Below are 56,149 nucleotides of genomic sequence, written 5' to 3'. Positions count from 1 at the left end.
GGCCGCACTGGCCAGCCTCGCCGCCATTACCCTCCAACTGGCGGGCAGCAAGGATCTGGACGCTTATCACCGGCTGTTGCACTACGGCTTCACCGGGTTGACCGTGATCGGCTCGTGGCTGTTGATCGGGGTGATCTTCAGCGTGCATTACGCCCGGTTGTATTACACCTGGGAAGGCAAGGAACCTGCGTTGCGATTTGCCGAAGGGCTGACAACCCCCAATTACTGGGACTTCCTGTACTTCTCGTTCACCATCGGTGTGGCGGTGCAGACGGCGGATGTCGGCGTGGCCACGCGGGAATTGCGTAAGATCGTGCTGGCGCAATCGTTGATCGGGTTTGTGTTCAACACGGCGATTCTCGGGTTTTCAATCAATATCGCAGCGGGTCTGTTTGGCTGATGGCCGTAAAAAAAAAGATGCCCCGACAGTGTCGGGGCATCTTTATAGGTCATGTCATTGAAGCAACGTTCATCAGAAGAAATAGCTCACTCTCAAACTACCGCTCCAATCCTGACTGACAGTGTTGCCTTTACTGCCACCGACCTGGCCGGAAACCTGCCAGTTGCGTTGAGCCGGTGTCCACTTCACACCTGCGCCGTACTCAATTGAGCTACTGGCGCGGTCATCATCGAAACTGTCGTCGTTGATTTTAACCTCGTTGGTTTTCACAAACTCGTGGTTAACCCCCGCCGACAGACTTGGCTCCAGCAGACTGCCATTTTCGAGGCTGATCACACGTCCGCCTCTGACGCCCACATTGCCCTGCAAAGAACGCATGGTGTCGGCTTTAACTTCAAGGCCATTGTCCAAACGATAACTGTCACTTTGAGTCACGCCGGTCGAAACCCGCACCTGGGGTTCGACGAAATAGTTGTTCTTGAGGCGAATATGTTTGCCCACCGCCACCGAACCGCTGGCGCCCAAGGCCGTGTAATCACCCTTGGCCCGAGTGCCATCACTCATGGTGACTTTGGCCTTGTTGTCGAACTGGTTGATCTTGGCCATGACATTGACGAACACGCCGCTTTCAACATCGAACGTGCTGCCGTAAACACCGGCGTTCACACTCTCGACAGTCGCGCTGGAACCGTATTTGAGATCCATTTTGGTATGGCTAGACCCGACGAACCCGCCCAATACCCACGAGCGACCGCCAAGATCCACCAATGTATCGGCGCCGCCGGTGATGCCGGTCTGGTTTTGCGTGTAGCCATCGCCATAGGCGTTATCGACGCTGTATTGATTGCCGTAAGTGCGAACCCACACACTGTTGCTCAGCTTTGTGGTGTCGCTATCGCTGGCCGCCCGCATCGAAGCCTCGGGCCGGGCACTGAGCCCGCGATCACCGATCTGATCATTGAGCATGTTCATTTCGGCATTCAACAAACTGCGCGCGCTGCCAGCCAGCGCCAAAGCGGTATTGCTTGAGGTACTGACCGTTTCCTTGTCCGGATTCAGGTACAAGCCTTGACCTTCCTTCGTTAGCCTGTAGACAAATGTGCCGGCGTCCACGGTGTCGCGACTACCCAACGAGAAGCTCGCGTCACCAGATGCAATGTTACCGACCTTCACCGGTTCGGCAGTGACCGGTGTGGTGCCGGTGGCGGAGATTCGCAGTTGATGTTGTCCGCTGGCGTTGCCTGTGACGTTCAGGAAATCAGTGTTGCCATTGCCCAGGTCGGTGCCCATCACAAAGGTGCCGTTACCGGAAAGCTCGCCCACATTCAGTTGCTGAAATTGCTCGTTCGTGCCCATGCGAACCACGCCGTTATTCAACGCCAGACGTTGCACGCTGCCGTCGCCGGTCATTACCCATTGCGCTGAGTTATTGATATTCAGATTGGCGGAGTTGTTGATTTGACCGGTCAGTACCGAGCCGTTGTCCAACAGTACGCTGCCATTGGTATCACTGTTGACGTTGCCGGTCAGCATGCTTGAGTTGTTCAGTGAAAGGTTGGCGACGTTGTCTACGTTGCCGTTGATGGCCGAGCGGTTGTCCAGGCTGACCATGGCCGCCGTTCCCGCGACCGCTTGTACATTACCGTTCAAGATACTACCGGTGTCGAATCTGGACTGGGTGACGTTCTGCAGATTGCCGTTGAGCGTGGCAGCGTTCTGCATCAGCAGTGCAACCGTGCTGCCGGTCTCGGCAATTACATCGCCGGTCAGGGTACTGCCGTCGACATTGAAATTGGCGGTGGAGCGATTGATCGCGCGCAATACCGATCCATCGCCGCCGACCAGTTCGGAATTGCCGCTGACATTGATGGTGGCGACAGTCCCGGCACCGCCAGAGGAGCCCACCACGATGGCCGATCCGGTTCCGCCTGTAACGCGGGTATGGTTGAGCATCACAGTGCTGGCGTTGACACCTACCGTGTCGGTCACGATTTGCAGGCCGTCTTGTGCGCCGGTAATCGTGCTGCCCGTCGCTGAAAGTGTTGCGCCGCCCAACTGCACACCATAACTGGTGGCCCCCGTGCCGACGACAGTGGAGTCTGTAAGGTTAAGTACGGCAAAACCTACCGCTTGTACGCCGCCAATCGCGCCGGTGATGACACTGTTACCAGTCACGGTGGCAGAAGAGGATGCAGGGGTGCTGATGTTACGTCCCAGCAAAAGCCCGAAACTGTTGGTGCTGGTGATGGTCGAGTTGTCGATCGTTGCGTTGCTGTCGATCAGTTGAATGGCACCTCGGCCCGCCGCGCTGTTGACCGTAGCGCCGGACATATTCAACGAGGAGGTGTTGGCATCGATTCGCTGGCTCTGACCACCGTTGAAAACGACATTGGCATTTTGTGAGCTGATGGTCAGCGCTGTCGCGTTGTTGACGGTCAGCGTTCCCCCCTGGGACACCACCCAGGCTTCCGGCGCAGGTGGATTGGTGACCACTTCACTTTCGCCTGGCAACAGGGTTCGGCTATAGGCCTCAGGCGCGGCGATCATTGTCGCCACCATCATCAGTCTGATGGTATTCGGGTGTTTAGAAAGAAAAAAAGTGGACATGGGTCGTTCCTCAAACCTGCACGAATACAGAAGCTGTTTTTTGGCAGTGTTGAAAACTCCCACCTAAAAAACGTCCGACAGCCTAATTAGAAAACCGAATGTTTAATGTAGGAATAGTCCTTATATGCACGACGACTTATCCTTCCAGAGTGAAGGCAACCTCGATTTCCTCCTCTTTGATAGTGGTAAAAATCGCGAGAGAGGCAATCGAATCTCCCTCGCGATACCGGCAATACCAATACTACGGAGACAGCGCTAGACTGGAGCTAGTGCCAGGTCGCAATATTGGAAGCTGCTATTGATAGTATCCAAAGGTTTGATGACCGGAGTTGATGATTGCAGGCCATTCTGGGCTGTAATCCAGTATTTACCCCATGCAAGTGCACCTTGCCTCGGCTGGGCAGCCTTGAAGTTTGCAGCAGTACCTACGCCAGCAACGTCAGGTATGTTGGCAGCCTGGATGGTGTAAGTTGCTGAGTTAGCCGTACCGGTAATCAACGCGTTACCCGTCGCATTTGAGTGCGCTTCAAAATGCGCCGTGATAATCGTGCCCTGCGGCAATAGTGTGGTCTTTGCGACCTGCAATCCGAGTACATAACCACTGGTAGGACTCCTCATCCCATAGCACTCGATATAGTCGCGCACTGCAGGATTACGGATTCTGATTGTAGGATCCGGCAGCACGACCGGAATCTGATTGACGACCACTGTCTTCGTCAAGGATTTGTTTACGTTTTTACCTAATCCGGTTATCTCGATAGTGTAGCGAGCTGTATCGCTGGGAGGTGTCAACGTGGCCATTACATTGGCCGGGATCGGAACAGAAAAACCCTGTACAGCTACGAGCGGGCTAAATGTTTCAAAAGGTATTGTAGCGTTACCCAAGTAACACTTGACCTCATGCTCCGGTAAAATATCCGGATCTGTAAGACCGTTCTTCACTGTGAATGTACCTGGCTTGTCGCGATCAGTAGCCGCAATAACGTCTGGAACATTGGAAACTCCCGTTACAACCGGTAGTTGGAGATCCGGGTTCTCCAGATCAGGCGGGTTTGGAGGTATTACACCAGCGACACGCGAATCGAACGTAAAGGTTGCAGTCGGTGAAACTGCATTAGGCGTAAGACCGGCGCGCTCTATTTCGTAATGGATCGTGAGGTCCATGGGGTCATCAGTATTGGCAAATTTCGGATAAAGATCTGCGAAGTCAAGATCAAAAGACAGATTAGCGTTAGCCCAAGGTTGTTTGGCAGTCTCGAAAAAATTGGTGACATCGAGGGGATCCGTAATCACCGCAAAAACTTGATCTCCCGGCTCCGCGTGTTCGATAAATGCGTTTTCGACGATAGCCGTAATCGCGTTTGCAAAGTCTTCCCAATAGAGCGGCGTGGTGTAGTTTGGATCGGTCTTTGGCACCAAAGGTGCTTTTTTGGCCAATGGCGCTTGCGGTAATGCCAATGTCAGAATCGGCGTGGAAACAGATTCTTCGCCTTGATTAGCGAGCCAATCGTCCCACCGATAACTCATATTGACGCGTCCATTCAGGAATTGAAGCAACGCGCTGCTAGGAATGCTAAATGCACCGGTAGCATTGACGGTGGCGTTATAGACCTGGACTTTTTGCATACCAGAGATGAGCCAGACGGTCAGCATGTCGTCGGGACGACGCCCGAAGTAACCGACACTCACCGTAAAATTCATATCCGTATTTGCATCTATCCAGGTCTTGTCAATAATCCGCTGCGGAAGCGGGGTGCCATTGGCAAAATTTGGAACGGGTGTCGGCTTTATTTTTCTGGGTGGATTTTTTGTATTGACCGGTGCAGTGTCGTCAGATATAGCCTCCACGATGTTGGAGGGGTCTCCATTACCGCCATTGTCTTTGAAAAATTCAAACATGATTTCCCAAACAGTCGGGCCAAGTGACGTAGCTAATTCCTTAAACAGGTCTGCATTCAAGGTCACCGGAATAGGGGTCGGAGGCCGGCTGGCGACTGGGCCAAGAAAGAAGGTCTCTGGATAGTCTATCCAAGCCAGGGATCCTTTTTCGCGGTACTTAAAATCCATACTATCTTGTTCCAGCTCATCTGGCGGACGATCAACATCCACAATGAGGGCCTTAGTATCAAACATTGCTTTTGGGATAAAACCATTTATCAGACCATTTATTGCAAAAGTCGAAAGAACCCCACCACCTGAGGAAACAGTAGAAGTGGAGCGCTGCACTTTTGGTACGAATTGCATTGTCATCAGTGTATCTCCTTGCGCGTTCAGGCCGGAAGGGCCAGGTTTTCCAGGTATTTTTTGATCGATTTTCACCAGTCCTTGTTCTGACCCAGCAATGATCCTGCCGCCGTCAAACAACTGGCAGATGAAAACAGCGGAATCATTATCAAACAACGAACTTATATGCTTTTGAAACGGCACTACATGATTGAAGCCATTTGTTATGTCTGTCTCGGAAAGTATTTTCTCCCAACGCCCATAAACTTCTGTCACTTCAGGACCACTTCCATTGAGGCTCCGGTATCCCCTCCAGATAATCACTGCGACATATCCGGGCAGAGCAATGTTAATCAGGGGGCGAACGCGGAGAGTGGCGCCACTTGTCAATGGAGGATTCGTATTGTTATTCAGATACCCCCAGAGTGTTGCATGAACCGCCAAGGGTTCCAGAAAGGTTAAAAGAGGCGTGTGATCGATGGTTAGTTTTCGATCTGGTGAGCGATCGTCGTTACCGCCATCCCCTTTCCAGAGTACGTAATAGAGAAACATACTGCCGTCGACTGCCAAATGAGTTGGCGTCAGATCGAAATACAATTCCTTATCCGTCAGGGGGGTCGGGTATTTAACGTTATAAAGAGTATCCTCCACACCATTCTGACGTTTGATCACCCACAGTCGATCATTAGGCAGTGGATCCAGCCAATACGGAATTACAATTCGAGTCCCGGTTTTCAAAATCTCGCGAGGAACATGACCGGCTAGATCACTGTCCTCGATCCCTTCAACTGAAAGCGGTTGTGCCAGTACACCTATAGGCGTCTTAGTGGTTTGATTAGTGGGTGTCGAAATCATTTTTCCATCACCGATTGATACGAGATGTTCGAGAAATCAAGGCACTTTCTTTTGCTGTTCTGTCGGGAAAATTAGGCGCTTCAACAGAAGATTTTCCTACTGTCAGATCTGACAGGTATTGATACCGTTTGTCGGATTCGATCTTTTCGAGCACCTTGACTGAAAGCGTTTTCACTTGACGCAACCAAAGAATCTGGTGTTTCCTGAAACCGGTTTCAGATAACAAGAAGACTCAATCCATGAACGACTTCTCCGCCGCCCAACGCAGCCGCGTCACCATGCTCGACGTCGCCGAACACGCCGGCGTCTCCAAGGCCAGCGTCTCGCGCTTCATCGGCGATGACCGCGCCCTGCTCTCCGATGCCACGGCCCTGCGCATCGAGCAGGCCATTGCCGAACTGGGCTACCGGCCGAACCAGATGGCCCGCGGCCTGAAACGCGGGCGCACCCGGCTGATCGGCATGCTGGTGGCCGATATCCGGAACCCTTATTCGATTGCCGTGATGCATGGCGTGGAAACCGCCTGCCGTCGGCACGGCTACAGCCTGGTGGTGTGCAACACCGATCGCGATGACGAGCAGGAGCGTCAGCACCTGGCGTTGCTGCGCTCGTACAACATTGAAGGCTTGATCGTGAATACCCTCGGCCATCACCGCGACGAATTGCGCGAGTTGCATCGGGAAATGCCGATGGTGCTGGTGGATCGCAAAGTCGAGCAGCTTGAGAGTGATCTGGTGGGGCTGGACAATCCCGCTGCCGTCGAGATCGCCATGGCCCATCTTGAAGAACGCGGTTATCGCGATGTGCTGATGGTGACGGAGCCGTTTGACGGCACCAGTTCGCGGATCGAGCGGGTCAGCAGTTTCAAAGCGCAGATACAGCAACGCCCTGCTTTAACGGGCATGGTAGTTGAAACCGGCAGCGAACTGACCTCGCAGCTGAAAACCTTCCTGAACACTCCCGGCCCTGGCCCGAAAGCGCTGTTTTGCGCCAACGGTATCGCCGCGCTGGCCGGCACCCATGCGTTGCGTGAATTGCAGTGCAACCTGTTTGAGGATGTCGGGTTGATCGCCCTGGATGATCTGGATTGGTATCCGCTGGTGGGCAGCGGGATTACCGCCCTCGCCCAGCCGACCGAGGACATTGGCGCGAGTGCGTTTGAGTGTTTGCTCAAGCGTTTGCGTGGGGATGACGGGCCGGTGCGGACTTTGGATTTTCCGGCACGGTTGATTGTGCGGGGGTCGACCACGGGGGGTGTTCCAATTTGAAGGCCTCTTCGCGGGCAAGCCTCGCTCCTACGGATTTACACCCACGCCCCTGTAGGAGCGAGGCTTGCCCGCGAAGAGGCCCGAAAGAACAACACATCACTCACTGATATTTTTTTTGAACAAAAATGAAACCGGTTTCAGAGGTGATAACAATGAACAAACCACCCGTTTCCATCAGCCTGTCCAGCTACGGCGCCGAGCTTGTGCGCCAACGCGGCCAAGGCAGTTTTGTCGAGGTTCTGGCCGCTGCCGGTGCCACGCACATTGAATGGCGCGAAGAGCTGCTGACCCTTGAAGACCCCGCGCAATTGGCCGATGCCACGCAATACCGGGGCCTGGAAAGCGTGTATTCCTCGCCGCTGGAGTTGTGGCTGGCCGGGCAATCGGCGCCCAACCCGGAACTGCTCTCGACCCTGCAACGCGCCGAGGCATTCGGCTCACAATGGCTGAAAGTCTCCCTGGGTTATTTCACCGACAACAACGACCTGCAAACACTGGCGCATGTGTTGCAACAGAGCCCGGTGCAGCTTTTGGTGGAAAACGACCAGACCTTGCACGGCGGCCGCATCGAACCGTTCCAGCGCTTCTTCGCCGACGTCGAGCAGCACAAGTTGCCGATCAAAATGACCTTCGATATCGGCAACTGGCAATGGCAGGATCAGTCCGCCGCCAGCGCCGCGCGAATGCTCGGTCGACATGTCGGCTACGTGCACTGCAAAGCAGTGGCGCGTCGGGTCGACGGCAAACTGGTGGCGGTACCACCGGCGGCCAGTGACTTGCATCTGTGGCAACAATTGTTGCGGCACATGCCCCATAACGTGATGCGCGCGGTGGAATATCCGCTGCAAGGCGATGACCTGGTGCAGTTGACCACCGAGCACGTCGCCACCCTCGCCCGCCTCGGTCAACCCCGCCTGGAGCCTGCGCATGTCTGAGATCGATATTCTGTCGTTCGGCGAAACCATGGCGATGTTCGTTGCCGAGCAAAACGGTGAACTGGCCGACGTCGGCCACTTCCACAAGCGCATTGCCGGTGCCGACAGCAACGTCGCCATTGGCCTGTCGCGACTGGGGTTTAACGTCACCTGGCTGAGCCGGGTGGGCGCGGACTCGCTCGGCAAGTTCGTTATCGATACGCTGGAGAACGAAGGCCTGGATTGCAGCCATGTCGACATCGACCCGGCACACCCCACCGGGTTTCAGCTCAAGTCCCGCACCGATGATGGCAGCGATCCGGTGGTCGAGTATTTCCGTCGTGGCTCGGCGGCCAGTCATTTGTCGGTGCAGTCGATTTCCCCGTCGCTGCTCAACGCCCGGCACTTGCATGCCACCGGCATTCCTCCAGCGCTATCCGCGTCGGCCCGGGCAATGTCCTTCGAACTGATGACCCGCATGCGCGAAGCCGGGCGTAGCGTGTCGTTCGACCCCAACCTGCGGCCGAGCCTGTGGGCCAGCGAACAGCAGATGATCAGCGAGATCAACCGCCTCGCCGCCCTCGCCCATTGGGTGCTGCCGGGGTTGAGCGAAGGACGGTTGCTCACCGGATTTGAAGACCCTGCCGACATCGCGGCGTTTTACCTCGACCAGGGCGCCGAAGCCGTGGCGATCAAGCTTGGCCCGCAAGGCGCCTATTACCGAACCCATCAGGATGAAGGTTTCGTTGCAGGCGTGCCCGTGGCAACGGTGGTCGATACGGTCGGTGCCGGTGACGGGTTCGCCGTTGGCCTGATCAGCGCCCTGCTGGAAAACCACAGCGTTGCCCAAGCCGTGCAGCGTGCCAACTGGATCGGCAGCCGCGCGGTGCAGAGCCGTGGGGATATGGAAGGCTTGCCCACCCGGGCCGAAATGGATGCTGAATTTGAGGACGCCGTTCGCGGGCAAGCCTCGCTCCTACAGGGTTCGGGGTGTACGCCCGTAGGAGCGAGGCTTGCCCGCGAAGGGGCCCTCACTATTACCGTAAAAATTTGAATCAGACTCCGTTACCTGCTGCGACAAAAACAACAAGCTCAGGAGCATCACTATGAAAACCGCAACACTGGCCACCCGCCGCTGGTGGTACATCATGCCCATCGTGTTCATCACCTACAGCCTGGCGTATCTGGACCGCGCCAACTACGGGTTCGCCGCCGCCTCCGGGATGGCCAAGGACCTGATGATCACCCCGGGATTGTCTTCCCTGCTCGGCGCACTGTTCTTCCTCGGCTATTTCTTCTTCCAGATTCCAGGTGCGATCTACGCCCAGAAGCACAGCGTGAAAAAGCTGATTTTCGTCAGCCTGATTCTCTGGGGTGCCCTGGCGACCTTGACCGGGATCGTCTCCAACGCCTACTGGCTGATCGTCATTCGTTTCATGCTCGGAGTGGTCGAAGCGGCGGTGATGCCGGCGATGCTGGTGTACCTGTGCCACTGGTTCACCCGTGCCGAACGCTCGCGCGCCAACACCTTCCTCATCCTCGGCAACCCGGTGACGATGCTGTGGATGTCGGTGGTCTCGGGCTACCTGATCCAGCATTTCAGCTGGCGCTGGATGTTCATCATCGAAGGCTTGCCGGCAGTGTTGTGGGCGTTTATCTGGTGGCGTCTGGCTGATGACCGTCCGGCCCAGGCCAAGTGGCTGAACGACCAGGAAAAGCAGGACCTGGAAAGTGCCCTGGCCGCCGAACAGGTCGGCATCAAAGCGGTGAAAAACTACGCCGAAGCCTTCCGTTCGCCAAAAGTCATCATCCTCGCCTTGCAGTTCTTCTGCTGGAGCATCGGCGTCTACGGTTTCGTGCTGTGGCTGCCATCGATCCTCAAGGCCGGCGCGCAAATGGACATGATCGAAGCGGGCTGGCTGTCGGCGCTGCCGTACCTGGCGGCAGTGATCGGCATGCTGCTGGTGTCCTGGGGCTCGGACAAGTTGCAGAAGCGCAAACGCTTCGTCTGGCCTCCGCTGCTGATCGCCTCGATTGCGTTCTACGGCTCCTACGCGCTGGGCGCGGAGCATTTCTGGTGGTCCTACACCCTGCTGGTGATTGCCGGTGCCTGCATGTACGCCCCGTACGGGCCGTTCTTCGCCATCGTTCCAGAAATCCTCCCGGCCAACGTGGCCGGTGGAGCCATGGCGTTGATCAACAGCATGGGCGCGCTCGGTTCGTTTGGCGGCTCTTATCTGGTCGGTTACCTGAACAGCTCCACCGGATCGCCCGGTGCGTCTTATCTGCTGATGAGCGGCGCGTTGCTGGTGTCGGTGGTGCTGACGATTTTCCTCAAGCCCGGCGCCAGTGACCGGGTCGTGGCCAAAGCCGCCGCGCCCCGGCCGGTGGCGGCTCATTCCTGAATGGATGTTGATATGAAAAAGCAGGTTGTGCTGTACAAGAAACTCTCGCCGCTGCTGATGGCTCGCTTGCATGAGCAGACCGAGGTGACGCTGATCGACAGCCTCGACGCCGAAGGCCTGGCCAAGCTGCGCCAGGCCCTGCCCCGCGCCCAAGGGTTGCTTGGCGCCAGTCTGAAACTCGATGCCGGGTTGCTGGACCTGGCACCGAACCTGGAAGCGATTGCCAGTGTGTCCGTCGGGGTCGACAACTACGACATCGACTACCTGACCGAACGGCGGATACTGCTCAGCAACACCCCCGATGTGTTGACCGAGACCACCGCCGACACCGGTTTCGCGCTGATCCTGGCCACCGCCCGACGCGTGGTGGAACTGGCGAACATGGTTCGCGCCGGCCAGTGGAACCGCAACATTGGCCCGGCGCATTTCGGCAGCGATGTGCATGGCAAGACGCTGGGCATCATCGGCATGGGGCGGATTGGCGAGGCGTTGGCGCAGCGTGGGCATTTCGGTTTTGGCATGCCGGTTGTGTATCACAGCCATTCGCCGAAACCGGCGGTGGAGCAGCGCTTCAATGCGCAATACCGTAGCCTGACCGAGTTGTTGCAGCAGTCCGATTTCATTTGCCTGACCTTGCCACTGACCGCTGAAACCGAAAAGCTGATCGGCGCCAGGGAGTTCGCCTTGATGCGCCCGCAGAGCATCTTCATCAATATTTCACGGGGCAAGGTGGTGGACGAAGCGGCGTTGATCGAGGCGTTGCAGCAGAACCGGATTCGCGCTGCCGGGCTGGATGTGTTCGAGCGCGAACCGCTGCGCCATGACTCGCCGTTGTTGCAGTTGAACAATGTGGTGGCGACGCCGCATATCGGTTCGGCGACCCATGAGACGCGGGAGGCGATGGCGACTTGTGCGGTCGAAAATTTGTTGGCGGCGTTGGCGGGTGAGCGGCCGGTGAATCTGGTGAATGGGCAGGCGTGGAGAGGTCAAGCGGCATGCTACGGCAAGGTGTGATCAGGCCGTTCATGCGGTTACCGCGTCCGACTTGGCCGTCGTCCCCCTGCTCTGCGCTCAACCCGGTGACGGTCAGGTAAATCCCGTCTACGCCGATCGCGATCGTATCATCGAGTGTATTGACGGCTAGATCACAGGGGCTCGCCAGGATCGCGCGTAAATGCTCCGTGATTGACTGTTTGACCGCGAAATAGTCCACCACCAAAGTGCGGCTGGCTCTGGCCGCCGATCAACAAGGCCTTGTCGACGTTGTAATGCTGAATGCGTCCATAGGCTTGCAGGTACGCGCGGTTGAGCGCCAACGACACGGCTTCCGCGACACCATCGCACAGGCTGTCCGGATGACCGATCCCCTTGTGTTCACACATTTCGACCTCGCTCATCCGGTGCAAGCGTTCGCAGGCAATAATGACGAACCGGGTCCTGTCGCTCATGTTCCTCTCCGCGTTATCTTCCGATCGATCGCGTCTACTCAGTACCTCGTGCACGACGGCGCTGTTTGCGATCAGCCCGTGAGTGCCCGTGATGAGTGAGTACGGAAGTCATGGGGCAAGCTCCTTGATGGCTTGTGCAAGCAGTGTCGACAGATCGATGGCGTTGCTGGCGTGCCGGATGCTATTGCTGGTGAAGACCTGAATGCCGGCCGCTTGCAGGTCGCGTTGGGCGTGTTCTGCATACACTCCGTGCACCGCCAAGGCCACCGGTGGGCGCATGCCTGCTCGTTGCAGGTGCCCGGCGGTTTCGAGCAGGGTATGCCCCGTCGAAATGATGTCGTCGATCAACACCGGGGTGTGTTCTCGCCAACGCTGGATATCGGGCACGGAGACCGCGACCTCCCGATCGCCGAGTCGCATTTTCTGCAGCACGATGAATGGTGCTTTCGCCAGCCGGGCGACCTCCGATACCCATTGCTCGCTTTCGCTGTCCGGACCGATCAACAAAGGTCGGGCGATCTTGCCGGGGATCCAGGCTGCCAGGGCCGGCGCGGCATGTACGACTCGATGCGGTACCGGGTATAGGGTGCCTAGATCATGGATACGATGCAGGTGCGGATCCACCGTCACCAACCAGTCGATGTGCGGAGCCAACAGAGCAGCGAACAGACGCGCGCTGACAGCCTCACCCGGATGAAAACGCTGGTCCTGGCGCATATAGGCCAAGTAGGGAGCAACCAGGCCCACAGAGCGAGTACCCATCTCGCGCAGGGTTTCCATAAGGAAGCACAGCGGTATGAACCGTTTGTCCGGACCGTGCAGGCTGCACAGAATCACCGCGTCACGGCCCTGCACGTCGCTCAACACACGTACGTAGCTTTCCTCGTCGGGAAACTGCCTCAATTGGCAGACGGCAGGTTGCAACCTCGCAGCCGCCGCCAGCCCAGTCTGTAAAGCCAGATTGCCGTCGAGACAAAACAGCAGGGGATTCATGGCGCATCCTCCTCGATGAAGAAGAGTTCCGGGTGCTGCTGTGCATACTCCAGCGCATAGGCCAGTTCGCCCGGGCTTTCGGCATGCACGGTATAGAGCGGCTGATCGGCCTCGACCCGTTCTCCGAGCGCCGTACCGAGTACCAGCCCGGCCGCGGGGGCCGCTGGTGCCCCGGCCAATTTCCCGATGCGCGACAGTACGCGGTTGTCGATGCGGCACACACGACCTTCACGGCCGGCCAGGACCGGGTGCCTATAGCGCGCCTGCGGTGGCTCTCGCAGTCCGCCCTGGGCGTTCGCGATGGCCTGGAATTTTCGCCAGGCACTACCGCTCGCCAAGGTTGTGGCGGCGAGCGCATAGCCACTATCGGTCGGCGCCTTGCCGGCCATTTCCAGTAACAGACCGGCGAGGTCGAGGGTACGCTCACGCAAGTCCGGCGGCGCCTGCGCATCGCCGCGCAGCACCGCCAGCACATCGCACGCTTCCAATGCCGGACCGATACCCCGCCCAACAGGGCCATCACCGTTCGAGACATGCACCTTGACGTTGAGGCCAAGCCGACCGCCGACCTCGACCAACAGCGTTTGCAGTTTTATCGCCGCCGGCAGATCGCGTACTTTCGCGGTGGCGCCGACCGGGATATCGATCAACACATGACTGGCACCGGCCGCCAGTTTCTTCGACAACACCGAGGCCACCAACTGGCCTTGGCTGTCCAAGTCCAGGGCTCGTTCGACCCGGATCATGACATCATCGGTCGGGCTCAGTTGCACGGCCGCGCCCCACACGACACAACCGTTTTCTTGCTCCACGACCTTGCGCATCGCCGGCAAATCGAGAGCGACCGGGGCCAGGGTCTCCATGGTATCGGCTGTACCCGCTGGCGAGGTAATGGCGCGGGAGGAAGTCTTGGGTATGCAAAGGCCGTTGGCCGCGACGATGGCCACCACGATGGGCGTGGTCCGATTCCCCGGCAGCCCACCGACGCAGTGCTTGTCCAGCACCGGTGACCGGTCCCAGTGCAGACGCTCGCCGGTTTCAACCATGGCTTCGGTCAGATAGCGGATCTCGGTGAGCGACAGTTGGTTACCGGTACAGCCGGTTAGAAAGGCCGCCAGCTCCACATCGCTGAATCGGCCGGCATCGATGTCATTCACGATCGCGGTCAGCGCCTCCCGCGACAGCGCACTTCCATAGATCTTCCCGCGCACGGCGCTCATCGACTCTACCGGCGCCGGGTGACGCACGGCAACGCTTTCACCCTCCTGAGCACCGAGCAGCCGACAGGCCGATTCCGATAGCCCAACCTCACCGCCGGCTATCCACCGTCCATCCACCACCATCAGCGTCGCGATGACGCGACGCGTGCCTTTGACCAGTTCAATACGTGACAAGGCGGAAAAACCTTCCGAGCGGCAGACGTGACAATCCCGTGGCATGAACGCCACCGGCTGCTGGTGGGTATCAATGCCGAGCCGGCGGACGCGTAACTCAAGCACACTGCGTATCGGCATGAGCACACTCCTTTCGGCGCCTTGGCGCAGTAAGTCGATTCGCTGAAGAAGCCACTATCCAGGACTTGTTCACCATACTACTGCCCTCACTGCACGCAGGCAGGGTCTCATGCGATATACGGCACGGCACTCATAGGTCTGGGCGTTGCGTCGCGCCGTCCGGCTGACTACCGGATTCGGGCGCATGGCCTGCGTGATCGTCGCGGTGCTGATGGCCGCAGCAGCCACCGTGCGCGTCATGCTCACCGCGATTGGCCTGTTCGTGACCGCCATGCCCACCGTGTCCACGATGCATGAACAAATGCATGAGCGGACAGGCCAGCAACAGCAGGAATGGCAAGTAGGGAATGACGTGGGCCCGGTGCTCGGTCAACAGGAAGTACCCGGCGATGGCAAGAAAGCCGAGGAAGAACCCGTTGACACGGCCGGCGCTGCGATGGGGAACATAATGGCGTCTCATAACTGATTCCTCCTGTGGGGTTTGCGACGGGCCTCGGCCATGTCCTTATCGAATTGGCGGACGCCGCGAAAAAGTTGCACCCCGACCAAGACCGGGCATAGCAGGAATATCGCTGCTATGGCCAACGATTTGCCCGTCAGCCCCAGCAGGTAAATCGCCGTTGCAATACCCGCGACACTGGTCAGAAGGCAGATAATCAAAACTTCGCGTTTCATGATGTGGCCTCCTGGCTTAAACCAACACGGGCACGTTTAAGCAGTGCGGAGTTGGCAACCACCGACAGGGAGCTGAGTGCCATGGCGGCGGCAGCGATGATGGGGTTAAGCACACCAAAGGCCGCGATTGGAATGCCGATACTGTTGTAGATGAATGCCCAGAACAGGTTTTGTTTAATCTTGACCATGGTTGCGCGCGACAGCTTGATCGCGGTCACCACGTCACGCACATCGTTCTTGAGCAGGATGATGCCGCCGGTTTCCTTGGCTACATCGGAACCCGAGCCGATGGCGATGCCGATGTCTGCGGTGGCCAGGGCAGGCGCATCGTTGACACCATCGCCAACCATGGCCACGACCTGCCCTTCGCTTTGCAATTGACGGATCACTGCGACCTTGTCGCTCGGTAAAACCTCGGCAATCACTCGCTCGATGCCCACCTGGCGTGCGACTGCTTCGGCAGTACGGTGGTTGTCACCGCTCAGCAGCACGACCTTGATGCCGCTGGCCAGCAACGCCGCAACAGCCTCGGCCGCTTCAGGTTTAATGGTATCGGCCACAGCAATCACACCGAGCAAACGGTCATCGACTCCGACCAGCATGGCGGTCTTGCCATCGGCTTCCAGACGGATGAGGTGCTCCTCGGCAGCCTCGGTCGAAATGCCTTGGCGGGCGAATAAACGCCGGTTGCCCAGCCAGAGGGTGCGATTGTCGATCTTGCCTTCGATGCCGTGACCGGCGATCCCTTTGATGTCGCTCGCTTTCGGCAGGCTGATATCGCGATGCCGGGCGGCGCGCACAATCGCGGCACCAAGCGGATGTTCCGAACCGGACTCCACAGCAGCGGCGAGCATCAAAACCTCGTGTTCCGACGCTGCGCCTAGCGAAATCACATCGGTTACGTTGGGTTCGCCTCGGGTAATGGTGCCGGTTTTGTCGAACACCACCGTACTCAGTTTTTCTGCCCGCTCCAGCACTTCGCCGCCGCGAATCAGGATGCCGTTATCAGCCCCCTTGCCAACACCGACCATTAACGCGGCGGGCGTCGCCACGCCCAGGGCGCAGGGGCAGGAAATGATCAGCACCGCGATAAAGGCCAACAGCCCTTGCGGAAAACTCCCCGCAACAGACCAGCCGATCAGGGCCAGTATCGCGACTGTCACCACTGCCGGCACAAAGTAGCCCGTGACCTGATCGGCCAACCGCTGGATCTGTGCCGTGCTGGTCTGTGCTTCCTCAACCATCCTGATGATCTGCGCCAGTGCGGTATCGGCACCGATCCTGCTCGCCTTGAAAGTGAGCACCCCACTGCCATTGAGCGTGCCTCCGATCACCGGGCTGCCCGGGTGTTTGTCGACCGGCATCGACTCGCCGGTCAGCATGGACTCATCCACCGTTGACTGACCTTCACTGACATCGCCATCGGTGGGGATTTTCTCGCCAGGCTTGACCACCAGAAACTCCCCGGCCATGACGTTTTCAGCAGGCAAGTCGACCTCTTGCCCGTCACGAATCACATGCGCAATCGCAGGCTTGAGATCAAGTAAGCGCCGCACCGCCGCCGAGGATTTTTTCTTGATGATCTCCTCCATGTACCTGCCAAGCAGTACGAAGGCGATGATGACCGCCGACACCTCGAAATAGACGTCGCGCTCGGCTACCTTGACCGGCAGGACATCCGGGAAGAACAACACCGCGACACTGTAGAAATAGGCGACCGATGTGCCGAGGGCGATCAGAAAATCCATGTTGATGCTACGGGTGCGAATGGCATTCCACGCCCCCTTATAGAAACTCCAGCCGCCGATGAACTGCACCGGTGTTACCAGCAGGAATAGCCAGATACCCCACGTGAACCAAGGGAGTGCCGGGATCGGCACCCAAGTCAGCAAGGTGGCACCCGCGGCCAGCGCGATGAAGGCGCCCGCACGCAGCAGCGCCAAGGCCAATACACCGGTCAGGGCGATAGTCACGCGGGTTTTCATCGCCTTCAGTTCATTTTCTGGCGACTCGAAGATGCGCACGCAACTATCGCTGCAAAAGTAATAGGTGCGCCCGCCACGTTCTCGTGACAACGCCATGGTCATATCAACCATCATCCCGCAGATCGGGTCTTTCGCCATTTTCCCTGATGCAAGCGCCTGCTGGTGTTGGCTGTGCTGCATGTGTGATTCGCTCATCACGGCCTCCTACTCGAAGCAGCTATCAAGGCCTGCCATGAAGCTTGGCGGACAGCCACGCAAACAAGGTACCGACCAACGCGCCCCATACACTCAAGACCAGCAGCGGTCCGACGAAAGTCGCCACACTGTAGTCTTGCGGAGCTTGAAGACGACTGAAGTCGAGTCCATGGAACAAGGCACTGAGGAAAGCAATACCCTGCGCCGGCCATAGCGCATAGAGCAACGCACAGATGGTGTAGGAAATGGCCATGGTCAGGGCCAGAGAAATGCCGGTTTTCCAGGGAGCGTTCATGATTGTTTTCCTGAGCCTGGAGGGCTACCAGTAGGAGTGTTGGGGCTGTGGGGGGCTGACCAGGGCAGGAATGCCGGAGTCTGTTCACAGTAAGTTCGGTAGGCATCACCGAAGTGCGCAAGCATCTCCTGCTCTTCTCGCTTCGCCAGCCTGGCGTAGACCAACAGGAGAATTGGAAACATTGCCAGGGTGATCAATGTCGGCCATTGCAACAAAAAGCCAAACATGATCAGCACAAAGCCAGCGTACTGCGGGTGACGGATCCGTAAATACGGTCCGTCGAGCGCCAGTTGGCCAGTGCTTTGGGCCTTGTAGAGCACACGCCAGGCGGCCGCCAATAACCAGAAGCCTCCAGCGATCAGCAGGTTGCTGACAATGTGGAATGGACCCCAGTGTGGATTGACCTTCCCCCCCATCATTACTTCGAGCAAATGCCCAGCGTCGTGCGAAAGGAAGTCGATGCCAGGGAAGTGACGAGTGAGCCAGGGCATCAACAGGTAGATCGTCAGCGGGAAACCGTACATTTCGGTAAACAGAGCCACCAGGAACGCCGAGAACATACCGAATGAGCGCCAATCGCGGCTCGTCCTGGGCCGGGTGAAACTGAAGGCAAACAGGATAAACACCAATGAGTTGATGATAACCAGCGACCAAAGACCGTAGGCCGATTCTGTATGGTTCATGGTGGGTGCTCCTCAACAACAAACATCAGAGGGGTGCTGGCTGCATTCACCCCTCCAGCGCCAGAGCCATGTCATTTGCAGCAGCTCTACCGCACATTCACTTTTTCATCGGCATTTCCATCATGGACGACTGCTGCTCCATCATCTGCATCATCATGTCCATCATCCCTTTGCCTTCACTGTCCTTAGCTCCCATACAACCCATCGCACCCTGCTCCTTACTCATCATGGCCATGCTGTCCTGCATCGCTTTCATGCCTTCTTGCAAGGCGGACTGGCGCTCAGCCGGCGTTTCAGCCGCTGCTGCTTTGTCATGTGCAGCCTGCATTTTCTGCATTTGCTCGGTCATGGCTTTGGTCATGGTCGTCGATGCCGGGGCGGTGCTCACGGTTGCGTCGGCTGGCGCGTCGGCCGGGTGATGCGCATCCTCGGCAGAGACCATGAATGCACGGCTGGCCAAGACGGCAGCCAGAACCCATTTCGAATGCACTTGCATGATGAACTCCTGAGATTGTGAGGGGATAAGCAGGAATAACCGAGTCGCGAAACAGCGACGCAGCAGGACAGAGCAACCCGTGCTCTGCCACTCTGAGACAGGGGTTAATCGTTGAAACGGACGAAAGTAAGACGTACAGGGCTTTCGGGTGGCGCGGGACGTTTCAGTACAAGAGCGGCGAAGGAGGATTTTTGCTCAGGATCAAACACCATAATCAGGACTGCCGCCGTTAGCAGTAACAGGGCAGCCCAGTGGACAGGATCCGCTGCTGGCATCTGCAATGCAGGTTTTATCGCCGTGGCAGTGTCCTCACAGTTTTGAAGGCAACCATTGGCGTGGAGCGCATGCCCCTCCAGCAGATGCTGTTCGACATTGTGTGGCGCGGCCAAATTGTGAATCGGCTGTACCAGACACCCCTGGATTGCCATCACGGTCACAGCAACCCCCCATACGGCGAGGATCAGGCGCAGTAGGCGTTGGCGGTGCCGGCGGAACCAGGACATGAAGTACAACCTCGACTTGTTACGTCGTATTGATTTTCAGTCTAGCCAGCAAAGCAATGCAGAAGTTGATCAATATCAAATTAGTCGATGGCGCGATCAGGCCCGTCGCATCTGCAGCAAATCCGCCGCACAGGACGCAATTCGCCGACACGCTTCCGCCAGCTTCACCTGGTCCACCACCAGCCCGATGCGTATGTGCCCCGCCGCACTCGGCCCGAAGGCTTCGCCGGCCAGCACCGACACGCCATAACCTTCCAGCAGCCGCTCGGCAAAATCCTGGGCGCCGAGCCCGGTCTGGCGCACATCGAGCATCACAAACATCCCGCCATCGGGCTTGATCGGCCGGATACCGGGGCAACCGCTCAACCTCGCGCACACCAGATCGCGTCGCTGGCGATACTCCTCACGCATCAGCGCCACTTCCGGCAAATCCTTATCAAGTGCTGCTTGCGCGGCTTTCTGAACGAAATCCGGAATGCCGAACAGCATGCACAACGACAGATGCATCACATGATCGGCCAGAGGTTTCGGGCCGATCATCCAGCCTACCCGCCAGCCAGTCATGGCATGGGATTTGGACAAACTGTTGAGGGTCGCGGTGCGCTCGGCCATACCCGGCAGGCTGGCCGGGCTGATGTGCTCGCCCTCATACAACAGGTCGCTATAGACCTCATCGCTGATCAGCCAGAGGTCATGCTGCACACAGAGCGCCGCCAGTTCCTGCCAGCTTTTCAAGGAAAGGCTGGCACCGGACGGATTGTTCGGACTGTTGAGCAGAATGACCCGGGTTTTAGCGGTGATCAGCGCCGCGACATCCGCCGGCTCGACCCGAAAGCCGTTCTCCGGACGCACCGCCACAGGCACCACGCTCGCCCCGCAGGCACCGAACACGCCTTCATAAGTGACGTACATCGGTTCGGCGATGATCACTTCATCACCCGGATCGAGCAGGCACTGGGCAACCGAATACACCGCGCACTGCGCACCGGGCAGTACGATCACATGATCGGCGTCCACCTCCTGGCCGCAGCGCTGCTGATGACGGCTGGCGATGCTGCTGCGCAATGTACGGGTGCCGCGCACATCCGAGTAATGGGTGTCGCCGGCCAACAGGCTGTCGATGGCCGCGTGGACGATCGGCAGCGGTGTATCGAAATCCGGATCGCCGACCGACAGCAGCAGCACGTCGACGCCCTGCTCGCGCAATTCCAGCGCTCGATCGTGAATCTTCCAGGCTGCCGCTCCGTCACCGTCGATTCGTTGGGTCAAGGCTGAATAGCGCATGTACTTCTCCTAACGCGCGAGTTCCAGTTTCAACCCTATCTCAAATCACGAAACGCGCCACCATTGCGTTCAAATCTACCGCCAGTCGTGACAGTTCATGGGTGGCGGCGCTGGTCTGGTTGGCACCGGCGGCCGACTGGGTGGCCAGGTCGCGGATGTTTACCAGGTTGCGGTCGACTTCACGGGACACCTGGGCCTGTTCTTCCGAGGCGCTGGCGATCACCAGGTTGCGTTCATTGATCAGCTGAATCGATGAAGTGATCTGTTCCAGGGCGACACCTGCCGCACGGGCCATTTCCAGGGTGCTTTGGGTGCGCTGATTGCTTTGTTGCATCGACGAAACCGCTTCACCGGTGCCGTTCTGAATACCGGCCACCATTTTCTCGATTTCCTGGGTCGATTGCGCGGTGCGATGGGCCAGCGCCCGGACCTCGTCCGCCACCACCGCAAAGCCACGCCCGGCCTCCCCGGCACGGGCGGCTTCGATGGCGGCGTTGAGGGCCAGCAGGTTGGTCTGCTCGGCAATGGCGCGGATCACGTCCAGCACTTTGCCGATGTCGCGGCCCTGAGCGGCCAGCCCCTCGATCATCAGTGCAGTGTTTTGCACGTCGTGGGTCATGGTCTGGATCGCGTCGACGGTTTCCACCACCCGGTCACGACCTTCACGGGCGGCCGCGGTCGACTGGTTCGAGGCTTCGGACGTCGATACTGCATTGCGTGCTACTTCTTCCACGGCGGCGGTCATTTCGTTGACGGCGGTGGCGGCCTGTTCAATTTCGTTGTTCTGCTGTTGCAGGCCACGGGACGCTTCTTGCGTGACGGTGCTGAGTTCTTCGGCGGCGGCGCCCAGTTGCGTCGCGGAGCCGGCGATCTGTTCGATGGTCTTGCGCAGGTTCGTCTGCATGGTGGCCAAGGCGCCGAGTAAACGCGCCGGTTCGTCGTTGCCATCGACTTCGATGACCTTGCTCAGGTTGCCGCTGGCAATGGTTTCGGCCGCGAGCACCGCACGGTTCAGCGGCGTGACGATACTGCGGGTCAACAGCCAGGCCAGCAGCACGGTCATCAGGGCAGCGACCGCCGAGACCACGATGATGCCATTGGTGGCAAAGGCAAACTGCTCTTTGGCCTGGGCATCGGCCGCAGCCGCGCCAGCCTTGTTGATGGCAATCAACTTGTTCAACTGCTCGCCCATCTGATCGGTGCCATCCTTGATCCGGGTGTTGATCAGGTTGAGCATTTCATCCAGTTTGTTCTGCCGCGAAAGCTCCATCATCTCGCGCACCGCTTGCAGGTATTTGTCCAGCGTGGCCGAGAATGTCTTGAATAACGCCGCTTCCTCATCGCCGGCCGGCAATGCCCCATAAGCAGCCTGTGCCTGCTTGACCTTGTCCACCAGTATCCCGATTCGGGTTTCTGCTTCTTGCAGGCTCGCGGGCTCACGGTTCACCAGAACCCGGAACGAGAGAATTCGCAGACGCAGCACGTTTTCGGTCATGACACCCAGGAAGCCGACGCTGGGTAGCTGATTGCTTTCCATATCCACAGAGGCCTGTCGGATGATCGACATGCGATTCGCCGCAAACACACCCAGCACGATGACCAGCAAGGCGATGAAAGCGAAACCGAGGAAAGCTCGAGGCGCGATTTTCAGATTACGCAGTGACATAGGATGATCTCGGTAATTGAGGCGGCGAGCATCCTTGCCATGATCACTGGCGGGCGGGCGATGGCGCGCACCTTTCAGTTTGGCGCCACTGTTGTAATTGGTTTGTGTACGCCTATTGGCTGTATCGGCCGGGGTTTAGGATTTTTGCAGGGGTCTGGAGAAATATTTTTCAAGGGCGGCAGAGTGTTTCAGCGGTGAAACAGATGTTGCGCGGAGGTCGGCTTTGCGCAGTAGCCTTTGTGGCGAGGGAGCTTGCTCCCGCTGGGCTGCGTAGCGGCCCCAAAAAATTTACGGCTGCTGCGCAACCGAGCGGGAGCAAGCTCCCTCGCCACAGAGATTTCTTTTTACTGAAGACAGTGTCAGGCCTTGCGGGCGGCCACTCGCCAAACCCGCGCGATGTCACTGGCGCGCTCACGCAGCAATCGCGGCGCCTCGGCGCAGGCCTGCTCCAGGGTCATCGGCCCGCTCGCCAATGCAAAAGCCGCATCGATGCCATGCTCGTACAGCGCCTGATACCCCTCGCCCAAGGTGCCGGCAATGACGATGACTGGCACGCCATGCAGCCGTGCAATGCGCGCCACGCCAAACGGGGTTTTGCCGCGCAACGTCTGGGCATCGAAACGGCCTTCGCCGGTGATCACCAGGTCGGCGCCGTTGACCGCCTCGGCCAGCCCCACCAGTTCGGCGACCACTTCCACACCGGCCTGGAATTGCGCGCCGAGAAACGCCTTCGCGGCAAACCCCAGACCGCCCGCCGCGCCACTGCCCGGTTCATCGCGCACGTCCTTGTCCAGTGCTTGCGCGCAGAGCTCGGCAAAATGCCCGAGAGCGAGGTCCAACTGCTGGACTTGCTCGGGCGACGCGCCTTTCTGCGGGCCGAAAATCGCTGACGCACCGTGAGGGCCGCACAGTGGATTATTGACGTCGGCGGCGATGTCGAAACGCACCTCGGCCAGGCGCGGGTCGACATCACTCAGGTCAAGACGAGCCAGTTGCGCCAGCGCCAGACCACCCGGCGCCAGGGTTTGGCCCTGGGCATCCAGCAGTTTCACCCCCAAGGCCTGCATTGCCCCGGCGCCGCCGTCATTCGTGGCACTGCCACCAATCGCCAGAATCACTCGTTGCGCCCCGGCATCGAGCGCAGCGCGGATCAATTCGCCGGTGCCGAAGGTGCTGCTGGTGCAGGCATCGCGCAGGTTCGTCGGCACCAGTTGCAGGCCACTGGCCTCGGCCATTTCGATGATCGCGGTGTGGCTCTGCGGCAACCAGCCCCAGGCGGCATCGACCGTGGCGCCCAACGGCCCACGAACACGGGTGCGGCGCAGTTCTCCGTCGCACGCGGCCAGAATCGACTCGACCGTGCCTTCGCCACCATCAGCCATCGGGCACTTGAGCAATTGCGCGTCTGGCCAGACCTGCGCCAATCCCAACGCGATGGCGTCGGCCACACCTTGGGCACTCAGGCTGTCCTTGAACGAATCGGGGGCAATGACGATTTTCATGCGAATTCTCCAGTTCCAATGCGTCCATGCTGCCAGCAGGCCTGAACAATAACGCCGGTCCGCTGCACAAGCGGTCGTGAGGATTATTGTTCAATTTCACAAAACCCTTGCCTACCCCGCTCGTCGTAGCAGCTGCCGAGCCTGCGAGGCTGCGTTCGGCGACGCAGTCGTCGTAAATTCTATAAATATGGTTTACCAGACACACCGCGCCGCATGATCTTTCGACGACTGCGTCGCCGAACGCAGCCTCGCAGGCTCGGCAGCTGCTACATGGTGGTCGGCAGTTCGGTTTGTGGCAGGAGCTGGACGCCAAGGTACAGCGCGAGCATTCCGTCCAGCTTCAGCGGATCGACGCCGCTGAGTTCGGCGATTCGCTCCATGCGGTAGCGCAAACTGTTGCGGTGGATGCCCAAGGCATCGGCGCAGGCCTGGCTCTGGCCGTCGTGTTCGCACCAACTGCGCAGGGTCGCCAGCAGTTGCCCGTTGCCGTCCTTGGCGATGACTTTACGCAGCGGCCGCAGCAGTTCATCCAGCGCATCGTCGTCGCGGTGCCGCCAGAGCATCACCGGCAGCCGATAACGGTTCAGGATCAACAAGCGCGAATGCGGCAACACATCGCGCCCGTAGGCCAGCAAATCGCCGACCCGCCGATAGCAGCGACGCAACCCCGACAAGCCGTCGGCCTGCCCGCCCACGGCGATGCGCAAAATGTTCCAGCCCAGGCCATCGAGTTTTTCCAGCAATCGCTCGTTCTCGACCGCAGGCGTCGCCGGGCGGCACCAGAGCAATGAGGATTTGGCCGAGCTCACGCACCAACTGTCCGGGTAGCGTGACGTCAACCAGGCGCTGAGCGCCTCAACGGTCTGGCTCGGGCCGTGTTCGATGCCCAACTCGAACAGATACGGCACCCGTGTCAGCTGCGGCTTGAGCCCCAGTTGCTGCGCTTCATCCAGCAACCGCGGCGAATCCCCCGCTTCGCTCAGCAGCAGCGCCAGCAGATCGTCGCAACGCTGACGCCGCCATTGCTGCTCGGCCTGCTGATTGCGCTGGGCGACCAGCATCTCGGCGGTCATGCGCACCAGTTCGGCATAGGTGCGCAATTGCTCCGGTTCACCGGTGATGCCCAGCACACCGATCAAACGCTGATCGAGCAACAGCGGCAGATTAATGCCCGGCTGCACGCCTTTGAGATGAATCGCCGTTTGCGCGTCGATCTCCACCACGCGCCCGTTGGCCAGCACCAGTTGCGCGCCTTCGTGACGGGTGTTGATGCGCTCCGGCTCGCCGCTGCCAAGAATCAGCCCCTGACTGTCCATGACATTGACGTTATAGGGCAGGATGGCCATCGCCCGGTCGACGATGTCCTGGGCCAGGTCGTGATCGAGTTCGAACATAGCGGGGATCCTTGAAAGCGTGATGGGACGGGTTGTTCACCCGCACAGGCCAGGGTTGCAAACCCTGTGCTCAGGCACAAAGACAACCACCCAAGGGGTGGCCGAGACTCACTGGGCGATCAACGTTACCCTTGCGTCGCAAAAAATCATAATAAAGAGAGAGCCCGCCATGTCACAGAGCGCCACCGCTACCCTGGCCAACGCTGACGACAAGAACGCCGTCTACAAACGCATTACCCTGCGTTTGATCCCCTTCATCTTCATCTGCTACCTATTCAATTACCTCGACCGGGTGAACGTCGGGTTTGCCAAACTGCAGATGCTCGACGCACTGAAATTCAGCGAAACCGTGTACGGCCTCGGTGCCGGGATTTTCTTTATCGGCTACGTACTCTGCGGCGTACCGAGCAACCTGGCCCTGACCAAATTCGGCCCGCGACGCTGGATCGCGTTGATGATGATGACTTGGGGCGCGCTCTCGACTTGCCTGCTGTTCGTCACCACACCAACCGAGTTCTACACCCTGCGCCTGTTCACCGGTGCCGCCGAAGCCGGGTTCTTCCCAGGCGTGGTGCTTTACCTTTCGCAGTGGTTCCCGACCTTCCGCCGTGGCCGCATCATGGCGCTGTTCATGTCGGCGATCCCGGTGTCGGGCCTGCTGGGCAGCCCGTTTTCCGGCTGGATCCTCAACCACTTCGGCGCAGGCCAGGCCGGTTTGGCCGGCTGGCAGTGGATGTTCCTGCTGCAAGGCATCCCGACCGTGATCCTCGGCGCCCTCGCCTATTTCCTGCTCAGCGACAGTTACGCCAATGCCAAGTGGCTGACCCCGTACGAGCGTTCCGTGCTTGAAGCCGACCACGCAGAAGACCTGGCCAGTAAACCGAAAACCACCACCGATTCCTTGCGGGCAGTGTTCAAGAACCCGGCGATCTGGGCCTTTGGATTGATCTACTTCTGCATCCAGAGCGGTGTTTACGCGATTAACTTCTGGCTGCCGTCGATCATCAAGAACCTGGGTTTCAGCGATAACCTGGTGATTGGCTGGTTGAGCGCGATTCCGTACCTGCTGGCGGCGGTGTTCATGTTGATGGTGGGCCGCTCGGCGGACCTGCGCAAAGAACGTCGCTGGCATTTGGTGGTGCCGATGCTGATGGGCGCGGTCGGTCTGTTGATCGCCGTGAACTTCGCGACCACCCCGGCCATTGCGATCCTCGGCCTGACCCTCGCCACCATGGGCGCCCTCACCGGCTTGCCGATGTTCTGGCCGGTGCCGACGGCGCTGCTGAGCGCGGGTGCGGCCGCTGGTGGTCTGGCGTTGATCAACTCCATGGGGCAGATGGCTGGGTTCCTGAGCCCGTATCTGGTGGGTTGGGTCAAGGACAGCACTGGTTCGACCGATGCGGCGTTATACCTGCTGGCGGGTGTGATTGTGTGTGGGAGTTTGCTGGCGTTGCGCATGACCCGGACGTTGCGGGTTTAAGGTTCAGCGAAAACAAAACGGCCCGTTCGGGCCGTTCTTCATTTCATGGATACACCACTGCTTTCGTGGCGAGGGGGCTTGCCCCCGTTGGGTTGCGAAGCGACCCCAAAACCTGTAACCACGGTGTATCAGAGAAATCGCATACACCGGATTGACGACTGCTGCGCAGCCGAGCGGGACGGTGCGGCGATCCGACAAGCCCCCTCGCCACAACAAGCCCCCCCTCGCCACAATGGATCACTCAGTTCTGAGGATCGAGGTTGTCCAGCACCCGGTTGACGGCCAGTTCCCCAAGCATGACCACCGATTGAATCCCCAACATCATGTTGCGATGGGGCATGTCCATCAGCCCGGCGAATTCAGTGAGCATCATGCTCGCTGACGCCAGGGATTCGCAGGCGTTGACCAGCAGGGTTTCGTTATCGACCTTTTCACCGACATGGTAAATGGTGCTGGGTTTGCGCTTGGTGGCTTTGGGGGTGGGTGGTTTGAGGTAATGATCGAGGGCGCGCTCGGCGGCTTCGTTGAGTTTTTTGGAATCGGGGGTTTCGTAGGGGGAAACGTCGTCCGCTTCTGGTGGATTTGGCGTTGGTTTGAACATAGTAGTAACTCCTGCACCATTAAAAAGAAGGAGCCATCACTCTCGCTACCAAACGAAGGGTGGTGGCCATGCACAGGTTGGTAGACCGGGAGGTGCAAGAAAACCGGCGCGCCCGAAGGCGCCCTGCGCATGGCCACCATAAAGCCGAGACGAAAAAACGCCTCAATTGATGATGCTCTGCACTTTGCACAACCCGGGCTACCAAACCCGATCGCTGTTTTTCAGCGACAGGGAAAACGATACAGCCCGGGCTCAAGGCGCACTAGCCGGCGGATTCTGGCGCAGTCGTAGGCAGCGGCGCAAGAATATGTAGCCTCAGTGAGTATCTGGAAATGTCTTTTAAACATCGCCCTTAAACACCCGCCAGATTTCCTGCTTTGGCATCCAGCTCAATCACCAACCCACCCGGCATCTGAACGAAAATCTGCCAGATCCCGTCTTCCGGCACCTGCGCCACCTGATACGGCAAACCGCTGGCCTGCACCCGTCGCAACACCGTGGCAGCCTCCTCATCGGTGCGAAAGGCAATGTGGCTCAACGCCGTCTCATCGAACGTCGGCTGTTCGATCACATGCACCAGCGCCTGCGCATCCTGATACAACCAGCGTCCGGGGAACGGGAATGGCGGGCGGCGTCCCGGCGCCAATCCCAACAACGAACCGAAGGCCTCCTGCAACGGTTGCCCGTCGGGGGTGTTGAAGGCCAGATGATCAAAGTGCCAATTCATAGCAACCCTCCTCCGTCGACGTCGATGACGGTGCCGCTGATAAAGCCGTTTTCCATGGCCAGAATAAACGCTGCCGCCAGATCTTGCGGGGTGCCGACCCGGCCCACCGGCAATGCGGCGGCGGTACGGGCAAACATCGCGGCGCGTTGCGTTTCATCCATACCGGAGTAAGCCTCGGTGTCGGTCACGCCGGGACTTATGACGTTGACCCGGCGCGGTGCCAGTTCCTTGGCCAGTTGCTTGCCCAAGGCCTCCAGCGCCGCATTCAAGGTGGTTTTGATGAACTGCCCGGCGACGAATTTGCGTGACAACAGACCCGAGGTCAGCGTGATGCTGCCACGTGCGCTCAGGTATGGCAGCGCGACCTGGATCGCCCGCAGCGTGCCCCAGAATTTGACGTCGAAGGCCTGTTGAGCGTGCTGCAAATCGCTGTCGACCAGCGGTTTGGCACTCACACTCGGACCGGCCGTGATCACCAGATGATCGAAAGGGCCGATGCGCTCGAACAGCTGTCGCAACGACGCTTCATCGGTGACGTCCGCCGCTTCGTGTCGAATCTTTGCATCATGGTCGACCGCTGGCTGGCGGCGACTCACCGCGACCACACGGGCCTCACGCTCGGCTGCAGCCCGGGCGACGGCTGCGCCTATTCCGCTGCTGCCACCGATCACCACTACAGTCTGATTGAGCAAGGAAGCGTTGAGTTGTGTCATGAGCCGATCTCCGGTCGAGTTAGGGAGATTCAATCTTCTCCGGTTGCCAATCGAAGAAAAATCCCGGTAAATCAGAAGGATCTTTAAAGGATTTTTACCAATGAGCTCGATTCTCGATCTGGAGATCTTCGTTCGCACCGCCGACTCCGGCAGCATTTCCGCCGCCGCCCGCGCCCTGGAACTGACCCCGGCGGCGGCCAGCATCGCCCTCAAACGCCTGGAAACTCGCCTCGGCATCCGCTTGCTGGCCCGTTCCACACGAAGCATGCGCCTGACCGAAGAAGGCCGGCGTTATCTGGAAAGTGTGCGACTGGCGCTCGCCGCGCTGGCCGAAGGTGAGCAGGCGCTCAAGCAACAAACCCAAGGCTTGAGCGGCGTGCTGCAACTGGCCGCGCCGTCGGACTTCGGGCGCAACGTGCTGTTGCCGTGGCTTGACGACTTCAAACGAGAGCATCCGCACATCCAATTTCAGCTACTGCTCAACGATCGCCATGCCGATCTGTTCCGCGAGACAGTCGATGTGGCTCTGCGCTTCGGTGTGCCGAGTGACTCGACGTTGGTGGCGCTGCCGATTCTGCCGCAGCATCGCCGCGTGGCCTGCGCCAGCCCCGAGTATCTGGCCCGGTGCGGCGTGCCGTTAACCCCGGCGGAACTGAGCGAACACAGCGCCCTGCTCTACCTGCGCGATGGCCGGCCCTACAACCAGTGGCGTTTCAGCCGTGGCGATGAAGTGATGGAGGTTCAGGTGCACGGCGACTACCTCAGCGACGACGGCGAAGTTGCCCGCCGCTGGGCCTTGGCCGGGCATGGCATCGCCTATAAGGCTTGGCTCGACGTCGCCGCCGATGTGCGGGCCGGGCGCCTGGTGACGCTGTTCGATGACTGGCAAGGCGAAAGCGTGCCGTTCAATTTGCTGTGCCCGCATCGGGTACAGGTGTCGGAACGGGTCAAAGTGCTGCAAGCGTTTTTGCAGGAGCGTTGTGAGGCACTGCGTCGATAATTCAGATTGCTCCGCGCTGCGGTTCTTGGTATTTGATTGAGGCTTTCTCACCGGTAAAAGGATTTCGTCATGAGCTATCGCACGCTGGGTCATTCGGGTTTACAGGTGTCGACCCTCACATTGGGCACCATGATGTTCGGCGAACAGACCAGCACCGAAGATTCCCTGCGGATCATCGGCAAGGCCTGGGACCAGGGCATCAACTTCATCGACACCGCGGACGTGTACACCAATGGCCGCTCCGAAGAGATCGTCGGCGAAGCGATCGCCAGCCACCGCCACGAATGGGTGCTCGCCACCAAGGTCGGCTTCGGCCCGGTGGACGGTGTGCCGAACCGCAGCGGTTTGAGCCGCAAGCACCTGTTCAATGGCATCGACGCCAGCCTGACGCGGTTGGGCACCGATTATCTGGACATCTATTACCTGCACCGCGAAGACCACAACACGCCGCTGGAAGTCACGGTGTCGGCCATCGGCGATCTGATTCGTCAGGGCAAGATCCGCTACTGGGGCCTGTCGAACTACCGTGGTTGGCGTATCGCCGAAGTGATTCGTTTGGCCGACAAACTCGGCGTCGACAGGCCGGTGATCAGCCAGCCGCTGTACAACATCGTCAACCGTCAGGCGGAAGCCGAGCAGATCACCGCCGCGCAAAACTATGGCCTCGGCGTGGTGCCTTACAGTCCGCTGGCGCGCGGTGTGCTCAGCGGCAAGTACGCGCCGGATGTGACACCGGACGCCAACAGCCGCGCCGGTCGCCAGGACAAACGCATCCTGGAAACCGAATGGCGGGTTGAGTCTTTGCGCATTGCCCAGCAGATCCAGCAATACACCCGGGACCGTGGCGTGGGCATCGTCGAGTTCGCCATCGCCTGGGTGCTGAACAACAGCGCCGTCACCTCGGCCATCGTCGGCCCGCGCACCGAAGAACAGTGGGACGGGTACACCAAGGCCCAGGCGGTGAAAATCACGGCGGAAGATGAAGCCTTTATCGATTCGCTGGTGACACCGGGGCATGCGTCGACGCCGGGGTTCAATGATGTGAGCCATTTTGTGCCGGGACGTAAACCGCGTTCGGCTTGAGGTTTATCGCGGGCAGGCTCGCTCTCACAGGTTCTGTGTCGATCTGCTGACTATGCTTCGATGAAGTTACTTGTGGGAGCAGGCTTGCCTGCAACATCCACCGCGATGTTGAAAATATCGATCACCCGGCCAATATTCAGCACAAAAACCACGTATCCTGCGCGCCCCGTTTGACCTTCAACCCGCGAGGACAGTTTGTCTAAAGGTATCGCTCTATCGGTCACAGCCTCGATGCTGTTTGCCGTCATGTATTACTACACCTCACTGCTCTCCCCCTTGAGTGGCGTGGAGATTTTCGGTTGGCGGATGTTGCTGACCGCGCCATGCATGACCGTGTTCATGGTGGTGTCCGGCGAATGGAAACGCGTGGTCGAGATTCTTCGGCGGCTGGCCGCCAAGCCGAAGTTGCTCATCGCCCTGATCGGCTCGGCAGTGCTGCTGGGCCTGCAACTCTGGTTGTTCATGTGGGCGCCGCTCAACGGTTATAGCCTCGACGTGTCGCTGGGGTATTTCCTGTTGCCGCTGTCGATGGTCCTGACCGGGCGAATCGTCTATGGCGAGCGCCTTTCCTACCTGCAGAAAATCGCCGTGTTCTTCGCCAGCCTCGGCGTGCTCAACGAGTTGTATCAGGTCGGCGGTTTTTCCTGGGCGACGTTGCTGGTGGTGATCGGCTATCCAATCTATTTCATCCTGCGCAAACGCTTGGCCACGGACAACCTTGGCGGGCTCTGGCTGGACATGGCGTTGATGCTGCCAGTGGCGTTCTGGTTCGTGCAGGGCGGTGAACAAGGGTTTGGCGTGTTCGATCAACATCCGTGGCTGTCGCTGTTGATTCCGCTGCTCGGGGTGATCAGCGCTTCGGCGCTGGTGGTCTACATCATTGCCAGCCGGCTGCTGCCGTTCAGCCTGTTCGGGTTGTTGAGTTACGTCGAGCCCGTGCTGTTGCTGGGCGTTGCGTTGCTGTTGGGGGAAAGCATCAAGGCCGGCGAATGGCTGACTTATATTCCGATCTGGCTGGCGGTGGTGGTATTGGTGTTTGAAGGGTTCAAGCATCTGGTCCGGCAACGACGCCGGCCAATGTAATTGCATGATTCAAAAAAAAGCCCGGCCAGCATTGCTGCTGACCGGGCTTTTTCACATCAGGAACGGCTTAATCGGTGGAGAGCACACCGCGACGAACCTGGTCACGCTCGATGGATTCGAACAGTGCCTTGAAGTTGCCTTCGCCGAAACCATCGTCGCCTTTACGCTGGATGAACTCGAAGAACACCGGCCCCATCAGGGTTTCCGAGAAAATCTGCAGCAGCAGACGCTTGTCGCCAGGCTCGGACGAACCGTCCAGCAAGATGCCCCGTGCTTGCAGTTGATCAACCGGCTCGCCGTGGTTCGGCAAACGGCCTTCGAGCATTTCGTAGTAGGTGTCCGGCGGCGGCGTCATGAAGCGCATGCCGATTTTCTTAAGCTGGTCCCAAGTATCGATCAGGTTATCGGTGAGGAACGCCACGTGCTGGATGCCCTCGCCGTTGAACTGCATCAGGAACTCTTCGATCTGCCCGGCGCCCTTGGACGACTCTTCGTTCAGCGGGATGCGGATCATGCCGTCCGGCGCGGTCATCGCCTTGGATGTCAGGCCGGTGTATTCGCCTTTGATGTCGAAGTAACGGATTTCGCGGAAGTTGAACAGCTTCTCGTAGAAGTTGGCCCAGTAGGCCATGCGACCGCGATACACGTTGTGGGTCAGGTGGTCGATGATCTTCAGACCGGCGCCGACCGGGTTGCGGTCAACGCCTTCGATGAACACGAAGTCGATGTCGTAGATCGAGCTGCCTTCACCGAAACGGTCGATCAGGTACAACGGCGCGCCGCCGATGCCTTTGATCGCCGGCAGATGCAGTTCCATCGGGCCGGTTTCGATGTGGATCGGCTGGGCGCCGAGTTCCAGGGCACGCTTGTAGGCCTTTTGCGAATCCTTGACCCGGAACGCCATGCCGCACACCGACGGGCCGTGCTCGGCCGCGAAGTACGAGGCCACGCTGTGGGGTTCGTTGTTGAGGATCAGGTTGATCGAGCCCTGGCGATACAGGTGCACGTCTTTGGAACGGTGGGTCGCGACCTTGGTGAAGCCCATGATCTCGAAGATCGGCTCCAGGGTGTTCGGGGTCGGCGATGCGAATTCGATGAACTCAAAGCCCATCAGGCCCATTGGGTTTTCGTATAAATCTGCCATTTTGGCGCCTCATCATGCTTTTAGAATTAACGGATCGTTAGTTGCTAGCAATGCTGAGACCGGCGGGTGGCGCGCAGGAGATGCCCCTCACGCTGCGGGCGAGGAAGTCACCGTAGATCAATTGAAACCCGAATATCTTCATTGTCGACCCAAGGCTCTTGCGGGCGAGGCTTCTGCTGCCAGAAGACGATTATTATTGTATGCGTAACCGGATTCTACACAGCGTAAATCAGTTTGTCCGCCTTCTTATACAATCCCCTTTTTCGTGGCATGCGCAAGCGGTTTGTTGCACAGGAAAATCCCCGCCAGGATCAGCCCGCCGCCCAGGCACATCACCAGTGTCAGCTGTTCGCCCAGCAACAACGCGCCAAGAAGAACAGCCGTCAACGGGTTCAAGGCGATGAACACGCCCGAGCGCGTCGCGCCGATTTTGCGGATGCCGTCGTAATAACCAATGTAGGCCAATGCCGAACCCAGCACGCCCAGGTACATCAAGCTCAACCATTGTTGTGCGCCGAGCCCGGTGAGCGCCGCGACACTCAACTCGCCCCGCACGGCGCTGGTCACCCAGAGCATCAGCGTGCCGAGCAAAATCGAGTACGTCACCGTCTGCACCGGCCCCAGTGTTTGATTCAGGCCTTTGGAAAATAGCGAGTAAATGCCCCAGCCGAGTACGCAGCCGAAGATCAACAAATCGCCAATCCAGGCATCGGCGTTGCCGGCCAGTAACTGCGGATTGCGGCTGACAATCACCAGGCTGGCGCCGGCAATGCAGATCGCGATACTGGCCACTTTCGCCCGACTCAGCCGCTCCTTGAACAGCAGCCACGAAGCCAGGCCGATCACGGCCGGGTTCAACGCAACGATCAACGATGCCCGAGACGCGTTGATGTAATGCAGCCCGTAAAAGAAGCACAGGTTGTAGAAGAAAATCCCGAAGAATCCCAACAGCGCCAATTGCAACCATTGCCTGGGGCTGGGTCGCACCAAGGGCACCCGTGCCAGCAGCAGGAACAACAGCAACGCCACGCTCGCCAGCAGGAACCGCAGACTCGCAGCGAATAACGGACTGAGACTGTCGGCCAGAAACCGCCCGGCGACGAACGTCCCGCCCCAGATCATGGTGACCGCCGCCAGTTTCAGATAAACCGGCACATCCGAAGGGTTCGCAAGGGTCTGTTCACACGTAGTCATAAGTCTCCACCGCCAGAAATCGGGCACGTGGCGTATCATTCGACTAATGATCGATCATCGTAAAATGAGTAAAAGCTCATGACCCTCACTCAACTCGAGATTTTCTCGCTGGTGGCCGAACTGCGCGGCTTCACGGCGGCCGCCCATCGTTTAGAGATTTCCCAGTCTGCGGTCTCCCACGCACTCAAGTCGCTGGAACAGGAATTGGGCGTCGAACTGTTGCGTCGGCATCAGTCCCAGGTCGAGCTCAGTGATATCGGCCAGCAGCTATTACTGCGCGCTCGGGCAATGCTCGGGCTGGCCAACACTTTGCGTCAGGAGGCGGCCGATTCACGCGGGATGAAAACCGGCACTCTGCGTATCGGCTCGTTCGGCCCGACCTCATCGATCAAGCTGTTGCCCAGGATCTTGCAGCACTACCGCGCCTCGCATCCGGGCATCGAGGTTCATATCGATGAAGGGCCGGATCGCCAGGTGATCCAGTGGCTGGAAGAACGGCGTATCGATATTGGTTTCGTGGTGTTACCCCAGGAACGTTTTGACACGATTGCACTGATCGAAGACCAGATGGTCGCGCTGTTGCCTGCCGATCATGCACTGGCCGGTCGCGACAGCGTGAGTTTGAGCGACTTGTGCCACGACCCTTTTGTGCTGACCGAGGCTGGGTCTTCGGAGCTGGTGTCGCGCCTGTTCAATACGGCGCGATTGACGCCGAACATTCGGTATCGCTGCTCGCAGTTGCTCAGCACGCTGGACACGGTAGGTCGTGGCGATGCCCTGACCGTCGTCGCCGAAGGCTCACTGCCCGATGGCAACGACAGCCGCTACGTGAAAAAGCCACTGTCACCCCCCATCAGCCGCCAGGTTGGTCTGGCGGTGCTCGATCAGCGTCAGTCATCCCCCGCGACGCTGGCCTTTATTAAACTGGCCTCAAGATTGATTAAAGGTTGACCGGCATAAGGGCCGATAGCCAACTATCATGGCTGAACTCTTTTGGGAGGCATGTCGACCTGCCAACCTTTGAGAGCCCTCTTTTATCGCGATGGATTTGCGAATGCCACTGAACGTCAAAAGTCGCCGCAAGCGTGGTACCCGGATCACTGTGACTGTTTTGAGCGGATTGCTCCCGGTGTTGCTGGGAGTCGCCATTCTCTATCTGCAGGCTGAACGTACCCTCAAGCAGAGTACTGAACTGACTGGCGAAGAATCCATTCGCCAATTCGAACTGATGCTCGACAACACCGCCCAAGCCGCGCAAGAACTACTGCCGCTGGCTGGCAAAAACTGCAATGACGTCAAACTGGCCTTGCGCGAACAAGTTACGCGCCGGCCCTTCGTGCGCTCGACCAACCTGGTGTGGGACGACAACCTCTATTGCAGTTCGTTGTTCGGTGAATATCAGGAAAAGGTCAATCCCGGCGACTACACCCAAGGCCAGTTATGGCTCATGAACGGCAACCCCGTCACGCCCAATACCGCGCTGTTGGTGTATCGGCTCAGCGAAGGAAATAAAGGGGCATTGACCACGCTGAACGGTTATCACCTGAGCAACGAATTGCGCCTGATCGGCCGCAAGACATTACTGTTGCTACAAGTCGGTCCCAACTGGTTGTCTGCCGACGGCAAAGTTCACGAGGACGCCCCACCCGCCTTGCCGGTAGCACAAAGTACGCTGACGTCCTCGCGTTATGCCTTTACGGTGGCCGCAGGTTTCCCCGAAGGAGAAACCTGGCGTTACATGCGTAGTGAATACCCCCCACTGTTCAGTCTGTTGATGTTCTTCGGCATGGTGTCAGGTTCGATCGGGCATGTGCTGCAGAAGCGCTCGATGTCGCCCAGCCGTGAAATGCAGCGGGCGCTGGAGGCAGCAGAATTCATTCCTTACTTTCAGCCCGTGGTGCATGGCGACAATAAGCGGTGGTCCGGCACCGAAGTATTGATGCACTGGAAACATCCCAGGGAAGGCCTGGTGCGTCCGGATCTGTTCATCCCGTTTGCCGAACATTCCGGGCTGATCGTGCCGATGACCCGCTCGCTGATGCAACAAACCGCCACATTGCTGGCGCCCTTGTCGGCATCGTTTGACGGGCCGTTCCACATTGGCATCAACATCACCGCCAGTCATTGCCGGGACCTGGAACTGGTCGAAGACTGCCGTGAATTCCTCAGCGCTTTTGCACCGGGCAGTGTCCACCTGGTGCTGGAGTTGACCGAGCGCGAACTGGTCGAACCGACAGCCATCACTCTGCAGTTGTTCGAACAGCTTCGCGCGCTGGGCGTGATGATCGCCATCGACGACTTCGGCACCGGCCATTCAAGCCTCGGTTACTTGCGTCAGTTCAATGTGGACTTCCTGAAAATCGACCAGAGCTTTGTTGCCATGATCGGTGTCGACGCCCTCTCCCGGCACATTCTGGACAGCATCATCGAACTCTCGGCCAAACTCGATCTGGGTATCGTCGCCGAAGGTGTGGAAACCGAGGAGCAAAGTGACTATCTGACCGCCCATGGCGTGAACTTTCTGCAAGGTTATCTGTTCGGTCGGCCGATGCCCGGAGCAGAATTCATTAGTGCATTAAGTGATCATTAACTAGTCACGTTAAGCGCCGAGACCATGATGATGCGCACCAAATTGAATCAAAAGACTACTCTTGTTACATGAAGAAAAAGTCAGGATTTACTCTTGACCATTTAACTACTACAATTTTTCATACCTGTGCAAAATCGGCAGGCGTGTCATTATCACCGAGTCGCTTCAAGGCTCTTGGCTTATAGCTTTGTTTGCGGTTGGTTTCAGCCAAACACACTATTGGAGTAAAGATATTGTCCAGACTCGCTGAATTCCGTGCAGCTGAAAAGGCCCTTCAAGAACAGCTCAAGCAGTTGGAATCGCTGAAGAACGATGCCGGGCTCAAGAAAGAAATCGAATTCGAAGAAAAGCTCCAGGGGCTGATGAAAACCTACGGCAAGAGCCTGCGCGACATCATCGCCATTCTCGACCCGCACCCGGCGAAATCCGGCCTGCAGCAGGCAACAGCGCCTAAAACCCGCCGCGCTCGCGTGGTCAAGGTTTATCAGAACCCGCACACCGGTGAACTGATTGAAACCAAGGGCGGTAACCACCGCGGCCTGAAAGCCTGGAAGGAACAATACGGTGCAGCCACCGTTGACTCCTGGCTGCGTGCCTAAGCGCTCACGGTAATAAAAAAAGCCCTGCCAATGCAGGGCTTTTTCAAGGATGCCGTCTAAAATGCGACGATAGTCGCCGATCAACTCGCTATAGACTGACTAACTTTGTGCTTAATCCGTTTGGCTATCTAAAAATCCGGGCCATGCTCAAAAACGTGGGTACAGAAACCTTAAACTAAAGTTTCAAGCTGTTTCGAGCTGCCTCTATGTCGCCCTGACTTGCCTTATAAACCTCAGCCTGCCCCGCGTAGGAAAGAACATAGGCTTTATCGCCGTCCACTGCGGCGACCAATGTTTGAGACAACACATGTCGACCGTTCTGGGTAATGGTGCAGGTAGTTTCCAGCGCCGATAACCGGCTCAAGGCAGTCGGATGAATTTTGTTGCAGACGCTCTGATAGCCGCCCTGAAAAAAGTCCTTCTGCACGGACTTGCGCATTTCCAGTAACACACCTTCCAGATTCACCTGATGACCGCTTTCCACTTGAGTCATGGTCAACTCCATCACCATTACCGGTGTCCCGTCCTGGTCGTTTTTTACCGCGCGCTGACGGGAAACCTGAGGCTTGGCCTCGTCTTGCGGAACGGTCTCGACAGTCCATCCATTGGGCCAGGTCACGACCGGAGCTTCTGCATCAGCACGGGTAACACCTGAAAGCAGACACATCAGGACGAACATCAATTGACAGGGTCGGATCATTGTAATGAACACTCACGGATTGAGCCGCGAAGTCTGAGCTTCACCCGCCCGACAGGCAAGCCTGCGGTTTTGGTTTGGCGATGCCAGGACCCTTGCGTATCATTGTGAGCATTCTTGGAATTTCCGGAGGGCCCATGAGCCTGCACGAACTCAATACATTTCCTGGTGTGACCGCCCAACCTGACACCGCCACCCAGAAGTTCGTCTTCAACCACACTATGCTTCGGGTCAAGGACATCACCCGGTCGCTGGATTTCTACACCCGCGTCCTGGGTTTCTCGCTGGTGGAAAAGCGTGATTTCCCGGAAGCCGAGTTCAGCCTGTACTTCCTGGCGCTGGTCGATAAAAACCAGATCCCGGCCGATGCCGCTGCCCGCACCGAGTGGATGAAATCGATCCCCGGCATTCTCGAACTGACCCACAACCACGGCACCGAGAACGACGCGGATTTCGCCTACCACAACGGCAACACCGACCCGCGCGGCTTCGGCCATATCTGCATCTCGGTGCCAGACATCCGTGCCGCGTGCGAACGTTTTGAAGCCCTGGGCTGCGATTTCCAGAAACGCCTGAACGACGGTCGCATGAAAAGCCTGGCGTTCATCAAGGACCCGGATGGTTACTGGGTCGAGATCATTCAGCCGGCACCGCTGTAAATCAAAATCAAAAGATCCACCCACAAAAAACCCCATGATCGCTCATGGGGTTTTGTGTTTTCAGCTTCGGCGTTTATGCCGGCGCCGAGGTACGGATCAAGTGATCGAATGCGCTCAGGGAAGCCTTGGCGCCCTCGCCCACTGCAATCACGATCTGCTTGTACGGCACGGTGGTCACGTCGCCGGCCGCGAACACGCCGGGGATCGACGTCTCACCACGGGCATCGACAATGATCTCGCCACGCGGCGACAGCTCGATGGTGCCTTTGAGCCAATCGGTATTAGGCAACAGACCGATCTGCACGAAGATCCCTTCCAGCTCGACAGTACGTAGCTCGTCCGACTGACGATCCTTGTAGCGCAGGCCGTTGACCTTCTGGCCGTCGCCGGTCACTTCAGTGGTTTGCGCACTGGTGATTACGGTGACGTTCGGCAGGCTGTGCAACTTGCGCTGCAACACCGCATCGGCACGCAGTTGTACGTCGAACTCCAGCAGCGTTACGTGGGACACGATCCCCGCCAGGTCGATGGCTGCTTCGACGCCGGAGTTACCGCCACCGATCACCGCCACACGCTTGCCTTTGAACAGCGGACCGTCACAGTGCGGGCAGTACGCCACGCCCTTGTTGCGGTATTGCTGCTCACCCGGAACGTTCATTTCACGCCAGCGCGCGCCGGTGGCGAGGATCACGGTCTTGGCTTTCAAGGACGCGCCGCTGGCGAAATGGATTTCGTGCAGTTCACCGTTTTTGCCCGGCACCAGCTTGTCGGCGCGTTGCAGGTTCATGATGTCCACGTCGTACTGTTTGACGTGTTCTTCCAGCGCCACGGCCAGTTTCGGCCCTTCTGTTTCCTGCACGGAGATGAAGTTCTCGATGGCCATGGTGTCGAGCACCTGGCCACCAAAACGTTCAGCCGCCACACCGGTGCGAATGCCTTTACGAGCGGCGTAGATTGCCGCCGAAGCACCGGCCGGGCCACCGCCGACGACCAGTACGTCGAAGGCTTGCTTGGCGCTGATCTTCTCGGCCTGACGCTCGATACCGCTGGTGTCGATCTTGGCGAGGATTTCTTCCAGGCCCATGCGACCCTGGCCGAAGTTCACGCCGTTCAGGTAAACGCTTGGCACGGCCATGATCTGGCGCTCGTCAACTTCGGCCTGAAACAGCGCGCCGTCGATGGCGACGTGGCGGATGTTCGGGTTCAGCACGGCCATCAGGTTCAGCGCCTGAACCACATCCGGGCAGTTCTGGCAGGACAGCGAGAAGTAAGTCTCGAAATTGAACTCGCCTTTGAGCGAGCGGATCTGCTCGATCACTTCGGCGCTGGCTTTCGATGGGTGGCCGCCGACTTGCAGCAGGGCCAACACCAGGGATGTGAATTCGTGGCCCATCGGGATGCCGGCGAAACGCAGGCTGATATCGGCTCCCGGGCGATTGATCGAGAACGATGGTTTGCGCGCATCGTTACCGTTGTCGAGCAAAGTAATCTGGGTGGAAAGACTGGCAACGTCTTTGAGTAACGCGAGCATTTCCTGGGATTTCGCACCGTCGTCGAGGGAGGCAACGATCTCGATCGGCTGAGTGACCCGTTCCAGGTACGATTTCAACTGGGCTTTAAGATTGGCGTCCAACATACGGGCGATTTCCATGTATTTGATAAAAAGAAGTCGAAAAAAACGCCCGAGCGAATCTCGCCCGGGCGTTTTATGGGGCGGTGCAGCTTACTTAGTAGGTGCGGAGCTCCGCCCTGATGAAGCGCGTCACAGACTTAGATCTTGCCGACCAGGTCCAGGGACGGAGCCAAAGTGGCTTCGCCTTCTTTCCACTTGGCTGGGCACACTTCGCCCGGGTGAGCAGCGACGTATTGAGCTGCCTTGATTTTGCGCAGCAGCTCGGAAGCGTCACGGCCTACACCGCCATCGTTGAGTTCAACGATTTTGATCTGGCCTTCAGGGTTGATCACGAAAGTGCCACGGTCAGCCAGGCCAGCTTCTTCGATCAGCACGTCGAAGTTGCGAGAGATGACATGAGTCGGGTCGCCGATCATGGTGTACTGGATTTTGCCGATGGCTGGCGAAGTGTTGTGCCAGGCAGCGTGGGCAAAGTGGGTATCGGTGGAAACGCTGTAGATCTCGACGCCCAGTTTTTGGAACTCGGCGTAGTTGTCAGCCAGGTCTTCCAGTTCGGTCGGGCAAACAAAGGTGAAGTCAGCTGGGTAGAAGAAAACGACAGACCACTTGCCTTTCAGGTCAGCGTCCGACACGTGTACGAAGTCGCCGTTTTTGAAGGCGTTAGCTTTGAACGGTTTAACTTGGCTGTTGATGATAGGCATCGGTGACTCTCCGTCAGGGGTTAAGAAGTTGATGTGGTGAATCCTACCCACCCGATCGCCGGTTGGCTCATTGGCAAACCTGATGCTGCTGATTTGTTTTCGCTATTAGCCGAGCGTATTGATAGAAGAAAACGTGATCTACAGCGCCAACGGCTTTTCAGCGATTCGGGTCATCCCGAGAAACGGGCTGGCTTCAACATAGCGCATGGCTGACTTCACATCCTTCCAGCCCACGTAATTCATCAACGATTTCAAATCCCAACCGCTCTGATGGGCCCAGGTGGCAAAGCCGCGACGCAGGGAGTGACTGGTGTAGTGCTCGGCCGCAATGCCGGCTCGCTCCAGTGCCTGGCGCAACAACGGGATCACGCTATTGGCGTGCAAGCCCTCCTCGCTCAAATGGCCCCAGCGATCGATCCCACGAAACACGGGGCCACGGACCAACGCGGCTTCGGTAATCCATTCGATGTAGGCCTGCACCGGGCACAGGCGCTGCAAGGCGGGTGTCTGGTAAGTCTGCCCGAGGTTCTCGCGATCGCCCTTGCTGCGTGGCAAGTAGAGGGTAATGCCTGAACCGGCGCTGGCTTGTACATGCTCGATCTGCACGCGGCACAACTCATCGCTACGAAAACCACGCCAGAAGCCCAGCAAGATCAGTGCGGTGTCGCGCCTGGCTCTCAGCAATCCCGCTCGATCGCCCTGCGCCCTGGCGGATTGCGCTTCCTGCTCCAGCCAGGCGATCACTTGCTCCAGATGCTGCAACTGCAACGGCTCAGCCTGTTTTTCCTGGGCCGGGTGCAATGCGCGAATGCCTTTGAACACCTTGCGCACCACCGGGGCCTTGGTTGGATCGGCGAACCCCTGGCTGTTGTGCCACTGGGCTAGCGCGGACAAGCGCAACTTCAAGGTATTGATCGACAGCACGCCCGCATGTGCAACCAGGTATCGCGCAACGCTATCGCTGGTCGCCGGCAGGAACCCACCCCAACTGACTTCGAAGTGCTCGATGGCCGCGCGATAGCTGCGACGGGTGTTGTCACGGGTGGCGGCTTGCAGGTAGCGATCCAGATCGGTCATGGGCTCTGTGCTCGAAAACGTACCGCGTTGGCGATTGAAAACCCGGTCTACAGCTAATCACACGGGGTAATACCAGTATATCCCGCATCAGCTATTACGAGTTTTTAACTTTATTCATGGCATGGTACATTGCGCATATTAGTGGTACGTACCACAGTATCAAATCGTAGGAGAACACATGGCACGTGGCGGCGTAAACAAGGCACTGGTGCAAGCGGCACGCTCGGCAATCCTCGCCCGGGGCGAGCATCCGAGCATCGACGCAGTGCGGATCGAAATGGGCAATACCGGCTCGAAAACCACGATCCATCGCTATCTGAAAGAGCTCGACGACGGCGCCGAACCCGCACCAGCACCTTCCGAACCGATCGATGATGAGCTGACGGCCCTGGTGGCGCGGCTGGCGCAACGCCTGAAAGAGCAGTCGCAAGAACCCATCGACCAGGCACGCGCGCAGTTCGAACAACAACGAAAAGAGCTGGAAACCCAGCTGCACGAGGCCCGCGAGGCCAATACCGAATTGCAGCAGCAATACGAAATTCAAAGCCTGGCACTGACCCAGGAATCGGCTGAACTGCACGACACTCGCTCGATGCTGCAAACCGAGCAAACCCGCAACGCCGGGCTGAACCAGGCACTGGCCGATTTCGAATTACGCTTGCAGGACAAGGACGAGCAGATCCGCTCACTGGAAGAAAAACACCTGCACGCCCGCGAAGCACTGGAGCACTACCGCAACGCCGTCAAAGATCAGCGCGAGCAGGAACAGCGACGCCATGAAGGTCAGGTGCAGCAGATTCAGATGGAATTGCGTCAGGCCCAGCAAAGCGCACTGGTACGCCAGGATGAAATCACCCAACTGCATCGCGACAACGAGCGTCTGCTGACCGAAAACCGGGGCACGCTGCGGGAGTTGAGCCTGTTGCAGGAGCAACTCAAGCACACCAACAGCCGACAGGATCAGTTACTGGAACAGGTCACCCGCATCGACAGCGAACGCACCCTCCTCCAGGAACGCTTGCGCATTGCCTTGCTGGAAAGCCAGTCGCTCAAGCAGAACATTGACGAGCAGACGCACATCAACAAAGCGCTGGAAGTTGAACTGATCAAGTTGCAGGCAAGGCTGGATGAAAGCGTGCGCCTGGCCGCTGTCGTTGCGACAGCGCCAGACGCATCAGCGCCACAGAAGAACGATTAACCCGCGACCGGCGTGCGCATGGTGACGAACTCTTCGGCGGCCGTCGGATGCACGCCGATGGTTTCGTCGAAGTCGCGCTTGGTCGCGCCCGCCTTGAGGGCAATCGCCAGCCCTTGCACGATCTCACCAGCGTCCGGGCCGACCATGTGGCAACCCAGGACCTTGTCGGTCTTGGCGTCCACCACCAGTTTCATCAAGGTACGCTCCTGGCATTCGGTCAGGGTCAGCTTCATCGGCCGGAAACGGCTTTCGAAGATCACCACATCGTGCCCGGCCTCTCGCGCTTCTTCTTCGGTGAGGCCGACAGTGCCGATGTTCGGCAAGCTGAACACGGCGGTCGGGATCATCTTGTAATCCACCGGGCGATATTGCTCAGGTTTGAACAAACGCCGCGCCACGGCCATGCCTTCGGCCAGAGCAACCGGCGTGAGCTGTACCCGACCAATCACATCACCGAGGGCCAGGATTGACGGTTCAGCGGTTTGATACTGTTCATCCACCTCGACAAAACCTTTCTTGTCGAGTTTGACCCCGGTGTTTTCCAGCCCCAGGTTGTCGAGCATCGGACGCCGACCGGTGGCGTAGAACACACAATCCGCCTCCAGCTCACGACCATCCTTGAGCGTCGCCTTCAGGCTGCCATCGGCCTGTTTGTCGATACGCTCGATGTCGGCATTGAATTGCAGGTTCATGCCGCGCTTGGTCAGCTCCTCCTGCAAATGCTTGCGCACTGCGCCGTCGAAGCCACGCAGGAACAGATCACCGCGATACAGCAGCGTGGTCTCGGCGCCCAGCCCGTGGAAAATCCCGGCAAACTCCACTGCAATGTAACCACCACCGACCACCAGAACACGCTTGGGCAGCTCTTTAAGGAAGAACGCCTGGTTGGAGCTGATCGCATGCTCGCGCCCCGGAATCTCCGGGATCTGCGGCCAGCCACCGGTGGCAATCAAGATGTTTTTGGCGGTGTAACGCTCGCCATTGATCTCAACCTGGTGCGGATCGACGATTTTCGCGTGACCTTCATGCAAGGTCACACCGCTATTGACCAGAAGATTGCGATAAATGCCGTTCAGGCGATTGATCTCGCGATCCTTGTTGGCGATCAGCGTCGCCCAGTCGAATTTTGCGTCGCCTGGGGTCCACCCAAAACCTTGCGATTGCTCGAAGTCTTCGGCGAAGTGCGCGCCGTAGACCAGCAGCTTTTTCGGCACACAGCCGACGTTCACGCACGTACCGCCCAGATAACGGCTCTCGGCCACGGCGACTTTCGCACCAAAACCGGCCGCGAACCGCGCAGCCCGCACACCGCCGGAACCGGCACCAATCACATATAGGTCAAAATCGTAGGCCATTTCTATCTCCTCGGCAGGACACCAGCATACCTGCGAGCGCCCTTTGGGCAAGCGTTGCAAACTATTTGGGGCCGAAAAATGAAAAAGCCACCCGAAGGTGGCTTTTCAATACAAGCAGGTCAGGCCGCTATCAGTAAGCCTTGCCAGTCTTGTAGAAGTTCTCGAAGCAGAAGTTGGTCGCGTCGATGTAGCCTTCAGCGCCACCGCAGTCGAAACGCTTGCCTTTGAACTTGTAGGCCATGACGCAGCCGTTTTGCGCTTGCTTCATCAGGGCGTCGGTGATCTGGATTTCGCCGCCCTTGCCTGGCTCGGTCTGTTCGATCAGGTCGAAGATGTCCGGGGTCAGGATGTAACGGCCGATGATCGCCAGGTTCGACGGTGCATCTTCAGGTTTTGGCTTCTCGACCATGCTGTGAACGCGATAGATGTCGTCGCGAATCATCTCGCCGGCAATCACGCCGTACTTGTTGGTCTCTTGAGGATCGACTTCCTGGATGGCCACGATCGAGCAGCGGAACTGCTTGTACAGCTTGACCATCTGGGTCAGTACGCCGTCGCCTTCGAGGTTGACGCACAAGTCGTCCGCCAGTACTACGGCGAAAGGTTCGTCGCCAATCAGTGGACGGCCGGTCAGGATCGCGTGGCCCAGGCCTTTCATTTCGGTCTGTCGAGTGTAGGAGAACGAGCACTCGTCGAGCAGTTTACGGATGCCGACCAGGTATTTCTCCTTGTCAGTGCCCTTGATCTGGTTTTCCAGCTCGTAGCTGATGTCGAAGTGGTCTTCCAGGGCGCGTTTGCCGCGACCGGTGACGATGGAGATTTCGGTCAACCCGGCATCCAGTGCTTCTTCGACGCCGTACTGGATCAGTGGCTTGTTTACCACCGGCAGCATTTCTTTGGGCATGGCTTTAGTCGCTGGCAGGAAGCGAGTACCGTAACCGGCTGCTGGGAACAAGCATTTCTTGATCATATAAGTCCTTGAAAGGGCTGTGTGTACGAGTTTCGGCGCAGTCTAATCAGGCGGCGTGCACCTTACAATGCCCCGCACTGGCTAACCGACGCCATCATAGAGAAATATTCTGATGGATAGTTCCGCAGATAAGCTGCACAACGTCTTATAGATAGCAGAGATCGACGACCTGCGCGGCCATCAGTCTAGCGACAATCTGCCCCACCCTACACCCATCGGCACCCGTTGAGGGCATTTGGCGCTATCATTGCGCACCTGAACCAGCCAACGAGGCAGATAGATGTCGGCAGCAAAAAGCGTCAACGGGTACCTGATCAATCAGGCGAAAGACGGCCAGTGGTGGATAGACAGCGTCGGCGGCGAGAATATTGCCGGGCCGTTCCCTACAGAAGCGTTGGCGATTGAAGTGGCATCGGTGTTGCAGGATCAACCCGCAGCACCCAAGCGGCGCGGCAAGGACAAGCCTTGAGCTGAACCTGGCGCGACCGCAGCCCTGTCTTTGCACAGGGCTTTTTTGTGAATGCCTGCAACGAAGTGGCCAATCGCTATAACCTTTCGTTGCAGCCGCTGTCATAGCGTTTAGCCCCCATCACTGACGACGACCACGACATGAAAAGATTCTTGCCACTGATTGCGGTACTGGCCCTGAGTGGCTGCGCCACGTCCGAAACGACTTACCTGAAAAATGGCGAGCAAGGCCTGACCATCGACTGCTCTGGAGAAGCCAACGCCTGGGCCAGTTGCTACGAAAAAGCCGATGCCTCTTGCGCCGGCACCGGCTATCGGATTGTCGGTACACCTTCGACCAAGGAAAGCGACAAAACCCTGGGCGTCGACGTCGGCAATTACAAGAACCGCAGTGTGGTGGTGGTCTGCAAGTAGGGCACCGATTGCCCTACATATGGATTTCGGCGAACTTGATCCCGAGCCCGCGTACGGTCTCGATCAAATCGTCAAGGCGGCTGAAGGACTCGACTTCATCGTTGTCATCCACCAGGAAAAAACTGCGCCCGGCGCTTTTCTTGAAAAATACGATCCACTCCCCCGGATTCGCCGGGTTCTGAATCACATGGGTGGCAGAGATATGACCCTCTGCGTGGCGCTCCCGCACCTGCTCTCGTTTCATGCTCGACTCCAGAAATGACAATGCCGTCAAAGTGCGACTTTGACGGCATCGATGCTGACCGAGGGTAGTCTATCAGCCAGAAATGCACGCGGTGGCGGCATTGCGCACATCCCATGGGCGCAACGGTACATTGGAGATGCGCTCATGCAGTTTGATGCTGCTGCCACCGGAGCGGTCTTCAATGTCAAACACCGCTGCCGGCCCCGAGGAGAACTTCTGCGGCACAATAACCCGCATGCCATCCTTTTGCGGCTCGACTTGCAGGGCCCCACGGCTACTGGCCAACTTCTCGACTAGGCACTGGGCGTACTCATGGGGCTTCTTGCCTGAAATCACGTTCATGGTAGGCAACGATGCAGTGATGTCCGAGACCGTCGCACATCCACCCACTGCCAATGCAAACGGTACGACCAGAACACCCCATTTCATATGAAACCTCCGATAAAGACCCTCCGACAGCACAAATGCTGTTTTTCTCCAAGGCTCCCTGCTTTTATCGCTCATAGAATTCCAAATAACTGTTTTTAATTGTCAAAGCGGACCCCGACAGCCAGATAATAACCTGTTCGGGCTGATAAACTGCGCCAATCGCCCATGCTATCGTTTTGATTTTGTAGAAAAAGCCCTTCTGGAGGCGCCTCATGAAATTTATCCACCAGCGCGAGCACCTCAACGAAGACGACATCGTCGTCATTCAGTGCTCCCAAATGTGCAACATCCGTTTGATGAACGACGCCAACTTCCGCAGCTTCAAGAACGGCGGCCGTCACACGTATCACGGTGGCGCATTCGACACCTTCCCGGCCCGGATCACCGCGCCGAGCACCGGTTTCTGGAACATCACCATCGACACGGTCAACCGCCGGCCGATCAGCGTGACCCGCAAACCGACCCTGACGCACTCGATCAAGATCATCCGCCGCTCCAGCTCGAAGCTGAGCTGAACCCACACCAGAACAGACAGGTATGACCGTGGCCCAGACGACCAAATACGTCATCAAATACAAACTCAACGGCGAGCGTCGCTTCGAATTCGCCCAGCTTGAAAACGGCACCGCAGAAGAAGCCAAGGCTGCGCTGGACAAGCTGCATGGCCAGAGCGAAGACGTCATCAGCGAGATCAGCGTCAGCAAAGCGCTGTAACGCGATCTGGAGCGACAACATGGACGTCTGCTCCCCTCGCGAATTCGACCGCAAGCGCCGGAGTGCCCGCTCTCGCAACGCTCACTAAACTGGCCGCCTCGACCTTTTGGTCAAGGAGTCAGAACCCTTGTTTACCGATCCGATTCACCACGATGCCCTCGACTGGGGCGCGCTTACGCAGCAACTCGACCAGGATGGCTGCGCGATCATCAAATCGCTTATAAGCCATAAGACCTGCGATGAAATAAGCGCCCTGTACGACTGCCCCGAACCCTTTCGCTCGAAAGTGGTGATGGCGCGCCACGGTTTTGGCCGTGGCGAGTACAAATACTTCAGATATCCGCTACCGGATCCGGTGGCCCGGTTGCGCAGCGCGCTCTACCCTCGACTGGTTCCCATCGCCAATCGCTGGTACGAATGCATGGATTTGCCGACCCGTTTCCCCGAATCCCATGAAGCGTTTCTGCAACGCTGCCATGCCGCCGGTCAGGAACGCCCGACACCTTTATTGCTGCAATACGGCCCGCAGGACTACAACTGCTTGCATCAGGATCTGTACGGCGAACACGTATTTCCGCTGCAAGTGGCGATTCTGCTGTCAGAACCGGAAGAGGACTTTACCGGTGGCGAATTTGTGCTGACCGAACAACGCCCACGGATGCAATCGCGCCCGCAAGTCATCGGACTGAAGAAAGGTGACGCGTTGATTTTTGCCGTGAATCAGCGCCCGGTTAAAGGCGTTCGCGGCTATTACCGAGTGACCCTGCGTCATGGGGTGAGTCGCCTGCACAGTGGAAAACGGCATACCCTTGGAATCATCTTTCACGATGCGTTATGAGCCCATGAACCCGATCACCTTCGATCTGTTTGCCGACGCCGAACCCGAGCAGCAGCCCAGGCACGAGCAAATCGGCGAACAATCCTACGTCCTCAGGGGCTTTGCCCTGCCCTGGCTCGACCGGTTACTACCGGCGCTGGAGGCGGTTCTGACAGCGGCGCCGTTTCGGCAGATGGTCACACCCGGTGGCTTTACCATGTCGGTGGCCTTGAGCAGTTGCGGCACCTGGGGCTGGACCACCGACCGCAACGGCTACCAATACACCCGCAACGATCCGCAAACCGGCGCGCCCTGGCCTGAAATGCCCGAGGTGTTTTTCGAACTGGCCCAGGCGGCGGCGCGAGAGGCCGGGTTTATGGCGTTCGTACCGGATTCCTGCCTGATCAACCGCTATGTTCCTGGGGCCAGGATGTCGTTGCATCAGGACAAAAACGAAAACGCCTACACCGCCCCCATCGTGTCGGTGTCTTTGGGGTTACCGGCGACGTTCCTGTTCGGCGGCTTCGAACGCAGCGCCAAAAGCCAGCGGGTGCCACTGTTTCACGGTGATATCGTGGTTTGGGGCGGCGTGGACCGTTTGCGTTACCACGGCGTATTGCCGATCAAGGAAGGCCAGCATCCGCGGCTGGGCGAACAGCGGATCAATTTCACTTTTCGTACTGCGCGATGATGCAGTCGAATTCGACCGCAAGACCCGGAGTGTGGCGTCGGTGCCGGCTGGTTAATCTGCATGAAACGGGTCAACGGACATGAAGCCATGACAACTCAATCGCCAACAATCGCCACCGAAAACGATCCTCGCTGGGCCGCCGTGGTCGCGCGCGATCCACGTGCCGACGGGCAGTTTGTGTATGCGGTGAAAACCACCGGTATCTACTGCCGCCCCAGCAGCCTGGCACGCCTGCCGAAACCGCAGAACGTCGAATTCTTCGACACGGCCGAGCAAGCTCAGGCGGCGGGTTATCGCCCCAGCAAACGGGCCGCGAAAGATCACAGCGACGTCGCCGCCCAACATGCCGCGACCGTGGCCGCCGCGTGCCGTCAAATCGAATCCGCCGAAACGTTACCGGCGTTGAATGAGCTGGCGGAGGCAGCCGGTTTGAGCAGTTTCCACTTCCATCGTGTATTCAAAGCCATCACTGGCCTGACGCCCAAGGGCTACGCCACCGCCCATCGTTCACGCAAGGTTCGCGAGCGCCTGACCGATGGCGGCACGGTTACCGATGCGCTGTATGACGCCGGATTCAATTCCAACAGCCGTTTCTATGAGGCAGCGGATCAATTGCTCGGCATGACACCCGGCGACTATCGCGCGGCCGGGCAGAACAACGACATTCGCTTTGCCGTCGGCCAGTGCTCTCTGGGAGCGATTCTGGTGGCACAAAGTGAGCGCGGAGTCTGCGCGATTCTGCTGGGCGACGACCCGCATCAACTGGTCTGCGACCTGCAGGACAAGTTTCGTCGCGCCAACCTGATTGGCGCCGATCATGAGTTCGAGCAGTTGATCGCCAAGGTCGTCGGCTTTATCGAAGCCCCGGCCCTCGGCCTGGACTTGCCGCTGGATGTACGCGGCACAGCGTTTCAAGAGCGGGTATGGCAAGCCCTGCGGGAGATTCCCGCCGGTAGCACCGCCAGTTACGCCGATATCGCTAAGCGCATCGGCGCGCCAAAAGCCATGCGCGCCGTGGCCCAGGCCTGTGGCGCGAATAGTTTGGCGGTGGCGATCCCTTGCCATCGCGTGGTGCGCAGCGACGGCAACCTGTCGGGCTACCGCTGGGGCGTGGAACGCAAGCGTCAGTTGCTGGAGCGCGAAAACGCGTCCGGGTCCTGAATGCCGATATAGACCGCCACGGACTCCGGCCCGGTGTAGACCTCGAAGTCCGTGGCGAACTTGCGGTGAACCTGCGGGTTGTCCTCGAAGTAGGCCCAGATAAAGCCCCAGGCCTGAATCACACTATCGGGCATCGCCCCTTTGGCGCTGAACACCAGGTAATCGCCGCCCTCAACCTGAATCTGCGCAAAGCCCTCGGAGGGTGCGGCGACCGCCACTCCCGCGGTCACATCGAAGTGGCCTGACGCGTCGGACTCGTAGTTGGAATACACGCCGTACATAAAGGAATCCGGTTGTTTGTGGGCGATATTGTCGAAAATATCCTCGACGAAAAACCGCTCCCACATAGGGCCGATACGTGCGGTATCCGGCTGCTGCTCTGCGGCATTGCGGGTTCGCACCTGCAAACCCGAGACGCTGAAGGGCTGCACTTCGCGCAGTTTTACATCCATTGGTCGATATTCCTTGTCGCTACAGTTTGTCTGTTTGATTGATTGATGCTGAAACGATCAACGATTGACGTCGACCACCACCCGGCCGCGCAACTGCCCGGCAAGCAAGCGTGGCGCGGCGTCGATGGCTTCGCTCAAGCCGATTTCGTGGCTGATCAGCGGCAGCAAGGCGAAATCCAGGTCCTTGGCCAGGCGATTCCAGGCCAGTATCCGCCGGGCTTTGGGTTGGGTCACGCTGTTGATCCCGGCCAGGGTCACGCCGCGCAATATGAACGGTGCGACGGACGCCGGGAAGTCCATGCCCTGGGCCAGGCCGCAGGCGGCGACGGTGCCGTTAGCCTTGGTGCTCGCGCAAGCATTGGCCAGTGTGTGGCTGCCGACCGAGTCGATCACCGCCGCCCACCGTTCCTTGGCCAACGGCTTGCCCGGCTCCGACAATGTGGCGCGATCAATGATTTCACTGGCGCCCAAGTGCTTGAGGTAGTCGTGTTCGGAGGTGCGGCCAGTGGAGGCCACCACGCGGTAGCCGAGTTTACTCAGCAGCGCGATGGCGAAACTGCCTACACCGCCGTTAGCGCCCGTCACCAATACCTCGCCCTGCTCGGGAGTCACGCCGTTGTGCTCCAGCGCCAGGATACTCAGCATCGCCGTGTAGCCGGCCGTGCCGATGGCCATCGCTTGTGCGGCGGTGAACGCCTTGGGCAACGGAATCAGCCAGTCGCCATTCAGGCGAGCTTTCTGCGCCAGCCCGCCCCAGTGTCCTTCACCCACACCCCAGCCATTGAGCAGGACTTGATCACCGACCTTGTAGTCCGGATGACTGCTGACTTCGACAGTGCCTGCCAGATCGATCCCCGGCACCATCGGAAATTTGCGCACCACCGGGCTGCTGCCGGTGATCGCCAGGCCATCCTTGAAATTCAATGTGCTGTAAGCCACACGCACCGTCACATCGCCCTCGGGCAATTGATCGTCAGCGATCTCTTGCAGTGTGGCCCGGTAACCGCTGTCGTCTTTGTCGATCAAAATGCCTTTGAACATCACTGCCTCCAGGTGGAATCGCTCAGTTGTCGTGCTGTTGAAATAACACAGGGAACCCCATCACCGTACCCGACTTTAAGCCAATCCCCATCGTCTGGCGCCTTGCGGATCATCCTGTACGCATTAAAAACTCGACTGGCCCTGCGCCAGGCATTGCTGATACAAACTGGCTTCTACCGTCCCTGCCCTGTTTCGACGTCGGAGAACACTGCACATGAACCAATGGCCAGACACCCGCATTCTTGACCTGCTCGGGATCGAGCTGCCGATCATCCAGGGCCCTATGGCCGGCGCGACGACTTCGGCCATGGTGATTGCTGTGTGCAACGCCGGCGGCCTGGGCTCCATGCCCGCCGCAATGCTGAGCATCGAGCAGTTGCGCGAAGAACTGAAGACGATTCGCCAACACACCCAGCGCCCGTTCAACGTCAATTTCTTCTGCCATCAACCTCCGCCGCCGGATGAGCAGCGCGCCCGGGAATGGAAGAATCTGCTGGAACCGTACTACCGGGAATTGGGCGTCGACTTCGACGCACCGACGCCGGTGTCCAATCGCGCGCCGTTCGATAACGCGGCCTGCGAAGTGATCGAAGAGTTTCGCCCCGCAGTGGTGAGTTTTCACTTCGGCCTGCCGGAAAAGTCGCTGCTGGATCGGGTAAAAGCCACCGGAGCGAAAGTTCTCTCCTCAGCGACTACGGTCGAAGAAGCCATCTGGCTGGAGCAGCATGGCTGCGATGCGATCATTGCGATGGGTTACGAGGCTGGCGGCCACCGGGGCATGTTCCTCAGTGATGACTTGAGCAGCCAGGTGGGTACTTTCGCGCTGGTGCCGCAGGTCGTTGATGCGGTGAAAGTGCCAGTCATTGCGGCGGGCGGGATTAGCGATGCGCGTGGCGTCGCAGCGGCTTTCATGCTGGGCGCATCGGCGGTTCAGGTAGGTACGGCTTATTTGTTCACGCCAGAGGCCAAGATCAGCGCGTCTCACCACAAGGCGTTGCGCACGGCCAAGGAAAGCGAGACAGCGGTCACCAACATTTTCACCGGGCGCCCGGCGCGCGGGATTCTCAATCGGGTGATGCGTGAACTCGGGCCGATGAGCGCCAAGGCACCGGCCTTCCCCTTGGCGGGCGGTGCGCTGATGCCATTGCGGGCCAAAGGGGAAGCGGATTTCAGCAACCTTTGGGCCGGGCAGGCGTTCACCCTGGGCGTTGAACTGACTTCGGCAGAGCTGACCCGGCGATTGGCGGATGAAGGATTGGCCAAATTGATTCACCGCTAGGACGGGGGCCCGCTACAGGGCGCGCGTGAATTCCGACGTGCACATCCCATTCGTTCCGTTTACAGGCATTTCGCTATATATTCTGATATATAGCGTTTCACTCGCCTACCTCGGAGCCGTTTCATGACCATGCGTGCCTCACGTTTTGCCCCTGTGTGCCTGTTCAGCGTGTTCGCTTTCGGGTCCGCCCACGCGGATGAAGTCCAGGTCGCCGTTGCCGCCAACTTCACTGCGCCGATCCAGGCCATCGCTGCCGATTTCGAGAAAGACACCGGGCACAAACTGGTCACCTCCTTTGGTGCAACCGGCCAGTTCTATACCCAGATCAAGAACGGCGCGCCGTTCGAAGTGTTGCTCTCGGCGGATGACACCACTCCACAGAAACTCGAGACCGAAGGCGACACCGTCAAGGGTTCGCGCTTCACCTACGCCATCGGCACGCTGGCGCTGTGGTCGGCCAAGGAAGGTTATGTCGACGCCAAGGGCAAGGTTCTGAGCGACAACCAGTATCAGCATCTTTCCATCGCCAACCCGAAAGCCGCCCCATATGGCCTGGCTGCCACTCAGGTGCTGGCCAAGCAAGGCCTGACCGACAAGGTCAAAGACAAGATCGTTGAAGGCCAGAACATCACCCAGGCTTACCAATTCGTGTCCACCGGCAACGCCGAACTCGGTTTTGTGGCCTTGTCGCAGATCTACAAAGACGGCAAAGTGACCAGCGGTTCGGCCTGGATCGTTCCGGCCAACCTGCATGATCCGATCAAACAAGACGCGGTGATCCTCAACAAGGGCAAGGACAACCCGGCCGCCCAGGCATTGGTTGACTACCTCAAGGGGCCGAAAGCCGCCGCCGTCATCAAGTCCTATGGTTACCAACTCTAAATGACGCTATCGAGTGCCGATTACTCCGCGATCTGGCTGACCCTGAAACTGGCGTCCCTGACTACGGCCATCCTGCTGATCATTGGCACTCCGATTGCGTTATGGCTGTCGCGTACCCAATCCTGGTTGCGCGGTCCGGTCGGGGCGATCGTCGCCCTGCCCCTGGTGCTGCCACCCACGGTGATTGGCTTTTATTTACTGTTGGCGCTCGGCCCGAACGGGTGGATCGGCCACTTCACCCAATCGCTGGGGCTCGGTACCCTGACCTTCAGTTTTGCGGGGCTGGTGATCGGCTCGGTGCTGTACTCGATGCCGTTCGTGGTCCAACCGCTGCAAAATGCCTTTTCCGCCATCGGCACTCGCCCACTGGAAGTGGCCGCCACCTTGCGCGCCAACCCCTGGGACACGTTCTTCAGCGTGATTGTGCCGCTGGCCCGTCCCGGTTTCATCACCGCGGCCATTCTCGGTTTTGCCCATACCGTCGGCGAGTTCGGCGTGGTGCTGATGATCGGCGGCAACATTCCCGACAAAACCCGCGTGGTTTCAGTGCAGATCTACGATCACGTCGAAGCCATGGAATACGCCCAGGCCCATTGGCTGGCCGGGGCAATGCTGGTGTTCTCCTTTGCAGTGTTGCTGGCGCTCTACTCCAGCCGTAAAACCAAAGCGGCCTGGAGCTGACCCATGATTCAAATGCGCTTGAAACTGAGCTATTCGGGATTTGCCCTGGATATCGACTTGCAATTGCCCGGCCGTGGAGTGACTGCGCTCTATGGTCATTCCGGTTCGGGCAAAACCACCTGCCTGCGTTGCATCGCCGGCCTGGAGCAGGCTGAGCAGGGTTTTATCCAGGTCAACGATGAAGTCTGGCAGGACAGCGACAAGCGGATTTTCGTCCCGCCGCATAAACGCGCCCTGGGTTATGTTTTCCAGGAAGCCAGCCTGTTTCACCATCTGTCGGTGCGGGCCAATCTAGAATTCGGCCTCAAGCGCATCCCTCGCCAACAGCGGCGGGTCGACATGGCGCATGCCACTGAGTTGCTGGGGATTGGCCATTTACTCGACCGCAATCCGCAGAATCTTTCCGGCGGTGAGCGCCAGCGTATCGGCATCGCCCGTGCCCTGCTCACCAGCCCCAAATTGCTGCTGATGGACGAGCCACTCGCGGCGCTCGATACCCAGCGTAAAAACGAAATCCTGCCTTACCTGCAACGATTGCACGATGAGCTGGACATCCCGGTGCTGTACGTCAGCCATTCCCAGGATGAAGTCGCGCGGCTTGCCGATCACCTCGTCCTGCTCAGCAACGGCAAGGCTTTGGCCAGCGGCGCCATCGGCGAAACCCTGGCCCGGCTCGATCTGCCGCTGGCGCTGGGCGATGACGCCGGCGTGGTGATCGAAGGGCACGTCAGCGCCTATGACGCCGACTACCAGCTGCTGACCTTGCAACTGCCCGACACCGACCTGAACATTCGGGTCGCCCACGCGCCGATGACCAAGGGCCAGGCATTGCGCTGCAAGGTTCAGGCGCGGGATGTCAGCCTGAGCCTGCAAGGCGTCGAACAGAGCAGCATCCTCAATCGCCTGCCGGTCACGGTGATCAGTGAAGTCGGCGCCGACAACGCTGCTCACGTACTGATCCGCCTGAATGCCGCCGGCACACCGCTGCTGGCGCGAATCACCCGCTACTCCCGGGATCAACTGGGCGTGCACCCGGGCCAGCAACTCTGGGCGCAAATCAAAGCGGT

General features: G+C 58.7%; 58 protein-coding genes and 2 pseudogenes (2 of these 60 running past the window's edge). 26 read left to right on the top strand and 34 right to left on the bottom strand.

All coding sequences use genetic code 11. The features are described 5' to 3' along the window. A protein-coding gene (locus tag AF70_RS04790) for a DUF1345 domain-containing protein (protein ID WP_028940641.1) crosses the window boundary here: on the top strand, positions 1-400 show its 3' portion. 242 nt of this gene lie to the left of the window's left edge; only the last 400 of its 642 coding nucleotides appear in the window; the start codon falls outside the window, past its left edge; its stop codon occupies positions 398-400. 72 nt (positions 401-472) lie between these two features. On the opposite strand, the gene AF70_RS04785 is transcribed toward AF70_RS04790, so the two are convergent. Together AF70_RS04785 and AF70_RS04780 are read right to left on the bottom strand one after the other, a co-directional pair. Further along, on the bottom strand, positions 473-2,947 hold the full coding sequence (locus AF70_RS04785; protein ID WP_028940642.1) for an autotransporter outer membrane beta-barrel domain-containing protein: 2,475 nt from the start codon (positions 2,945-2,947) through the stop codon (positions 473-475). 315 nt (positions 2,948-3,262) lie between these two features. After that, positions 3,263-6,085 carry a hypothetical protein gene (locus tag AF70_RS04780; protein WP_169342463.1) on the bottom strand — a complete coding sequence of 941 codons (2,823 nt, stop codon included), beginning with the start codon at positions 6,083-6,085 and terminating at the stop codon, positions 3,263-3,265. Between the two features lie 239 nt (positions 6,086-6,324). On the opposite strand from AF70_RS04780, the gene AF70_RS04775 reads away from it, so the two are divergent. The 5 genes from AF70_RS04775 (at position 6,325) to AF70_RS04755 (ending at position 11,686) form a co-directional block, all read left to right on the top strand. Next, complete coding sequence (locus AF70_RS04775; protein WP_028940644.1) at positions 6,325-7,353, top strand: LacI family DNA-binding transcriptional regulator; 1,029 nt, start codon at positions 6,325-6,327, stop codon at positions 7,351-7,353. Positions 7,354-7,505: 152 nt separating this feature from the next. After that, positions 7,506-8,288, top strand: coding sequence for a sugar phosphate isomerase/epimerase (locus AF70_RS04770; protein WP_028940645.1), 783 nt, complete (start codon positions 7,506-7,508; stop codon positions 8,286-8,288). After that, a complete protein-coding gene (locus AF70_RS04765) occupies positions 8,281-9,321 on the top strand; it encodes a sugar kinase (RefSeq protein WP_028940646.1) in 1,041 nt (346 codons plus the stop codon). The genes AF70_RS04770 and AF70_RS04765 overlap by 8 nt, the downstream gene beginning before the upstream one ends. Before the next feature lie 52 nt (positions 9,322-9,373). After that, the gene (locus AF70_RS04760; RefSeq protein ID WP_019578820.1) at positions 9,374-10,672 is read left to right on the top strand and encodes an MFS transporter; all 1,299 of its coding nucleotides are present in this window, start codon (positions 9,374-9,376) and stop codon (positions 10,670-10,672) included. 12 nt (positions 10,673-10,684) lie between these two features. Next, a complete protein-coding gene (locus tag AF70_RS04755; protein ID WP_019578819.1) occupies positions 10,685-11,686 on the top strand; it encodes a D-glycerate dehydrogenase in 1,002 nt (333 codons plus the stop codon). 31 nt (positions 11,687-11,717) lie between these two features. On the opposite strand, the pseudogene AF70_RS29760 reads toward AF70_RS04755, so the two are convergent. The 16 genes and pseudogenes from AF70_RS29760 to AF70_RS04685 all read right to left on the bottom strand — a co-directional run. Then, positions 11,718-11,885, bottom strand: a pseudogene (locus AF70_RS29760) (methionine adenosyltransferase); the annotation flags it as partial. After that, positions 11,818-12,120 (bottom strand): methionine adenosyltransferase, encoded by a 303-nt coding sequence (locus tag AF70_RS04750; protein ID WP_028940647.1) that lies wholly within the window; start codon positions 12,118-12,120, stop codon positions 11,818-11,820. The pseudogene AF70_RS29760 and the gene AF70_RS04750, both read right to left, overlap by 68 nt. Before the next feature lie 108 nt (positions 12,121-12,228). Next, complete coding sequence (locus AF70_RS04745; protein WP_019578817.1) at positions 12,229-13,113, bottom strand: ribose-phosphate pyrophosphokinase; 885 nt, start codon at positions 13,111-13,113, stop codon at positions 12,229-12,231. Next, a complete protein-coding gene (locus AF70_RS04740; protein ID WP_028940648.1) occupies positions 13,110-14,627 on the bottom strand; it encodes a thymidine phosphorylase family protein in 1,518 nt (505 codons plus the stop codon). The genes AF70_RS04745 and AF70_RS04740 overlap by 4 nt, the downstream gene beginning before the upstream one ends. Positions 14,628-14,757: 130 nt before the next feature. Then, positions 14,758-15,087: a DUF2933 domain-containing protein gene (locus tag AF70_RS04735; protein WP_081791073.1), complete on the bottom strand. Its 330-nt coding sequence runs from the start codon at positions 15,085-15,087 to the stop codon at positions 14,758-14,760. Continuing rightward, on the bottom strand, positions 15,084-15,302 hold the full coding sequence (locus AF70_RS04730; protein ID WP_019578814.1) for a hypothetical protein: 219 nt from the start codon (positions 15,300-15,302) through the stop codon (positions 15,084-15,086). The genes AF70_RS04735 and AF70_RS04730 overlap by 4 nt, the downstream gene beginning before the upstream one ends. Further along, a complete protein-coding gene (locus AF70_RS04725) occupies positions 15,299-17,482 on the bottom strand; it encodes a heavy metal translocating P-type ATPase (RefSeq protein WP_028940649.1) in 2,184 nt (727 codons plus the stop codon). The genes AF70_RS04730 and AF70_RS04725 overlap by 4 nt, the downstream gene beginning before the upstream one ends. Before the next feature lie 25 nt (positions 17,483-17,507). After that, the gene (locus tag AF70_RS04720) at positions 17,508-17,777 is read right to left on the bottom strand and encodes a DUF5676 family membrane protein (protein WP_018929095.1); all 270 of its coding nucleotides are present in this window, start codon (positions 17,775-17,777) and stop codon (positions 17,508-17,510) included. Then, positions 17,774-18,460 (bottom strand): isoprenylcysteine carboxylmethyltransferase family protein, encoded by a 687-nt coding sequence (locus AF70_RS04715; protein ID WP_028940650.1) that lies wholly within the window; start codon positions 18,458-18,460, stop codon positions 17,774-17,776. The genes AF70_RS04720 and AF70_RS04715 overlap by 4 nt, the downstream gene beginning before the upstream one ends. A 97-nt stretch (positions 18,461-18,557) precedes the next feature. Continuing rightward, the gene (locus AF70_RS04710) at positions 18,558-18,956 is read right to left on the bottom strand and encodes a hypothetical protein (RefSeq protein WP_019578810.1); all 399 of its coding nucleotides are present in this window, start codon (positions 18,954-18,956) and stop codon (positions 18,558-18,560) included. A gap of 104 nt (positions 18,957-19,060) precedes the next feature. Then, positions 19,061-19,459, bottom strand: coding sequence for a hypothetical protein (locus tag AF70_RS04705; RefSeq protein WP_028940651.1), 399 nt, complete (start codon positions 19,457-19,459; stop codon positions 19,061-19,063). Positions 19,460-19,555: 96 nt separating this feature from the next. After that, complete coding sequence (locus AF70_RS04700; RefSeq protein ID WP_028940652.1) at positions 19,556-20,743, bottom strand: pyridoxal phosphate-dependent aminotransferase; 1,188 nt, start codon at positions 20,741-20,743, stop codon at positions 19,556-19,558. Positions 20,744-20,783: 40 nt separating this feature from the next. Next, positions 20,784-21,647 (bottom strand): methyl-accepting chemotaxis protein, encoded by an 864-nt coding sequence (locus AF70_RS30020; protein ID WP_371929189.1) that lies wholly within the window; start codon positions 21,645-21,647, stop codon positions 20,784-20,786. Further along, a pseudogene (locus tag AF70_RS30015) lies at positions 21,642-22,409 on the bottom strand (MCP four helix bundle domain-containing protein); the annotation flags it as partial. The pseudogene AF70_RS30015 and the gene AF70_RS30020, both read right to left, overlap by 6 nt. A 359-nt stretch (positions 22,410-22,768) precedes the next feature. Continuing rightward, positions 22,769-23,911 carry a glycerate kinase gene (locus AF70_RS04690; protein WP_028940655.1) on the bottom strand — a complete coding sequence of 381 codons (1,143 nt, stop codon included), beginning with the start codon at positions 23,909-23,911 and terminating at the stop codon, positions 22,769-22,771. Positions 23,912-24,177: 266 nt separating this feature from the next. Next, positions 24,178-25,305 (bottom strand): sugar diacid recognition domain-containing protein, encoded by a 1,128-nt coding sequence (locus AF70_RS04685; protein WP_028940656.1) that lies wholly within the window; start codon positions 25,303-25,305, stop codon positions 24,178-24,180. Positions 25,306-25,474: 169 nt separating this feature from the next. Here AF70_RS04685 and AF70_RS04680 point away from each other — a divergent pair, with 169 nt between their 5' ends. Then, complete coding sequence (locus AF70_RS04680) at positions 25,475-26,785, top strand: MFS transporter (protein ID WP_028940657.1); 1,311 nt, start codon at positions 25,475-25,477, stop codon at positions 26,783-26,785. A 241-nt stretch (positions 26,786-27,026) separates the two neighbouring features. Here the strand turns inward: AF70_RS04680 and AF70_RS04675 are convergent, their stop codons facing one another. The 3 genes from AF70_RS04675 to AF70_RS04665 all read right to left on the bottom strand — a co-directional run bounded on the left by AF70_RS04675 (position 27,027) and on the right by AF70_RS04665 (position 28,826). Beyond that, positions 27,027-27,386 (bottom strand): DUF6124 family protein, encoded by a 360-nt coding sequence (locus AF70_RS04675; RefSeq protein WP_028940658.1) that lies wholly within the window; start codon positions 27,384-27,386, stop codon positions 27,027-27,029. A 352-nt stretch (positions 27,387-27,738) separates the two neighbouring features. Next, positions 27,739-28,113: a hypothetical protein gene (locus AF70_RS04670; RefSeq protein WP_028940659.1), complete on the bottom strand. Its 375-nt coding sequence runs from the start codon at positions 28,111-28,113 to the stop codon at positions 27,739-27,741. Beyond that, positions 28,110-28,826 (bottom strand): SDR family oxidoreductase, encoded by a 717-nt coding sequence (locus AF70_RS04665; protein ID WP_028940660.1) that lies wholly within the window; start codon positions 28,824-28,826, stop codon positions 28,110-28,112. The genes AF70_RS04670 and AF70_RS04665 overlap by 4 nt, the downstream gene beginning before the upstream one ends. Positions 28,827-28,926: 100 nt before the next feature. Here AF70_RS04665 and AF70_RS04660 point away from each other — a divergent pair, with 100 nt between their 5' ends. Next, complete coding sequence (locus AF70_RS04660) at positions 28,927-29,826, top strand: LysR family transcriptional regulator (RefSeq protein ID WP_028940661.1); 900 nt, start codon at positions 28,927-28,929, stop codon at positions 29,824-29,826. A gap of 69 nt (positions 29,827-29,895) precedes the next feature. After that, on the top strand, positions 29,896-30,909 hold the full coding sequence (locus AF70_RS04655; RefSeq protein WP_028940662.1) for an aldo/keto reductase: 1,014 nt from the start codon (positions 29,896-29,898) through the stop codon (positions 30,907-30,909). Positions 30,910-30,959: 50 nt separating this feature from the next. On the opposite strand, the gene AF70_RS04650 is transcribed toward AF70_RS04655, so the two are convergent. Beyond that, on the bottom strand, positions 30,960-31,157 hold the full coding sequence (locus tag AF70_RS04650) for a hypothetical protein (protein WP_169342462.1): 198 nt from the start codon (positions 31,155-31,157) through the stop codon (positions 30,960-30,962). Here AF70_RS04650 and rarD point away from each other — a divergent pair. Further along, positions 31,105-31,992: an EamA family transporter RarD gene (gene rarD, locus AF70_RS04645; RefSeq protein ID WP_019578798.1), complete on the top strand. Its 888-nt coding sequence runs from the start codon at positions 31,105-31,107 to the stop codon at positions 31,990-31,992. The genes AF70_RS04650 and rarD overlap by 53 nt on opposite strands. Before the next feature lie 67 nt (positions 31,993-32,059). On the opposite strand, the gene hppD is transcribed toward rarD, so the two are convergent. Then, the gene (hppD, locus tag AF70_RS04640; protein ID WP_028940663.1) at positions 32,060-33,136 is read right to left on the bottom strand and encodes a 4-hydroxyphenylpyruvate dioxygenase; all 1,077 of its coding nucleotides are present in this window, start codon (positions 33,134-33,136) and stop codon (positions 32,060-32,062) included. Positions 33,137-33,382: 246 nt separating this feature from the next. Then, positions 33,383-34,330, bottom strand: coding sequence for a DMT family transporter (locus AF70_RS04635; protein ID WP_028940664.1), 948 nt, complete (start codon positions 34,328-34,330; stop codon positions 33,383-33,385). 78 nt (positions 34,331-34,408) lie between these two features. On the opposite strand from AF70_RS04635, the gene AF70_RS04630 reads away from it, so the two are divergent. The 3 genes from AF70_RS04630 to AF70_RS04620 all read left to right on the top strand — a co-directional run bounded on the left by AF70_RS04630 (position 34,409) and on the right by AF70_RS04620 (position 37,519). Further along, the gene (locus tag AF70_RS04630; RefSeq protein WP_028940665.1) at positions 34,409-35,281 is read left to right on the top strand and encodes a LysR family transcriptional regulator; all 873 of its coding nucleotides are present in this window, start codon (positions 34,409-34,411) and stop codon (positions 35,279-35,281) included. A 103-nt stretch (positions 35,282-35,384) separates the two neighbouring features. Continuing rightward, entirely contained in the window at positions 35,385-36,920 is a 1,536-nt protein-coding gene (locus tag AF70_RS04625) for an EAL domain-containing protein (RefSeq protein ID WP_028940666.1), read from the top strand. Positions 36,921-37,153: 233 nt separating this feature from the next. Continuing rightward, on the top strand, positions 37,154-37,519 hold the full coding sequence (locus AF70_RS04620) for a histone-like nucleoid-structuring protein, MvaT/MvaU family (RefSeq protein ID WP_007935661.1): 366 nt from the start codon (positions 37,154-37,156) through the stop codon (positions 37,517-37,519). 175 nt (positions 37,520-37,694) lie between these two features. Here the strand turns inward: AF70_RS04620 and AF70_RS04615 are convergent, their stop codons facing one another. Further along, entirely contained in the window at positions 37,695-38,219 is a 525-nt protein-coding gene (locus AF70_RS04615) for a DUF4946 domain-containing protein (RefSeq protein WP_026286641.1), read from the bottom strand. Between the two features lie 134 nt (positions 38,220-38,353). On the opposite strand from AF70_RS04615, the gene gloA reads away from it, so the two are divergent. Then, a complete protein-coding gene (gloA, locus tag AF70_RS04610) occupies positions 38,354-38,875 on the top strand; it encodes a lactoylglutathione lyase (RefSeq protein ID WP_007935657.1) in 522 nt (173 codons plus the stop codon). Between the two features lie 73 nt (positions 38,876-38,948). Here gloA and ahpF read toward each other — a convergent pair whose 3' ends face one another. The 3 genes from ahpF to AF70_RS04595 all read right to left on the bottom strand — a co-directional run bounded on the left by ahpF (position 38,949) and on the right by AF70_RS04595 (position 42,286). Beyond that, the gene (gene ahpF / locus AF70_RS04605; protein WP_019578794.1) at positions 38,949-40,511 is read right to left on the bottom strand and encodes an alkyl hydroperoxide reductase subunit F; all 1,563 of its coding nucleotides are present in this window, start codon (positions 40,509-40,511) and stop codon (positions 38,949-38,951) included. A gap of 134 nt (positions 40,512-40,645) precedes the next feature. After that, a complete protein-coding gene (gene ahpC, locus AF70_RS04600) occupies positions 40,646-41,209 on the bottom strand; it encodes an alkyl hydroperoxide reductase subunit C (protein WP_007935654.1) in 564 nt (187 codons plus the stop codon). Positions 41,210-41,347: 138 nt separating this feature from the next. Further along, positions 41,348-42,286: a site-specific integrase gene (locus AF70_RS04595; protein ID WP_028940667.1), complete on the bottom strand. Its 939-nt coding sequence runs from the start codon at positions 42,284-42,286 to the stop codon at positions 41,348-41,350. A 178-nt stretch (positions 42,287-42,464) separates the two neighbouring features. Here AF70_RS04595 and AF70_RS04590 point away from each other — a divergent pair, with 178 nt between their 5' ends. Next, positions 42,465-43,484, top strand: coding sequence for a DNA-binding protein (locus AF70_RS04590; RefSeq protein WP_028940668.1), 1,020 nt, complete (start codon positions 42,465-42,467; stop codon positions 43,482-43,484). Here the strand turns inward: AF70_RS04590 and gorA are convergent. After that, positions 43,481-44,839, bottom strand: coding sequence for a glutathione-disulfide reductase (gene gorA, locus AF70_RS04585; RefSeq protein ID WP_019578792.1), 1,359 nt, complete (start codon positions 44,837-44,839; stop codon positions 43,481-43,483). The two genes, AF70_RS04590 and gorA, sit on opposite strands and share 4 nt — an antisense overlap. A 130-nt stretch (positions 44,840-44,969) precedes the next feature. After that, positions 44,970-45,809: a UTP--glucose-1-phosphate uridylyltransferase GalU gene (gene galU, locus AF70_RS04580; RefSeq protein WP_003182953.1), complete on the bottom strand. Its 840-nt coding sequence runs from the start codon at positions 45,807-45,809 to the stop codon at positions 44,970-44,972. Positions 45,810-46,089: 280 nt separating this feature from the next. Between galU and AF70_RS04575 the strand changes: the two genes are divergently transcribed. Both AF70_RS04575 and AF70_RS04570 read left to right on the top strand, forming a co-directional pair. Beyond that, positions 46,090-46,278, top strand: a complete 189-nt coding sequence (locus AF70_RS04575) for a hypothetical protein (protein ID WP_007935646.1) — start codon at positions 46,090-46,092, stop codon at positions 46,276-46,278. Positions 46,279-46,418: 140 nt separating this feature from the next. After that, positions 46,419-46,691 (top strand): hypothetical protein, encoded by a 273-nt coding sequence (locus AF70_RS04570; protein WP_028940669.1) that lies wholly within the window; start codon positions 46,419-46,421, stop codon positions 46,689-46,691. A gap of 13 nt (positions 46,692-46,704) precedes the next feature. Here the strand turns inward: AF70_RS04570 and AF70_RS04565 are convergent, their stop codons facing one another. Next, on the bottom strand, positions 46,705-46,935 hold the full coding sequence (locus tag AF70_RS04565) for a hypothetical protein (protein WP_007935641.1): 231 nt from the start codon (positions 46,933-46,935) through the stop codon (positions 46,705-46,707). Positions 46,936-47,007: 72 nt separating this feature from the next. Continuing rightward, positions 47,008-47,364 carry a hypothetical protein gene (locus AF70_RS04560; protein WP_019578790.1) on the bottom strand — a complete coding sequence of 119 codons (357 nt, stop codon included), beginning with the start codon at positions 47,362-47,364 and terminating at the stop codon, positions 47,008-47,010. A gap of 212 nt (positions 47,365-47,576) precedes the next feature. Between AF70_RS04560 and AF70_RS04555 the strand changes: the two genes are divergently transcribed. The 5 genes from AF70_RS04555 (at position 47,577) to ada (ending at position 50,747) form a co-directional block, all read left to right on the top strand. Next, on the top strand, positions 47,577-47,879 hold the full coding sequence (locus AF70_RS04555; RefSeq protein ID WP_007900033.1) for a DUF1883 domain-containing protein: 303 nt from the start codon (positions 47,577-47,579) through the stop codon (positions 47,877-47,879). Positions 47,880-47,907: 28 nt separating this feature from the next. Then, complete coding sequence (locus tag AF70_RS04550) at positions 47,908-48,078, top strand: hypothetical protein (protein ID WP_086945763.1); 171 nt, start codon at positions 47,908-47,910, stop codon at positions 48,076-48,078. Positions 48,079-48,205: 127 nt separating this feature from the next. Further along, the gene (locus tag AF70_RS04545; protein ID WP_028940670.1) at positions 48,206-48,916 is read left to right on the top strand and encodes a 2OG-Fe(II) oxygenase; all 711 of its coding nucleotides are present in this window, start codon (positions 48,206-48,208) and stop codon (positions 48,914-48,916) included. Further along, positions 48,906-49,586, top strand: a complete 681-nt coding sequence (gene alkB / locus AF70_RS04540) for a DNA oxidative demethylase AlkB (protein WP_028940671.1) — start codon at positions 48,906-48,908, stop codon at positions 49,584-49,586. Before AF70_RS04545 ends, alkB begins: the two co-directional genes overlap by 11 nt. A gap of 87 nt (positions 49,587-49,673) precedes the next feature. Next, complete coding sequence (ada, locus tag AF70_RS04535) at positions 49,674-50,747, top strand: bifunctional DNA-binding transcriptional regulator/O6-methylguanine-DNA methyltransferase Ada (RefSeq protein ID WP_026331630.1); 1,074 nt, start codon at positions 49,674-49,676, stop codon at positions 50,745-50,747. On the opposite strand, the gene AF70_RS04530 is transcribed toward ada, so the two are convergent. Together AF70_RS04530 and AF70_RS04525 are read right to left on the bottom strand one after the other, a co-directional pair. Continuing rightward, positions 50,711-51,199: a GyrI-like domain-containing protein gene (locus AF70_RS04530; RefSeq protein ID WP_019578786.1), complete on the bottom strand. Its 489-nt coding sequence runs from the start codon at positions 51,197-51,199 to the stop codon at positions 50,711-50,713. The genes ada and AF70_RS04530 overlap by 37 nt on opposite strands. Before the next feature lie 57 nt (positions 51,200-51,256). Beyond that, the gene (locus tag AF70_RS04525) at positions 51,257-52,240 is read right to left on the bottom strand and encodes an MDR family oxidoreductase (protein WP_019578785.1); all 984 of its coding nucleotides are present in this window, start codon (positions 52,238-52,240) and stop codon (positions 51,257-51,259) included. 214 nt (positions 52,241-52,454) lie between these two features. Between AF70_RS04525 and AF70_RS04520 the strand changes: the two genes are divergently transcribed. From AF70_RS04520 to modC, 4 genes are all read left to right on the top strand, one after another. Beyond that, positions 52,455-53,519: a nitronate monooxygenase family protein gene (locus AF70_RS04520; RefSeq protein WP_028940672.1), complete on the top strand. Its 1,065-nt coding sequence runs from the start codon at positions 52,455-52,457 to the stop codon at positions 53,517-53,519. 129 nt (positions 53,520-53,648) lie between these two features. After that, positions 53,649-54,401, top strand: coding sequence for a molybdate ABC transporter substrate-binding protein (gene modA, locus AF70_RS04515; RefSeq protein ID WP_371929188.1), 753 nt, complete (start codon positions 53,649-53,651; stop codon positions 54,399-54,401). After that, positions 54,402-55,082 carry a molybdate ABC transporter permease subunit gene (gene modB / locus AF70_RS04510; RefSeq protein ID WP_019578782.1) on the top strand — a complete coding sequence of 227 codons (681 nt, stop codon included), beginning with the start codon at positions 54,402-54,404 and terminating at the stop codon, positions 55,080-55,082. Between the two features lie 3 nt (positions 55,083-55,085). After that, on the top strand, positions 55,086-56,149 hold the 5' portion of the coding sequence (modC, locus tag AF70_RS04505; protein ID WP_028940673.1) for a molybdenum ABC transporter ATP-binding protein. It continues 16 nt past the right edge of the window; 1,064 of the gene's 1,080 nt are visible here — the first part of the coding sequence; it begins with the start codon at positions 55,086-55,088; the stop codon falls past the right edge of the window.

The organism is Pseudomonas sp. KD5, assembly GCF_012932895.1.
GTDB lineage: Bacteria > Pseudomonadota > Gammaproteobacteria > Pseudomonadales > Pseudomonadaceae > Aquipseudomonas.
This window is presented reverse-complemented; position numbering and strand designations above follow the sequence as displayed.

Bases quoted from the DNA above. Each gene is read 5' to 3' on its own strand.
- AF70_RS04785 (WP_028940642.1), bottom strand. From the start codon at position 2,947: ATGATCGCCGCGCCTGAGGCCTATAGCCGAACCCTGTTGCCAGGCGAA.
- AF70_RS04780 (WP_169342463.1), bottom strand. From the start codon at position 6,085: ATGATTTCGACACCCACTAATCAAACCACTAAGACGCCTATAGGTGTA.
- AF70_RS04775 (WP_028940644.1), top strand. From the start codon at position 6,325: ATGAACGACTTCTCCGCCGCCCAACGCAGCCGCGTCACCATGCTCGAC.
- AF70_RS04770 (WP_028940645.1), top strand. From the start codon at position 7,506: ATGAACAAACCACCCGTTTCCATCAGCCTGTCCAGCTACGGCGCCGAG.
- AF70_RS04765 (WP_028940646.1), top strand. From the start codon at position 8,281: ATGTCTGAGATCGATATTCTGTCGTTCGGCGAAACCATGGCGATGTTC.
- AF70_RS04760 (WP_019578820.1), top strand. From the start codon at position 9,374: ATGAAAACCGCAACACTGGCCACCCGCCGCTGGTGGTACATCATGCCC.
- AF70_RS04755 (WP_019578819.1), top strand. From the start codon at position 10,685: ATGAAAAAGCAGGTTGTGCTGTACAAGAAACTCTCGCCGCTGCTGATG.
- AF70_RS04750 (WP_028940647.1), bottom strand. From the start codon at position 12,120: ATGAGCGACAGGACCCGGTTCGTCATTATTGCCTGCGAACGCTTGCAC.
- AF70_RS04745 (WP_019578817.1), bottom strand. From the start codon at position 13,113: ATGAATCCCCTGCTGTTTTGTCTCGACGGCAATCTGGCTTTACAGACT.
- AF70_RS04740 (WP_028940648.1), bottom strand. From the start codon at position 14,627: ATGCCGATACGCAGTGTGCTTGAGTTACGCGTCCGCCGGCTCGGCATT.
- AF70_RS04735 (WP_081791073.1), bottom strand. From the start codon at position 15,087: ATGAGACGCCATTATGTTCCCCATCGCAGCGCCGGCCGTGTCAACGGG.
- AF70_RS04730 (WP_019578814.1), bottom strand. From the start codon at position 15,302: ATGAAACGCGAAGTTTTGATTATCTGCCTTCTGACCAGTGTCGCGGGT.
- AF70_RS04725 (WP_028940649.1), bottom strand. From the start codon at position 17,482: ATGAGCGAATCACACATGCAGCACAGCCAACACCAGCAGGCGCTTGCA.
- AF70_RS04720 (WP_018929095.1), bottom strand. From the start codon at position 17,777: ATGAACGCTCCCTGGAAAACCGGCATTTCTCTGGCCCTGACCATGGCC.
- AF70_RS04715 (WP_028940650.1), bottom strand. From the start codon at position 18,460: ATGAACCATACAGAATCGGCCTACGGTCTTTGGTCGCTGGTTATCATC.
- AF70_RS04710 (WP_019578810.1), bottom strand. From the start codon at position 18,956: ATGCAAGTGCATTCGAAATGGGTTCTGGCTGCCGTCTTGGCCAGCCGT.
- AF70_RS04705 (WP_028940651.1), bottom strand. From the start codon at position 19,459: ATGTCCTGGTTCCGCCGGCACCGCCAACGCCTACTGCGCCTGATCCTC.
- AF70_RS04700 (WP_028940652.1), bottom strand. From the start codon at position 20,743: ATGCGCTATTCAGCCTTGACCCAACGAATCGACGGTGACGGAGCGGCA.
- AF70_RS30020 (WP_371929189.1), bottom strand. From the start codon at position 21,647: ATGCAGACGAACCTGCGCAAGACCATCGAACAGATCGCCGGCTCCGCG.
- AF70_RS04690 (WP_028940655.1), bottom strand. From the start codon at position 23,911: ATGAAAATCGTCATTGCCCCCGATTCGTTCAAGGACAGCCTGAGTGCC.
- AF70_RS04685 (WP_028940656.1), bottom strand. From the start codon at position 25,305: ATGTTCGAACTCGATCACGACCTGGCCCAGGACATCGTCGACCGGGCG.
- AF70_RS04680 (WP_028940657.1), top strand. From the start codon at position 25,475: ATGTCACAGAGCGCCACCGCTACCCTGGCCAACGCTGACGACAAGAAC.
- AF70_RS04675 (WP_028940658.1), bottom strand. From the start codon at position 27,386: ATGTTCAAACCAACGCCAAATCCACCAGAAGCGGACGACGTTTCCCCC.
- AF70_RS04670 (WP_028940659.1), bottom strand. From the start codon at position 28,113: ATGAATTGGCACTTTGATCATCTGGCCTTCAACACCCCCGACGGGCAA.
- AF70_RS04665 (WP_028940660.1), bottom strand. From the start codon at position 28,826: ATGACACAACTCAACGCTTCCTTGCTCAATCAGACTGTAGTGGTGATC.
- AF70_RS04660 (WP_028940661.1), top strand. From the start codon at position 28,927: ATGAGCTCGATTCTCGATCTGGAGATCTTCGTTCGCACCGCCGACTCC.
- AF70_RS04655 (WP_028940662.1), top strand. From the start codon at position 29,896: ATGAGCTATCGCACGCTGGGTCATTCGGGTTTACAGGTGTCGACCCTC.
- AF70_RS04650 (WP_169342462.1), bottom strand. From the start codon at position 31,157: ATGACGGCAAACAGCATCGAGGCTGTGACCGATAGAGCGATACCTTTA.
- hppD (WP_028940663.1), bottom strand. From the start codon at position 33,136: ATGGCAGATTTATACGAAAACCCAATGGGCCTGATGGGCTTTGAGTTC.
- AF70_RS04635 (WP_028940664.1), bottom strand. From the start codon at position 34,330: ATGACTACGTGTGAACAGACCCTTGCGAACCCTTCGGATGTGCCGGTT.
- AF70_RS04630 (WP_028940665.1), top strand. From the start codon at position 34,409: ATGACCCTCACTCAACTCGAGATTTTCTCGCTGGTGGCCGAACTGCGC.
- AF70_RS04625 (WP_028940666.1), top strand. From the start codon at position 35,385: ATGCCACTGAACGTCAAAAGTCGCCGCAAGCGTGGTACCCGGATCACT.
- AF70_RS04615 (WP_026286641.1), bottom strand. From the start codon at position 38,219: ATGATCCGACCCTGTCAATTGATGTTCGTCCTGATGTGTCTGCTTTCA.
- gloA (WP_007935657.1), top strand. From the start codon at position 38,354: ATGAGCCTGCACGAACTCAATACATTTCCTGGTGTGACCGCCCAACCT.
- ahpF (WP_019578794.1), bottom strand. From the start codon at position 40,511: ATGTTGGACGCCAATCTTAAAGCCCAGTTGAAATCGTACCTGGAACGG.
- ahpC (WP_007935654.1), bottom strand. From the start codon at position 41,209: ATGCCTATCATCAACAGCCAAGTTAAACCGTTCAAAGCTAACGCCTTC.
- AF70_RS04595 (WP_028940667.1), bottom strand. From the start codon at position 42,286: ATGACCGATCTGGATCGCTACCTGCAAGCCGCCACCCGTGACAACACC.
- AF70_RS04590 (WP_028940668.1), top strand. From the start codon at position 42,465: ATGGCACGTGGCGGCGTAAACAAGGCACTGGTGCAAGCGGCACGCTCG.
- gorA (WP_019578792.1), bottom strand. From the start codon at position 44,839: ATGGCCTACGATTTTGACCTATATGTGATTGGTGCCGGTTCCGGCGGT.
- galU (WP_003182953.1), bottom strand. From the start codon at position 45,809: ATGATCAAGAAATGCTTGTTCCCAGCAGCCGGTTACGGTACTCGCTTC.
- AF70_RS04575 (WP_007935646.1), top strand. From the start codon at position 46,090: ATGTCGGCAGCAAAAAGCGTCAACGGGTACCTGATCAATCAGGCGAAA.
- AF70_RS04570 (WP_028940669.1), top strand. From the start codon at position 46,419: ATGAAAAGATTCTTGCCACTGATTGCGGTACTGGCCCTGAGTGGCTGC.
- AF70_RS04565 (WP_007935641.1), bottom strand. From the start codon at position 46,935: ATGAAACGAGAGCAGGTGCGGGAGCGCCACGCAGAGGGTCATATCTCT.
- AF70_RS04560 (WP_019578790.1), bottom strand. From the start codon at position 47,364: ATGAAATGGGGTGTTCTGGTCGTACCGTTTGCATTGGCAGTGGGTGGA.
- AF70_RS04555 (WP_007900033.1), top strand. From the start codon at position 47,577: ATGAAATTTATCCACCAGCGCGAGCACCTCAACGAAGACGACATCGTC.
- alkB (WP_028940671.1), top strand. From the start codon at position 48,906: ATGCGTTATGAGCCCATGAACCCGATCACCTTCGATCTGTTTGCCGAC.
- ada (WP_026331630.1), top strand. From the start codon at position 49,674: ATGACAACTCAATCGCCAACAATCGCCACCGAAAACGATCCTCGCTGG.
- AF70_RS04530 (WP_019578786.1), bottom strand. From the start codon at position 51,199: ATGGATGTAAAACTGCGCGAAGTGCAGCCCTTCAGCGTCTCGGGTTTG.
- AF70_RS04525 (WP_019578785.1), bottom strand. From the start codon at position 52,240: ATGTTCAAAGGCATTTTGATCGACAAAGACGACAGCGGTTACCGGGCC.
- AF70_RS04520 (WP_028940672.1), top strand. From the start codon at position 52,455: ATGAACCAATGGCCAGACACCCGCATTCTTGACCTGCTCGGGATCGAG.
- modA (WP_371929188.1), top strand. From the start codon at position 53,649: ATGCGTGCCTCACGTTTTGCCCCTGTGTGCCTGTTCAGCGTGTTCGCT.
- modB (WP_019578782.1), top strand. From the start codon at position 54,402: ATGACGCTATCGAGTGCCGATTACTCCGCGATCTGGCTGACCCTGAAA.